The organism is Herbaspirillum sp. Sphag64 (assembly GCF_014192645.1).
In the GTDB taxonomy this organism is placed as follows: domain Bacteria; phylum Pseudomonadota; class Gammaproteobacteria; order Burkholderiales; family Burkholderiaceae_D; genus Herbaspirillum.
On sequence record NZ_JACHYE010000002.1, the window covers coordinates 1 to 57,076 of the forward strand.

52 protein-coding genes and 3 tRNA genes (1 of these 55 cut by a window edge) are annotated in these 57,076 nt (G+C 55.2%); 20 read left to right on the plus strand and 35 right to left on the minus strand.

Going from position 1 to position 57,076, the window contains the following annotated elements:
* From FHW66_RS04995 to FHW66_RS05025, 7 genes are all read right to left on the minus strand, one after another.
* Window positions 1–650 (minus strand): phage late control D family protein (locus FHW66_RS04995; RefSeq protein WP_183378674.1); only part of this gene is annotated, 650 nt, incomplete at its 3' end.
* 139 nt (window positions 651–789) lie between these two features.
* Window positions 790–1,458: an SOS response-associated peptidase gene (locus tag FHW66_RS05000; RefSeq protein ID WP_183378675.1), complete on the minus strand. Its 669-nt coding sequence runs from the start codon at window positions 1,456–1,458 to the stop codon at window positions 790–792.
* A 72-nt stretch (window positions 1,459–1,530) separates the two neighbouring features.
* The gene (locus FHW66_RS05005) at window positions 1,531–2,631 is read right to left on the minus strand and encodes an LLM class flavin-dependent oxidoreductase (protein WP_183378676.1); all 1,101 of its coding nucleotides are present in this window, start codon (window positions 2,629–2,631) and stop codon (window positions 1,531–1,533) included.
* 23 nt (window positions 2,632–2,654) lie between these two features.
* Window positions 2,655–3,683 (minus strand): NrtA/SsuA/CpmA family ABC transporter substrate-binding protein, encoded by a 1,029-nt coding sequence (locus tag FHW66_RS05010; RefSeq protein ID WP_183378677.1) that lies wholly within the window; start codon window positions 3,681–3,683, stop codon window positions 2,655–2,657.
* 109 nt (window positions 3,684–3,792) lie between these two features.
* Entirely contained in the window at window positions 3,793–4,530 is a 738-nt protein-coding gene (locus tag FHW66_RS05015) for an ABC transporter ATP-binding protein (protein ID WP_183378678.1), read from the minus strand.
* Entirely contained in the window at window positions 4,530–5,447 is a 918-nt protein-coding gene (locus tag FHW66_RS05020; RefSeq protein WP_183378679.1) for an ABC transporter permease subunit, read from the minus strand. The genes FHW66_RS05015 and FHW66_RS05020 overlap by 1 nt, the downstream gene beginning before the upstream one ends.
* Window positions 5,448–5,730: 283 nt before the next feature.
* Window positions 5,731–6,066, minus strand: coding sequence for a hypothetical protein (locus FHW66_RS05025; protein WP_183378680.1), 336 nt, complete (start codon window positions 6,064–6,066; stop codon window positions 5,731–5,733).
* A gap of 473 nt (window positions 6,067–6,539) precedes the next feature.
* On the opposite strand from FHW66_RS05025, the gene FHW66_RS05030 reads away from it, so the two are divergent.
* The 3 genes from FHW66_RS05030 to FHW66_RS05040 all read left to right on the plus strand — a co-directional run bounded on the left by FHW66_RS05030 (window position 6,540) and on the right by FHW66_RS05040 (window position 9,621).
* Window positions 6,540–7,067 carry a DUF3304 domain-containing protein gene (locus tag FHW66_RS05030; protein WP_183378681.1) on the plus strand — a complete coding sequence of 176 codons (528 nt, stop codon included), beginning with the start codon at window positions 6,540–6,542 and terminating at the stop codon, window positions 7,065–7,067.
* Window positions 7,067–7,561 carry a DUF3304 domain-containing protein gene (locus FHW66_RS05035; protein ID WP_183378682.1) on the plus strand — a complete coding sequence of 165 codons (495 nt, stop codon included), beginning with the start codon at window positions 7,067–7,069 and terminating at the stop codon, window positions 7,559–7,561. Before FHW66_RS05030 ends, FHW66_RS05035 begins: the two co-directional genes overlap by 1 nt.
* A gap of 140 nt (window positions 7,562–7,701) precedes the next feature.
* On the plus strand, window positions 7,702–9,621 hold the full coding sequence (locus tag FHW66_RS05040; protein WP_255458830.1) for a DUF2235 domain-containing protein: 1,920 nt from the start codon (window positions 7,702–7,704) through the stop codon (window positions 9,619–9,621).
* A 338-nt stretch (window positions 9,622–9,959) separates the two neighbouring features.
* Here the strand turns inward: FHW66_RS05040 and FHW66_RS05045 are convergent, their stop codons facing one another.
* Entirely contained in the window at window positions 9,960–10,907 is a 948-nt protein-coding gene (locus tag FHW66_RS05045) for a TauD/TfdA family dioxygenase (RefSeq protein ID WP_183378683.1), read from the minus strand.
* 404 nt (window positions 10,908–11,311) lie between these two features.
* Here FHW66_RS05045 and FHW66_RS05050 point away from each other — a divergent pair, with 404 nt between their 5' ends.
* Window positions 11,312–12,475, plus strand: a complete 1,164-nt coding sequence (locus FHW66_RS05050; RefSeq protein ID WP_183378684.1) for a GGDEF domain-containing protein — start codon at window positions 11,312–11,314, stop codon at window positions 12,473–12,475.
* Between the two features lie 24 nt (window positions 12,476–12,499).
* Here the strand turns inward: FHW66_RS05050 and FHW66_RS05055 are convergent, their stop codons facing one another.
* Together FHW66_RS05055 and FHW66_RS05060 are read right to left on the minus strand one after the other, a co-directional pair.
* Complete coding sequence (locus FHW66_RS05055; protein WP_183378685.1) at window positions 12,500–13,618, minus strand: S9 family peptidase; 1,119 nt, start codon at window positions 13,616–13,618, stop codon at window positions 12,500–12,502.
* Between the two features lie 56 nt (window positions 13,619–13,674).
* Complete coding sequence (locus tag FHW66_RS05060; RefSeq protein ID WP_183378686.1) at window positions 13,675–15,510, minus strand: methyl-accepting chemotaxis protein; 1,836 nt, start codon at window positions 15,508–15,510, stop codon at window positions 13,675–13,677.
* A gap of 365 nt (window positions 15,511–15,875) precedes the next feature.
* Here FHW66_RS05060 and FHW66_RS05065 point away from each other — a divergent pair, with 365 nt between their 5' ends.
* On the plus strand, window positions 15,876–16,460 hold the full coding sequence (locus FHW66_RS05065) for a hypothetical protein (protein WP_183378687.1): 585 nt from the start codon (window positions 15,876–15,878) through the stop codon (window positions 16,458–16,460).
* Between the two features lie 15 nt (window positions 16,461–16,475).
* Complete coding sequence (locus tag FHW66_RS05070; protein ID WP_183378688.1) at window positions 16,476–17,540, plus strand: S9 family peptidase; 1,065 nt, start codon at window positions 16,476–16,478, stop codon at window positions 17,538–17,540.
* Window positions 17,541–17,574: 34 nt separating this feature from the next.
* Here FHW66_RS05070 and FHW66_RS05075 read toward each other — a convergent pair whose 3' ends face one another.
* The 5 genes from FHW66_RS05075 to metE all read right to left on the minus strand — a co-directional run bounded on the left by FHW66_RS05075 (window position 17,575) and on the right by metE (window position 22,356).
* Entirely contained in the window at window positions 17,575–18,522 is a 948-nt protein-coding gene (locus FHW66_RS05075) for a 3-hydroxyacyl-CoA dehydrogenase NAD-binding domain-containing protein (RefSeq protein ID WP_183378689.1), read from the minus strand.
* A gap of 46 nt (window positions 18,523–18,568) precedes the next feature.
* Window positions 18,569–19,210 carry an alanyl-tRNA editing protein gene (locus FHW66_RS05080; protein WP_183378690.1) on the minus strand — a complete coding sequence of 214 codons (642 nt, stop codon included), beginning with the start codon at window positions 19,208–19,210 and terminating at the stop codon, window positions 18,569–18,571.
* Window positions 19,211–19,250: 40 nt separating this feature from the next.
* The gene (vapC, locus tag FHW66_RS05085) at window positions 19,251–19,658 is read right to left on the minus strand and encodes a tRNA(fMet)-specific endonuclease VapC (RefSeq protein ID WP_183378691.1); all 408 of its coding nucleotides are present in this window, start codon (window positions 19,656–19,658) and stop codon (window positions 19,251–19,253) included.
* Window positions 19,658–19,888, minus strand: a complete 231-nt coding sequence (vapB, locus tag FHW66_RS05090; protein WP_183378692.1) for a type II toxin-antitoxin system VapB family antitoxin — start codon at window positions 19,886–19,888, stop codon at window positions 19,658–19,660. The genes vapC and vapB overlap by 1 nt, the downstream gene beginning before the upstream one ends.
* 176 nt (window positions 19,889–20,064) lie before the next feature.
* Window positions 20,065–22,356 (minus strand): 5-methyltetrahydropteroyltriglutamate--homocysteine S-methyltransferase, encoded by a 2,292-nt coding sequence (gene metE, locus FHW66_RS05095; RefSeq protein ID WP_183378693.1) that lies wholly within the window; start codon window positions 22,354–22,356, stop codon window positions 20,065–20,067.
* A gap of 114 nt (window positions 22,357–22,470) precedes the next feature.
* On the opposite strand from metE, the gene FHW66_RS05100 reads away from it, so the two are divergent.
* Window positions 22,471–23,367: a LysR family transcriptional regulator gene (locus FHW66_RS05100; RefSeq protein ID WP_183378694.1), complete on the plus strand. Its 897-nt coding sequence runs from the start codon at window positions 22,471–22,473 to the stop codon at window positions 23,365–23,367.
* An 83-nt stretch (window positions 23,368–23,450) separates the two neighbouring features.
* Here the strand turns inward: FHW66_RS05100 and pcaF are convergent, their stop codons facing one another.
* Genes pcaF through FHW66_RS05115 form a run of 3 tightly spaced genes read right to left on the minus strand, consistent with a single transcriptional unit; the run spans window position 23,451 to window position 26,028 of the window.
* Complete coding sequence (gene pcaF, locus FHW66_RS05105; RefSeq protein WP_183378695.1) at window positions 23,451–24,653, minus strand: 3-oxoadipyl-CoA thiolase; 1,203 nt, start codon at window positions 24,651–24,653, stop codon at window positions 23,451–23,453.
* Window positions 24,654–24,703: 50 nt separating this feature from the next.
* Window positions 24,704–25,345 carry a CoA transferase subunit B gene (locus tag FHW66_RS05110; protein WP_183378696.1) on the minus strand — a complete coding sequence of 214 codons (642 nt, stop codon included), beginning with the start codon at window positions 25,343–25,345 and terminating at the stop codon, window positions 24,704–24,706.
* The gene (locus FHW66_RS05115) at window positions 25,345–26,028 is read right to left on the minus strand and encodes a 3-oxoacid CoA-transferase subunit A (protein WP_183378697.1); all 684 of its coding nucleotides are present in this window, start codon (window positions 26,026–26,028) and stop codon (window positions 25,345–25,347) included. The genes FHW66_RS05110 and FHW66_RS05115 overlap by 1 nt, the downstream gene beginning before the upstream one ends.
* Before the next feature lie 361 nt (window positions 26,029–26,389).
* On the opposite strand from FHW66_RS05115, the gene FHW66_RS05120 reads away from it, so the two are divergent.
* Complete coding sequence (locus FHW66_RS05120) at window positions 26,390–27,196, plus strand: IclR family transcriptional regulator C-terminal domain-containing protein (protein WP_183378698.1); 807 nt, start codon at window positions 26,390–26,392, stop codon at window positions 27,194–27,196.
* Window positions 27,197–27,238: 42 nt separating this feature from the next.
* On the opposite strand, the gene FHW66_RS05125 is transcribed toward FHW66_RS05120, so the two are convergent.
* Entirely contained in the window at window positions 27,239–27,703 is a 465-nt protein-coding gene (locus tag FHW66_RS05125; protein WP_183378699.1) for a cupin domain-containing protein, read from the minus strand.
* A 106-nt stretch (window positions 27,704–27,809) separates the two neighbouring features.
* Window positions 27,810–28,607: a PhzF family phenazine biosynthesis protein gene (locus FHW66_RS05130; protein ID WP_183378700.1), complete on the minus strand. Its 798-nt coding sequence runs from the start codon at window positions 28,605–28,607 to the stop codon at window positions 27,810–27,812.
* A gap of 225 nt (window positions 28,608–28,832) precedes the next feature.
* On the opposite strand from FHW66_RS05130, the gene FHW66_RS05135 reads away from it, so the two are divergent.
* Window positions 28,833–29,774, plus strand: a complete 942-nt coding sequence (locus tag FHW66_RS05135) for a sensor domain-containing diguanylate cyclase (protein WP_183378701.1) — start codon at window positions 28,833–28,835, stop codon at window positions 29,772–29,774.
* Window positions 29,775–29,831: 57 nt separating this feature from the next.
* Complete coding sequence (locus tag FHW66_RS05140) at window positions 29,832–30,626, plus strand: substrate-binding domain-containing protein (protein WP_183378702.1); 795 nt, start codon at window positions 29,832–29,834, stop codon at window positions 30,624–30,626.
* 33 nt (window positions 30,627–30,659) lie between these two features.
* Here the strand turns inward: FHW66_RS05140 and dmeF are convergent, their stop codons facing one another.
* Entirely contained in the window at window positions 30,660–31,601 is a 942-nt protein-coding gene (dmeF, locus tag FHW66_RS05145) for a CDF family Co(II)/Ni(II) efflux transporter DmeF (RefSeq protein ID WP_183378703.1), read from the minus strand.
* 43 nt (window positions 31,602–31,644) lie between these two features.
* Entirely contained in the window at window positions 31,645–31,920 is a 276-nt protein-coding gene (locus FHW66_RS05150; RefSeq protein WP_183378704.1) for a metal/formaldehyde-sensitive transcriptional repressor, read from the minus strand.
* Window positions 31,921–32,656: 736 nt separating this feature from the next.
* Here FHW66_RS05150 and FHW66_RS05155 point away from each other — a divergent pair.
* The gene (locus FHW66_RS05155) at window positions 32,657–34,387 is read left to right on the plus strand and encodes a methyl-accepting chemotaxis protein (protein ID WP_183378705.1); all 1,731 of its coding nucleotides are present in this window, start codon (window positions 32,657–32,659) and stop codon (window positions 34,385–34,387) included.
* A gap of 418 nt (window positions 34,388–34,805) precedes the next feature.
* Window positions 34,806–36,575 (plus strand): methyl-accepting chemotaxis protein, encoded by a 1,770-nt coding sequence (locus tag FHW66_RS05160; RefSeq protein WP_183378706.1) that lies wholly within the window; start codon window positions 34,806–34,808, stop codon window positions 36,573–36,575.
* On the opposite strand, the gene FHW66_RS05165 is transcribed toward FHW66_RS05160, so the two are convergent.
* On the minus strand, window positions 36,576–37,019 hold the full coding sequence (locus FHW66_RS05165) for a MerR family transcriptional regulator (protein ID WP_183378707.1): 444 nt from the start codon (window positions 37,017–37,019) through the stop codon (window positions 36,576–36,578).
* Window positions 37,020–37,162: 143 nt separating this feature from the next.
* Here FHW66_RS05165 and FHW66_RS05170 point away from each other — a divergent pair, with 143 nt between their 5' ends.
* Together FHW66_RS05170 and FHW66_RS05175 are read left to right on the plus strand one after the other, a co-directional pair.
* Window positions 37,163–37,801 (plus strand): NAD(P)H-dependent oxidoreductase, encoded by a 639-nt coding sequence (locus FHW66_RS05170; protein WP_183378708.1) that lies wholly within the window; start codon window positions 37,163–37,165, stop codon window positions 37,799–37,801.
* Between the two features lie 507 nt (window positions 37,802–38,308).
* Complete coding sequence (locus FHW66_RS05175) at window positions 38,309–40,036, plus strand: methyl-accepting chemotaxis protein (RefSeq protein ID WP_183378709.1); 1,728 nt, start codon at window positions 38,309–38,311, stop codon at window positions 40,034–40,036.
* A 195-nt stretch (window positions 40,037–40,231) separates the two neighbouring features.
* On the opposite strand, the gene FHW66_RS05180 is transcribed toward FHW66_RS05175, so the two are convergent.
* The 3 genes from FHW66_RS05180 to FHW66_RS05190 all read right to left on the minus strand — a co-directional run bounded on the left by FHW66_RS05180 (window position 40,232) and on the right by FHW66_RS05190 (window position 40,612).
* Window positions 40,232–40,308: transfer RNA gene (locus FHW66_RS05180), tRNA-Pro, on the minus strand.
* A 61-nt stretch (window positions 40,309–40,369) separates the two neighbouring features.
* Window positions 40,370–40,446 (minus strand) — tRNA-Arg (locus FHW66_RS05185).
* A gap of 89 nt (window positions 40,447–40,535) precedes the next feature.
* Window positions 40,536–40,612: transfer RNA gene (locus FHW66_RS05190), tRNA-Pro, on the minus strand.
* Between the two features lie 489 nt (window positions 40,613–41,101).
* On the opposite strand from FHW66_RS05190, the gene FHW66_RS05195 reads away from it, so the two are divergent.
* Window positions 41,102–42,751, plus strand: coding sequence for a peptide chain release factor 3 (locus tag FHW66_RS05195; RefSeq protein WP_255458853.1), 1,650 nt, complete (start codon window positions 41,102–41,104; stop codon window positions 42,749–42,751).
* 68 nt (window positions 42,752–42,819) lie between these two features.
* Here FHW66_RS05195 and FHW66_RS05200 read toward each other — a convergent pair whose 3' ends face one another.
* From FHW66_RS05200 to FHW66_RS05240, 9 genes are all read right to left on the minus strand, one after another.
* Window positions 42,820–43,749: a hypothetical protein gene (locus tag FHW66_RS05200; protein ID WP_183378711.1), complete on the minus strand. Its 930-nt coding sequence runs from the start codon at window positions 43,747–43,749 to the stop codon at window positions 42,820–42,822.
* A 230-nt stretch (window positions 43,750–43,979) separates the two neighbouring features.
* Window positions 43,980–44,804, minus strand: coding sequence for a M55 family metallopeptidase (locus tag FHW66_RS05205; RefSeq protein ID WP_183378712.1), 825 nt, complete (start codon window positions 44,802–44,804; stop codon window positions 43,980–43,982).
* The gene (locus tag FHW66_RS05210) at window positions 44,801–45,868 is read right to left on the minus strand and encodes a P1 family peptidase (RefSeq protein WP_183378713.1); all 1,068 of its coding nucleotides are present in this window, start codon (window positions 45,866–45,868) and stop codon (window positions 44,801–44,803) included. Before FHW66_RS05210 ends, FHW66_RS05205 begins: the two co-directional genes overlap by 4 nt.
* Window positions 45,869–45,916: 48 nt before the next feature.
* Complete coding sequence (gene gsiD, locus FHW66_RS05215; protein WP_183378714.1) at window positions 45,917–46,819, minus strand: glutathione ABC transporter permease GsiD; 903 nt, start codon at window positions 46,817–46,819, stop codon at window positions 45,917–45,919.
* A 7-nt stretch (window positions 46,820–46,826) separates the two neighbouring features.
* Window positions 46,827–47,747: a glutathione ABC transporter permease GsiC gene (gene gsiC, locus FHW66_RS05220; protein WP_183378715.1), complete on the minus strand. Its 921-nt coding sequence runs from the start codon at window positions 47,745–47,747 to the stop codon at window positions 46,827–46,829.
* Window positions 47,748–47,839: 92 nt separating this feature from the next.
* On the minus strand, window positions 47,840–49,408 hold the full coding sequence (gsiB, locus tag FHW66_RS05225) for a glutathione ABC transporter substrate-binding protein GsiB (RefSeq protein ID WP_183378716.1): 1,569 nt from the start codon (window positions 49,406–49,408) through the stop codon (window positions 47,840–47,842).
* A gap of 141 nt (window positions 49,409–49,549) precedes the next feature.
* Entirely contained in the window at window positions 49,550–51,451 is a 1,902-nt protein-coding gene (locus tag FHW66_RS05230) for a dipeptide ABC transporter ATP-binding protein (protein WP_183378717.1), read from the minus strand.
* A 10-nt stretch (window positions 51,452–51,461) separates the two neighbouring features.
* On the minus strand, window positions 51,462–52,463 hold the full coding sequence (locus FHW66_RS05235) for an isoaspartyl peptidase/L-asparaginase family protein (RefSeq protein ID WP_183378718.1): 1,002 nt from the start codon (window positions 52,461–52,463) through the stop codon (window positions 51,462–51,464).
* Complete coding sequence (locus FHW66_RS05240; RefSeq protein WP_183378719.1) at window positions 52,460–53,425, minus strand: MurR/RpiR family transcriptional regulator; 966 nt, start codon at window positions 53,423–53,425, stop codon at window positions 52,460–52,462. Before FHW66_RS05240 ends, FHW66_RS05235 begins: the two co-directional genes overlap by 4 nt.
* Before the next feature lie 358 nt (window positions 53,426–53,783).
* On the opposite strand from FHW66_RS05240, the gene FHW66_RS05245 reads away from it, so the two are divergent.
* From FHW66_RS05245 to FHW66_RS05265, 5 genes are all read left to right on the plus strand, one after another.
* A complete protein-coding gene (locus tag FHW66_RS05245; protein WP_370543409.1) occupies window positions 53,784–53,966 on the plus strand; it encodes a type II toxin-antitoxin system RelE/ParE family toxin in 183 nt (60 codons plus the stop codon).
* 105 nt (window positions 53,967–54,071) lie between these two features.
* On the plus strand, window positions 54,072–54,425 hold the full coding sequence (locus tag FHW66_RS05250; RefSeq protein WP_183379066.1) for a HigA family addiction module antitoxin: 354 nt from the start codon (window positions 54,072–54,074) through the stop codon (window positions 54,423–54,425).
* Between the two features lie 69 nt (window positions 54,426–54,494).
* Window positions 54,495–55,856 (plus strand): amidase, encoded by a 1,362-nt coding sequence (locus tag FHW66_RS05255; protein ID WP_183378720.1) that lies wholly within the window; start codon window positions 54,495–54,497, stop codon window positions 55,854–55,856.
* A gap of 74 nt (window positions 55,857–55,930) precedes the next feature.
* Window positions 55,931–56,716 carry an energy-coupling factor ABC transporter ATP-binding protein gene (locus FHW66_RS05260; RefSeq protein ID WP_183378721.1) on the plus strand — a complete coding sequence of 262 codons (786 nt, stop codon included), beginning with the start codon at window positions 55,931–55,933 and terminating at the stop codon, window positions 56,714–56,716.
* Window positions 56,709–57,076, plus strand: the 5' portion of a protein-coding gene (locus FHW66_RS05265) for an energy-coupling factor transporter transmembrane protein EcfT (RefSeq protein WP_183378722.1). The gene runs 226 nt beyond the window's last position; only the first 368 of its 594 coding nucleotides appear in the window; its start codon is at window positions 56,709–56,711; the stop codon falls past the right edge of the window. Before FHW66_RS05260 ends, FHW66_RS05265 begins: the two co-directional genes overlap by 8 nt.

A 57,076-nucleotide genomic window follows, 5' to 3' on the forward strand; every position in this document is an offset into this window, starting at 1 on the left:
CGATACGGCACCTTGAGCTCAGGCTGATAAATGTAGTGATCAATGTCATCCGCAAAGACGATGATGTCGCCCAGCATGCCGGGGATGAAGTAGCTGTAGAGACCTTCCTGCTGCATCAGCAGATGAATGAAATCCCAGTCACTTTGTTGATACTGCAAACGAAACGCATGTTGGGGAAAGCTTCGTCGCGTTCTGAATTTGAAATTATCTCCCGTAAAACCATGCCGACGCAGGATGGTTTCGATGATCTTTGGTGCGGTTTGATGCTGGAATACCCGGCTGGCATGGGTCAGTCGCAATCTTGCCAACGGTGGTTCGATGACGAATTCGTAGCTGTGAAAGTCGTGGGTTTGTTTGAGCTTGTTGAAGTGGGTAATACAACCGGCGAATTCACGTGGCTCGCTTGGACCAGCACCCATGCTGAAACTGGCTTCCTTGCCAAGGTAATCGGCTCGATCCAGTTCCTGAGGATGGGTCAGCGTGATGGTGATCCGGTACGGCTCGCTCAAGGCTTCGACCGCTTCGAAGGAGACGACTGACAAGAATGCTGCGCTAGCCGTGCCGCGCACAGTAACGTGATATTGCTGCTGTCCGGTGATTGATGTAGAAAATTGACCTGCGGCTTGCCGTGCTGATTTCTCGATGGACATCTTGACCGCCTCCATGAAGTTTTTCAATGAAAGCGTGTGATGCTAGAGGTCTTTGATTGCGTTGGGCGATCCTTACCGCAATTAGGTCTTCACTTTCGATTTAGTCCGAGACGCCAGCCTGTCACATCAATTGCCACAGTTACAGCAAACTCCCCTGCACGGATTGGTGACCACCTCTAGGTGCGTGCCATGCCTTCAATTGCCCGGCTGGGTAAAGCCGCAACAGGGAACGGGCCAGTTCCGGATCCCGACAGTTGAGCCAGGCGCTGTAGTCTTCGCGTGGTACGACGACCAGACTGCGCTTTTCATCATCTGGTTTATGGAAGCGTCGCATCAGTGGATCCGTATCGGCATTGATGGTGATCTGGGTGAAGGAGAAGGCTTGACCACCCTCTTCTTCTTCCCATTGCCGCCATAAGCCAGCGACACAAAATGGTGCATCGTCGGCGCTGCCGATGGCCCAGCGCTCGGCTTTACCAGACTCATAATTGGGTTCGTAGAAGCAGGCAGTAGGAATCAGGCAGGTCTGCCCTTGCCGCCAGGCCTTGGCGTAGGAAGGCTTCTGCCCGATCGTTTCGGCGCGCGCATTCATCGTAGTAAAGCGTTTGGCCGCAGGTGGCAAATGGGACTTGGGCACCATGCCATAGGTTGCGACCAGCAGCTCGTTGGTACCGCGCCTGTCACTTCGGATGATTGGTGCCGCATAGTCCTGCCATACCTCTTCCGGCCAGTCCATGGGCACCACTTCGCCAAGGTCCATCAGCGCCAGAATCTCCTCGCGACTCGATGGTTTGTAATTGATACACATTACCTACTCTCCCGTTACATCGGGAGAATTGTACTTGAGCTTCTGCTGCCTATGCTTACTTAACCAGCTTGCTTACGCTGCTTGTTTCTGTTTTTGTTTCAGTCGTTCCGCCACCAATGCGCGCGTCCTTGGCAGCAATTCCCGACCATAGTCGATTGCGTCTTCCAGCGGATCAAAACCGCGAATGAGGAAGTTGGTCACGCCCAGATCGTAGTAATCCAGCAAGGCATCGGCGACCTGCTCCGGCGTGCCGACCAGTGCGGTGGCGTTGTAACGGGCGCCGGTTTCCTTGGCGATTTCAGTCCACAGGCGCTTGTCCACCCGCGCCCCCTTGTCTGCGGCTGCCAGCAGACGACGTGCCCCCTCGCTTTGCTGCGGACCGCCATTGCCGATATGCTTGCCCAGCGACTGTGCACGCAGGCGACGGGTGTCCGCCAGAATCTGCTCGGCGCGGGCCCAGGCAGCTTCCTCGGTATCAGCCAGAATCGGACGAAACGATACCGAGAAAGCAATCTCTCGCCCATGCCGGGCAGCCTCGGCGCGCACCCGTGTAGTCAGCTCACGGACTTGATCCAGCGATTCTCCCCACAGCGCATAAATAGTGGCATGCCGCCCGGCGACCGGGATTGCTGCGTCTGAAGCACCACCAAAAAAGATCGGGATATGAGGCTGCTGAACTGGCTTGACGTCAGAGAAGGCTTGCTCGAAGCGGTAGTAGGTACCTTCGTGGTCAAACGGTTTGTCCTCTGTCCATACCCGCCGCAGGATCTGCAGATATTCGTCCGTGCGTGCATAGCGCTGATCGTGATCAAGATAGTCACCATCGCGGCGCTGTTCGCTGTCAGAGCCACCCGAGATGATATGCACCCCAAGGCGACCACGGCTGTACTGATCCAGCGTGGCTAACTGCCGTGCAGCAAGTGTCGGGGCGACAAAGCCGGGGCGATGGGCCAGCATCAGCGCAATCTTGTCGGTCACCGCGGCGGTCTGGGCAATGGTCAGCACCGCGTCCGGGCCGGTGGAATGGTACGGTACAAGAATCCGGTCAAAGCCAGCTTGCTCATGCGCCTGCGCAAAACGGGTCAGATAATCGTGATCGATTGCGGGACCGCTGGGTGGATGAATTTCCGAGTTCTTGTTCGGGGTGATCATGCCGATAAAGTTGACGCTCATGCTTAACCTTTCAAATCAGTGGATTAGACCTTGACCAGATAATCGGAAATCACGACCTGCTGCGGCAGAATTTTGCGTGCCGAGAGCCAGTCAGCGGCCTTCTGGAAGGTCGCCAGAAACGCGGTATCACTAGTGCCGTGGAACTCCCAGCGGCGCTTGAGCTGGATCAGTGAATCCCGCACGGCATCCGAGTACCCGGCATCCTTTTGCACCAGAATTTCCGCCTCACGCGTGTTTTGGGTAACCCACTGCCCTTCGGCACGGAAAGCCGCATTGACGGCGCGCACGATGTCGAGGTTTTCTTCGGCAAAGCGGCGATGTGTCACGTAAGAGTTGAAGTCGATCAGGAACTCCAGATCGCGCCCTTCAAAGAAGACGTTATGGGCCTTGGCTTCGATACGCGCAATATCCACACCGGGGCTCCACATCGACCAGGCATCGACCTTGCCTTGTGAAAACGCTGGTCCGGCATCCGGTGGATTCAAATAGACAAACTTGACCTTGTTGCGGTCAATGCCGTGCTTCTCCAGTGCCGCCACCAGCAGGAACTCACCGAGCCCAGAGCGATTCACCGCGACTGACTTGCCGACCAGATCGTTGACGCTGTTGATACCTGAGCCATCGCGCGCAATGATCGATGTACTACGCGGTTCAACCACAGCAAACTGGGTGAACACCAAGGGCGACCCGGCCAGCATGGCAGCCAGCGCCGGGGTGGTGCTACCGCCAAAACCGAAGTCGGCACTCCCGCCGGTGACGGCTTGCAACGAGGGGGCATGATTGGGAAACGGGCCAACCCATTGCACCTTGATACCATCCTGCGCGAGCGTCTTTTCGAATACACCACGGCTACGTGCAATGCCGGGCAAGGCACCATAGCCCCAGGACAGACGTACGGTATCGGTGTTACGGGATTTGCCAGTCGCCGCTAAGGCTGCGGACACACCGCCAGCACCAATGGCAACCCCGGCAGCACTGGCTAGCGCCGCCTGTAACAGACCACGTCGGGAAGAAAAGAAGGAAGAAGAAAAACGGGAATTTTGATTAGACATGCAAGGAAAGACAATCAGAAGAATAGTGAAAAGATAGAGCGGTAAGCATTGATCAATGGAGTACCGTCACAGCTCGCTGAAGCAGGCTGAAGGTTGGCCGGATGCGGCCCTATTCGACCGCTTCGACACCGAGTTCGGCCAGCAGATGCTCGCGCAATTGCTGGGCTTCGGGATGCGCCCGGTTACCACCGGCAGCATGCGAGACGGGATAGTCACCCGCAATGGCGCCGGCACGCATGATGAGCACGCGATCTGCCAAGGCAATGGCTTCATCCACATCGTGCGTTACCAGCAACACACCAGGCCGATGGCGGGCTACCAGTTGCCTTACCAGTGCGTGCATACGCAAACGGGTCAAGGCATCGAGCGCGGCAAACGGCTCGTCGAGCAACAACAGCCCCGGTTCACGTACCAATGCACGCGCCAGTGCTACACGTTGCGCCTGACCACCGGACAAGGTACGGGGCCAGTCCTCGCTGCGGTCGCCCAGACCAACTTCGGCCAATGCCGCCAGCGCCAGTGGCTTGCCACGGCGATCATGAAGGCCAAGTGCGACGTTGCGCCAGAGCGACTCCCACGGAATCAGGCGTGATTCCTGAAACACCACCGCAGTCTGTTTCGGGCCTTCAATGCGGCCACCATCAATGGCGTCCAGCCCTGACAAGGCGCGCAGCAACGTAGTTTTACCGCAGCCACTTTCACCCAGCAAGGCAACGAATTCCCCGCGCCGGATCTGCAGATGCAAACCGTTAATGACGGTGCGCTCGCCGTAGCGACGGCGCAGACTGCTCACATTTACGGCCAGACCGTTCTGCTCCTGCTGTACGGACAGAGTGGAAAGGGACATCAGTGACTCCTTGCTGAAAAATTGGGGTGCCAGCGCAGCAGACGGCGCTCAAGGGCACGGGCGATCAGATCAGAGACCACGCCGATACCGGCATAAATAACGATGGTCAGCACGATCACATCGGTACGCAAAAACTCACGCGCATCCATGGCCAGCGCGCCAACGCCGACAGTGGTCGCTATCGTCTCGGCGATCACCAGCGCCAGCCAGGCCACAGCCAGCGCATAGCGCACACCAGCCAGAATCGAAGGCAAGGCCCCCGGAAAAATGATGCGCCGGATCAAGGTCCAGTTGGATAGACCAGTCACGCGCGCCAGTTCGATCAGCTTAGGATCAATCTGCCGAATCCCGAGCACGGTATTGATGTAGATCGGAAATAAGACGCCCAGCGAGACCAGAAATATTTTGCCGCCTTCGTCCACGCCAAACCAGACGATCACCAGCGGCAAGGCCGCCAGAAATGGAATCGCCCGGACCATTTGCACGCTACGGTCGAGCAAGGCTTCGGCAAGGCGCGAGAAACCGACCAGCACCCCCAGACCAAAGCCAATGCTGCCACCGATGATGAAGCCGGCAATGGCGCGCAGCAGGCTGGCGCCGAGGTCACTGATCAGCCGACCTTGCTGGATCAGGTTCCAGGCTGTTGCCAGTACTTTGCTGGGTGCGGGCAAGACTTGAGGCGACAAGGCCCCGAGCCGTGCAAACAGTTCCCATGCCAGTACCAGTAGTACCGGCGCAAGCCAGGACAGCAATACATAGTTGCGAGCACTGAGGACAAGCGGCACGCCTTTGCGCGAAATTGTTGATGAGGAGCGTGATCTGGAAGATTCGCGTGGCAGCGCCACGGCAGCGGCAACAGTAGCAGCAGCGCTCGGCTCCAGCACCGGGGTGGCCAGGCCATTGAGCAGTTCAGACATGAGCGGTTCCTTCCCTTCTACGCAGGTGAATGCTGCGAATCAGAGCATCGTAATCAATGCCTGCGTAAAAAATAAGGAATGTTTTCGCGCTTCGATATCCGGTAAACGACTTTGAAATACTGTGATGAATTCATCTACACCATCAGCATCAGGAAATCCTGATCAACACTGCACCGCGCGCTGAATTCGGAAAAGCACGCGCTATCCACTAGCGGTGCCTTCGCTTCTATGGGAGAGTCAGCCCCTTTAGCGTTACTGTTATAGGAGGCTCCTTGAGCGTCAATCAATCATTCCACAACTTGTTCAGACAGGCGATGTGCTCGTCGGACCTATCGCGCAATAAAGTCGCTGCTGCCAATGACAGCCGATACAGGTTGGCGCTATCGGATTTCCCAATCGATGGCGCGGCCTCCGGCTCAGGATCGCTGTCCTGATTCATTTCACTGACCAAATCACGCGCATAAATAATTTGCATGCAGGAGGTAATACCTGCACTGATGTCGCGGGTGAGTTCAATGAAGCTGGCGAATTTTTCCTCACGACCGGGGCCGTGAATCCAGCGAAAATCTTCGTGGGTTGGAGGGATGGGGTTTTCATTGGGCGTGCAATTGCAAGGCATGGTGTCCTCCTTTGGTAGCGTGAATCCGCTCCCTGCTGTCAAACAGGGTGGGCGGCAAATGAGTGGGTTGACAGACCGGTTACCAAAGACTCCGGCAGGCCGAAGCCTCCCTCCCATCGCCGCCCAAAGAAGGCACAGCAATAGTTCGCACGAAAAAAAACCGCATGGCGCGGTCTGTGCGCTTTGGTAAACCGAGCTGTCAAACTCGCGCCCCGTCTTTTTCCGGGGCAGACAAAGTATCAACTTTTTGCAGGGGGAGCGTCAAGGGCTTTTACAGAGTGCTTAATTACGCGCCAATACTTGCTCAAACAAAGAATATGCAGACCTCCCAGGCGGCAGGAACAATGCGCTCGGATTAATTCGAATTTGACTGCCTATTTAGCGCAGGCATCCCAAATCTCCCGAAAAAGCCTCTAGCATCACGAACTTTCAATGCCGTCATCACGACGGTCATCAACGGAGGAATCGTCATCATGCGTGTACCAATTTTTAATGCTGAAATACATTTCAGGACCAAAAAAATATTATTGATATTGAGCTTTGTTACTTTATCTGCCTGCAATACAACTACACCAACATCGGATGCGAACGGCATAAAAAATCCGCATATATATGTCCCGGAATCATACGTATCAATCTCCTGTGTATCGCACGATGGTGCACCTTATATTTCCGACTTCTCTATCGAAGAGCCAATCGCCAGCGGACCACTGGGAGGAAAATTCGCTCATAGCCCAGGTTGTGGGGGATTAATCGCGGCAGGCTATGCGCTACCAAAAAAATGGACTCCCGGTATGAAGGTAAGAGTGCGCTGGAAGCCGGATAGCAGAGAATGGATAGAGAAAACGACGAACATCATGAAATATGACAGGGTCGGAAATATTTATGTCCATTTTTTTGAACATGACCAAGTCAGAGTTGTGGCTGCAAATTCCAACGGCGCAAGTCCTCATCATCCTATCTTGTCAAATGTCACGTCCGCTCCACCGGAGGAACAGTAATGATAACTAAAAAAATATTGTTAATTTTGAGCTTTACCACCTTAACCGCCTGCAACACAACCACACCAATATCAGATGCGAATGACGCAAAAAATCCGTATGTGTATACACCGGAAATATACGTATCAATTTCTTGTGTAGCGCACGAAGGTGCACCTTATATTTCCGGATACTCCATCGAAGAGCCAATTCCAAGCGGAATATTGGGCGGAAAATTCGCTCATGGCCCGGGGTGTGGGGGACAAATTGCGGCAGGCTATGCGGTACCAGAAAAATGGCATCCGGGGATGAAAGTAAGAGTCCGTTGGAAACCGAATGGCAGGCAATGGATAGAGAAGACCACCAATATTCTTCGTTATGAGCAAGCAGACAAAATTTTTGTACACATTTTCGCGGACGATCAAGTAAGAGTCGTGTCATCTATTTACTATCCAGAAAGTAAATATCATCCAATTCTAAAGAGCAGTACTGTTCCACCTCCGGAGGAAGAGTAATGATGAGCACAAAAATTCATTTTCCGCCGCTGACGATTGCGGATAACACTGCACAAGAAATGTCGACAACGAAGCAGGAAGAAAGAGCATTAGCAGACTTACTGAGAGAACCACCCGTCTATAAAGCAAATGGCCAAAAAATGCCTTCGTGTCAATCGATGGTCAGGATTGGTTTGTTCTTTGACGGCACCAATAACAATCGTGATCGCGACGAACCTCTCAAGGGACATACCAATATCGTCAAATTGTTCAAGGCACATAAAGACGTTGATGAAAGAAAATTTCTTGGCGATCTCGATAGCTTTCGTTTCTACATTCCGGGTGTTGGTACACGCTTTCCCGAAAATCAGGAATGGAGCGAAACACAGGATGGCAAAGCCATGGGAAAAGGAGGGCAAGCACGCATTTTGTATGGAATATTATGTGTCTATGATGCTGTCTATCGTGCGTTTAACGAAGGATCTCCTCTTTATGACAAAAAGCAAATCACCGCCAAACTCAAAAGCTACACCCGCGACGTCGAACACAACTACGACAAGGAGTACCCCGAACAAGTCCGCCGACAACAGTGGTTCACACAACTACGCGATGAACTCAACGACCGGCTGCAAACAGCCCGTGATCTGATCCGGCAGCCGCACATCCCCCTCATTCGTGTCGCCGTCTTCGGCTTTTCTCGCGGTGCAATTCAGGCACGCAGTTTCTGCTATTGGCTCGATGCCGCATTAGGTGGCAAGAACACATTGGCTGGCATGCCGATTGAAATCAATTTTCTTGGTTTGTTTGACTCCGTCGCTTCAGTCGGTCTCGCCCACTCTGCAGCAAAAACCACGCCTCTATTCTTCGCGGATGGTCACTTCAGCTGGGCAGCCGAAACGCTCAAACCATTGCCATCATTGGTCAAGCAAACCGTGCATTACATTGCCGCGCATGAGCAACGGATGAACTTCCCGATCACTCGGGTGAAGGGTCAGAATGTGGTGGAAGTACCCTACCCTGGTGTCCATTCTGATGTCGGTGGTGGTTATTGCCCCGGCACGCAGGGTCGTGGCATGCGTATGGACCAGATGATCTGTCAGGTGCCGCTGTTGCATATGCATAAGGCGGCACGTCTGGCGGGTGTGCCGTTGGTGACTTATCGCCAGATGCCTCCCGATCTGCAAGCCGACTACGCGCTCAGCCCCGAATTGGCGACCAACTGGAATGCCTATATGGCGGCAGGTGATTTTACCGGCACCTATGAAGATCAGAGACGTGAACATATGCGCCTGTACTACCGCTTCCGTTACCGCTGGATCGGTCGCATGGCGCAACTGCCTGCTTGCCAGCGCGCCACCCGTCAGGAACAGCAGGACATGATCAGTTACGACTGGTTGTTCAAAGGCGATATGCAGCTATTGACAGAACGTGCCAACGGCGGTCGCCCGTGGCAGCGGGATGATGGTAATCAGATCATCGCCCTGCATGCGGTAGGCAATGAACATCTCGCCAATCAATTACAGTTGCTGCGTGCAGATCTACGCGCCACGCCGGATGATTGGGAAATGATGGTGCTGCATGAATTTGAACATCAAAAGGGGCGACTAAGACCGGAAGAAATCGCTTTGCTGGAGGAACAGGTACACGATTCGCTGGCAGGCTTTTATCTGGCTGGTTACCAAACCGCCCAAGAGAAAGCCGAGCAGCTGCGGGAATGGCAAAGCGCACCACCATCGCCCAATGAGCGCTACCGGTATCAGGCGTGGCAGAATTTCCAGAGAGCCAAGGCTGCCAATCCAGCGCTGCAAGACGTGTTGGATAGCAAGGCTGCAGCCGCCAAACAGGTGCAAAGTGCGCGGGTTACAGGTCGCATGGATCAGGTAGATTTCTATCAGCGTCGCATCGTCTTCACCGACGAAGAAGCCAACCTGCTGACCCAGGATGCCCATGGCCAGCCGATCTTCCCACTACTTAAAGACAGCGACGCCAGGGAATTGCGCAGTAGCCTGATTACCACGCAAACCATGACGCTACGCGAAGGTGGTGGTTATCTGGTGCCACGGCATGCGTTTTCGCCGTAAGCCTCTGCGCGACAAATGAGCAGCATCGTCGAAAAAACGATACAGTGACTTGAAGGGAGAGGAAAATATTTGTCGCCACCAACACCGACATGTGAGGAGATTCTGCCAGCCCAGTGCTATCTGCAAAGTGGCCAGCCGGTGAATCTGCTCACATGTCGACGCTAGATTGAGACCAGATCGACATGAGGATGTCATTGAGGGAGGGGCAACGACATCCTGTTTATTCCGAGGGCAAGAGGAATGAAGAAACTATACCGACATTGCCTCATGCACTCCAATAATCATTTCAAGCAAGCTTGCATGTTTTTTTCATAACAAGCGCCCGCTCACAGCCGTGCTCACTCAACGCTATGGGCCAGCACCGGCTCACCTTCGATACTTACCGACGATTTTCCATCGGGACCAACCGGCACATCTCCGACCAGCGTAATGCGGTAGAGCTGGCGATCAAAGTCACTGTCATAGAAATCCACTGGTGCCAGGTGGGCTGTGGAGCGGTTATCCCAGAATGCCAGCGAACCTTCCTGCCACTTGAAGCGCACCGTGTATTCCGGACGCACGACATGTTCAAACAGCAGCGTCAGCAATTGCTCGCTCTCACGCGGGTGCAGACCGACGATATTTTTGAGGAAGGATGGGCTCACATACAGCGCCCGTTCGCCGGTTTCAGGATGGACCCGTACCAGCGGATGATGACTGACCAGTGGTCGCGCAGCGACCTTGCTGACAAACTCCTGCTTACCGCGATTACCCTCGGGCGGCGTAAAGCGATGCTCGCCTTGCAACGTATCGACAAAGCTGCGCAACGTGGGTGACAAGCCGTGATACGCGGCGACCAGATTGGTCCATTGCGTATCGCCACCATACGGCGGCACCACGACACCACGCAGAATTGATGCGGCAGGTGGATTGACTGCAGCCGTGACATCGGTATGCCAGCCGGTCCAGGGACGCACTAGTCGCGGTCCTTCAAAACGATTCGGCAACCGATCGCGGCCGACCGAATAAACCTCAGGGTGGCCCGGCACATAACCAAATACCGGATGCCCCAGCGTCAGCTCACCAAACTGCTTGCCGAAGGCAACCTGTTGCGCATGGCTCAGATGCTGGTCGCGAAAGAAGATAACCTTCCACTGCAACAAGGCAGCACGCACTTCAGCAACCACCGCCGGCAACAATGGCTGGGTCAGATCAACACCGCTTATTTCGGCACCGATATGCAAGCTCAGCGGTTGCACGTTGATGTGTTCATAAGTCGGAACGGGTGGGTTCACAAGGGCATTCATCTCATCTCCTGGCGGCGGCCGGCAATTTGCCGGCCATAACGGGGTAGCACTAAAAAAATGAGTATAAAAATGACGACTGACAACGTCCAAGAACGATTTCAAATAACTTTAGAATGCTTTTAGCTGACGATAGTCGCTGCTGGTAACCGTCGTGGCATCAGTTTCCCGATAGCATTGATTCTGTCGTTTGCTGCACCCTACAAGTTGAAGGGCGACACGAAAGCGTGCATCTGCATCATGCTTGAATGGCAGCAACATCTGGTTTGCCACCCGCCACGCCAGCATGTACTACGAAGTAGGTTTGTGTCAGACTATTTCTCCGGGAATGGAGCATGAATCGACGTTACGCATTTTGCCTATAAATTTTGCGATAACTGAAGCTTGCATAGAACCAGGAGACCACGATGTCTTATGAGACCGTGCATACGATTGGCTATACGTCTTACTTTATATTGGCGTTGCTGTTCCTCTGGATGGGTCAGATTCCGAGAACCAACTCTGGCTCCGGATGGTGGGCGCTGGCGTTGTCTTTTTCGCTGCTGGCGCGATTGAGTCTGTATCTGCTATTACCCGATGGTGACCGGCCCGTGGCAACAACGGTCTATGCGCTGATCAACGTCGTGGAAAAGCCGTTTCTGCTGACTGGCCTGGCACGGTTCCTGAATGTGCCTTTCAGAATGCGCCCCTGGTGGATTGCATTGGCGGTCACCGAACTCTGGATCATGTTCGCCTGGCAGACCAATTTACCTCCGCTGGTATGCATGGCAGGCTATTCGCTCTTCAATGCGGGTGCCATGTTCGCGATGGCCCGGTTAGCCTGGCAAGCTCGCACTGAACTACCGCGCTGGCCACTGCGCGTGACCGCAATAGCCAGCTTGCTAATGGGCCTGCATTGGTTGTCTTCATCAGTAGCGATTCACGCCTTCCCCAGCTGGTTCAGAAACGGATTCATGCTGGGAACCGTTTTGATGACGGTGCAATATCTATCCTTGCTGATCGCGGTACTGACCCTGTTTCAGATGCGCTTACTGGAAGCCGAGGCAAAAGCACTGGATATGGCATTGCTTGATCCGTTGACCGGACTCAACAACAAACGCTATATGAGCCGCCTGTTTGACCATGCCCTGCTTCTCGCAACCCGACCCCACCATCTGGTGGCCGTGTTCTTTATTGACCTCGACAACTTCAAGCAGATCAATGACACCGCCGGTCATGCCGCCGGTGATGAAGTACTCAAGGTGGTCGCCAGCCGCCTGCGTAGCAGTACTCGCAGCACCGATATCTGTGCCCGCATTGGTGGCGATGAGTTCATCGTCATCGGCACACAGCTCGACAACGAAGCACAAGCCTGTGAAGTCGCCAATAAACTACTGAGCCAGTTACGCGACGAGATCCCCTTCAACGGCCATAGCCATGCGGTCGGTGCCAGTATTGGCGTGAGCCTGTTCCCGCGCGATGGTACTGACCTGGCGGCATTGATTGCGCGCGCCGATGAAGCCATGTATGGCATCAAAAACAACGGTAAAGGCGGGTTCAAACTCTATCAGCAGGAGGCAGCGGCATCTTGAAGAGTTTACGCTTGGCATCAGCCGCTAAGGCGCGCGCCCGTCGATTGAAACAATGCTGCAGCCATCGCAGCCTTCAAGCGCCTGCTTGATCGCCACTTCCGTGTTGGGACTCTTACTCACCCATTTCCAGTTCAGCGCCGGTGACATGGCAAAGGCCTTATGGTCACCAGCATCCAGATAATCCAGAAAACCGCTTTTGCTCTTCGGATTCATGTGCGGAGGGTAAATGACGCCAGCGTCGTCATCGAAGGCAATCAGGCCATCCTGCAGTTTCAGGTCATGTGCAGCGAGGAAGGCATCGACGTCATGCAACCAGAGCGACATGAACGCGCGTCCGAACAGTGAGTGACCATCACTGTTCCAGGCGGCGTCTTCCACAAATTGCGCCTGACCTCCGGCACCGTTGAACCCCTTGAACAACTGATGTACCAATGTCGGATTGAAGTGACTGTCGTTGACCGAATAAATCCACAGCATCGGTATGCGGGAAGTATGCCCCAGATGGGTAAAGGCTTCGATCAAGGCCTCTTCGTTGTGCACGACGAATCCCGTGCCAGAAGGCAGGTAAGAAGCCTGCCCTCCGGCGAGATTGACGGCTGCCACCAAACCCGGCGGAGGATCGGCGCTCAGTCCAAGGGTTGCAAACCCACCGGCCGAAACGCCAACACTGAGCACTCGCGTCGGATCAACATAGGGCTGCTCAGCCATCAGGTGGATGACTTCACGGATATCAGTCGCACCGGAGCGCGCTACCCGCTCATACTCGGCGGCGGTGTATTGGTGTACGCCTTCGGCAAAGCGCCCTTCCGACTTGCCATAACCACGACGGGAGAAGGCAATCGCAACCCATCCCCGACGGGCAAACTCGACTGCCAGTGCACGCATTTCACGCGGCGATGTCTGCTTCAGTGCGTGACCGTCAAGGCCGTGGTTGAGCACCACCAGGGGATGACGCCGATTGTCATCGGGACGAATCACGAGGGCATCGAGATGCGCCACATAGCTACCCTGTTGCCCCTCAAACGTTGCTGGCAACATCAACTGCTCGGTGACCAGACTGCCAGGCACGACCGGATTAGCGGCACAGGATGCCAATAACAACAGGACAACTACCGGAACAAGGCGCCAGATAGATAGTGTCATTTTGAGCGTGAAATCATGAAGAAAGCTAATAATAAGCCATCAACCCTTCACTACAATCACATCATCAACTCTCTGCCACTACTGACCGACTCACTGAGCTTGAAGGTATTGACCGCGGTTGCCAGACGTACCGCCTGTTCCTGCAGCGACTGCGCACCGGCGGCGGCTTCTTCGACCAGCGCGGCGTTGCGCTGGGTCACTTCATCCATCTGACCAATGGCGGCGTTGGTTTCATTGATGCCGCGGCTCTGTTCCTGGCTGGCAACCGAAATCTCCGCTACGACCTCGGTCACGCGCTTGATGCTGCTGACGACTTCCTGCATGGTCGTGCCTGCATTTTCAACCAGTTCACCACCCTGTTTGACCTGATTGACCGAGTCGTCAATGAGTGACTTGATTTCCTTGGCCGCAGTCGCCGAGCGCTGCGCCAGACTGCGCACTTCACTGGCGACAACGGCAAAGCCTCGGCCCTGCTCACCGGCACGTGCCGCTTCAACAGCGGCGTTGAGCGCCAGAATATTGGTCTGGAAGGCAATCCCGTCAATCACTGAAATGATATCGACGATCTTGTGCGAGGACGCGTTGATCGCACCCATCGTATCAATCACCTGCGACACCATGGTGCCACCTTCGGCCGCAATCTGTGATGCGGCCAGTGCCAGCTGATTGGCTTGCTGGGCATTCTCGGCATTGTGTTTAACGCCTTCGGTCAGTTGCTCCATGGCAGAGGCGGTCTCTTCCAGTGAGCTGGCCTGTGCCTCGGTGCGGGAAGACAAATCACTGTTGCCAACCGCGATCTCACGTGATGCTTCCTTGATAACTTCGCTGGACTTGCGGATATCCAGCAACACCAGCGCGATCTTGTCGACAAAACGGTTAAACGCTACGGCAATCTGCGACAGCTCATCCGTACCACTGGCATCAAGACGACGGGTCAGGTCACCATCACCACTGGCGATTTCACCGAGCGCATTGCGAATCAAGGCCAGCCGTTCGAGTGCCTTGGCAATGGAAAAGCTCAGCAAAGCCGACACCACCAACGTCACCAGCAATGCGGTCAGGGCGGAGGAACGCAAGATGGCGGTCAGCGGCTGCATCGCATCCTGACGATCCAAGGCTACCACCAGAAGCCAGTCGGTGCCGTCAATTTTGGCGACCTGCAACAGATCTTCACGGCCATTCAGGCGTACCAGCTTGCTCTCATGCGAGGCTTCGATATCGGCCAGTGTCTGTGCTGACAGGCTGGCGTCGAGCTCACCGATCGGCTTGAGTGCGAGCTGGGTGTTGGGATGCGCAATGATCTTGCCACTGCTGTCGGCGAGGAAGGCGTAACTGTTGGGGGTCGGTTTGATCGTCAGCACCGTACCAACAACTGACTCCAGCAAGACATCTGCTGCGGCCACAGCAGTGGTGGCTCCATTGTTATTGATTGCCTCGGCAAAGGTCACCGTCAGCTTGCCGGTACTGGCACTGCTATAGGGTGCAGTCACAATCGGGCCACTGGCCTGTGCCGCCTTGGTATACCAGGGACGCTTGGTAGGATCGTAATCAGGAGCACGGGTTCGTTGCTCGGAAAATACCGAATGCTTGTCGGCATAACCGATATAAGCCATATCAAATCCACCAGCCTGTTGCGCGGCTTTGGCTGCCGGTAATGGATCAGCCGCATCAGCAGCCTGCTTGAGCGAGGCTACTACTTTCTTGTTAGCAAGTACCCAACCCGCCAGGGTGGCAGCATGGCTACTGGAGAGGTCATGCATCTGCTGATCCAGCGAGGTCAGCATGCGCGAGCGTGCGGTCAGAAAATTGGCCGCTGTAATGGCCAGCATGGACAGCACCACAGCCGTGACGCAGACGGCAATCAGACGCCGACGCAATGTTGAGAAAATCATGATTCCACCCCTGAATAAGCAATAAAGCCCGAACTTCAACTTGTCACAAAACCGGCAAGGCTAACAAGGTTTAATGACATACGTATGTGTATTTTTGTAAATTTTTCATGCTGTTTATGCATAACAGTATGTGGCAAACAGCATAATACGAATCGCCGGAAACAAGCGGTACGACAGACTGCAGTGACATATTCGTGCAACAGTTGCGCTACATTTTTGCGGATCTTTTTTTGTTGCCCAATACACAAGAATAAGACGCCTCACCGATACAAAGTAAAAGAGAATCCCGTGAGTTTAACCATTCGATGATCGCCACCAACCCACGTCGAACAATGAAGGTAAAAAAGACGCTGCTGACAGCATGCATGACTGGATGTGTTTTTTTCGCTGCGCTAACGGGTGTGCGAGCACAGGAAGTGAAAGCAGCCGATGTCATTCAGGACAATCCGGCGCAGGTAAATCAATCTACCCCCTGGGTCGTGTCCACCATCAATGAGCAGACTATCAGTGACAGCAAACCAGTCACACTCAAGATCGCCTTGCATCTGCCGCCGGCGGAAATTGCCGTCAAAAGTGTTCTACTCAATATCTCTGCGTTTGTGCACCCGGAAATCACGGGTGACGATGCCAGCTTCCTGTCAAAGTCACGCCACCCCTGGATACGCAATGCAGACTATCTGAATCAGCAAGGCATTGTGTTCGGACAAGTCGACACCTCCAGCGATGCCAATGAACGGGTCGGCATCCAGCGTCCTGCAGAACTGAAGCGAGATATTGTCCAGGCGATCAAGCTGATGCAAGCCAAATTCCCCCAGCTCCCCATTGATGTCGGCATTTTCGGACAAGGCGCAGTCGCGATTCTGGACGCGTTGAAGCAGGTTGATGGTGTACGCAAGGTGATTGCTGTCAGTGGCAGTTACCTGCCAGCACGTACCGCTAACTGGAGCTAGCTAGGTGGCTCGGTATTGTTGATTCAAGCGCCGAGCTCGGGCTGCATCGGCGCACCGTTTCTGGACGCACAGTTCGTAGCACAGAAAAACAACTTTAAACTGGTCAAAGCCGGATTCCAGCAGCAGGAAACCACCGTCCAATGTTCCATGACATCGCAAGCGGGGTTGTGGGGTATCAATAAGGCGTTCATGGAATTGGTCACAAAATGGGTCAATAATCAGGATATTCCAGCTGTCATCGGCTATCCGGATCCGTCTATTGCGTGGCATGAAGAAATTGTGCATTACACCGCGCCAGGTCCGTTGGGTAATGTCGATCTGGAGATGACCCTGCTTTTCCCCAAGGTGAACGGCCCTGTACCTGTGGTGCTATATGCGCATGGAGATATCGAATTCAATGCACCGGAGATTCAATACAAGCAGCGCTACCGCGACATGATTGTCGCATTGGAATTTCTGCATCAGGGTATTGCCGTGGCATTTCCCTCACGCCATGGTGTAGGGCTTTCGGAGGGTGTCTACAAGCTCGGTTATGTATCCGACGCCGACCCAGCCTATATCCCCAGAATACATGCCAACGATATGTACCCTGCACTGAAATATCTGCAAAATCGCCCAGAAATTGATCCACATCGCGTGATTCTGGTGGGCCAGTCTGCCGGCGGATACAGCACCATGTACATGGCAAGTCAAAGCCCGGATGGTGTCATTGGCGCCATCAATTTTTCAGGGGGAAGATCAGACAGTTACGCAAACGAATCACCGCACTATCTCAATCGCATGTTAATCGACAGCTTTGGTGAACTGGGCAAGACAACGTATATCCCGTCCTTGTGGATCTACGCTGAAAATGATAGTCGCTTTACGCCTACTACCATCCAGCGCTCCTACGAAGCCTTCGTCGCTGCAGGTGCCAAGTCGCGTCTGTTGCTATTGCCACCAACACCTGGTGATGGCCACTATGTCTACCACTTGCCCGACTTGTGGCGACCCGCCTTGCTGCAGTATTTGCAGGAAATTGGCGTCGCCAAAGCGACAGCGAGTGAAGTTGCGGCACAAGGAAATGCGCCAGCTCAGTGAATCATTGGCATCACACGCATCGCGAGACGATGCCTTACAGCCCGGAAGATTTTTCCTTCAACGCTAGCAAAGAAAGCAGTACATCGTCCCGCTCCGCCTGCACCGCCACGATATCGCGCGCACCCAGTTCCTCTTGTACGCCTTGCGCCAGTTGAGTGATCAGTTCATGGTCGATAGTGACGTCGCCCAGATCCTTCCACCAGGAGTCAATCGGCGGACCAAGGTGCTCCAGCATGTGCGCAATCCCACCGGTACCGCCGGACAATTCAAGATTCATGAAGGGACCCAGCAGCGCCCAGCGCAAGCCAGGGCCCGAAGCGATGGCAGTATCCAGATCACTGACCGAGACCACCCCTTCCTTGACCAGATAAAACGCTTCGCGCCAGAGCGCTGCCTGCAACCGGTTGGCGACATGCCCTTTGACTTCTTTGCGGATGTGGATGGCGCGCTTGCCGATCGAATTGTAAAAATCCATTGCGCGCGAAATGGCATCCTCTGAAGTCAGTCGCCCGCCAATCACTTCGACCAGCGGGATCAGATGCGGTGGATTGAACGGGTGACCTAACAGCACGCGCTCAGGGCGCTTTGCCGCATCCTGAATGTCGCTGATGACGATGCCCGATGAACTGGTGGCAATCAACGCATCTGGTGGGGCGAAGGCGTCAATCTCGGCAATCAGGGCGCGCTTGATATCGTGGCGTTCCGGGCCATTCTCCTGTACCAGATAAGCACCGGCAACCGTTTCCGCCACTGACTGGTAAAAACGCAGACGATCACGGGATGCGCCCTCCTTCAAACCCATGCGTTCTAACGCTGGCCAAAACCGGTCAACCAGCGTGCGCAATTGGCGTTCAGCACCTTCGGCAGGATCGGTTGCGGCAACATCGAAGCCGTGCGCGAGGAAATATGCCACCCAGCTGGCGCCGATCACACCGACACCGACTACCGCGATCTTTCTCTTTTCATTTGTCTCCACCATCATCGCTCTCAATTTTGTTGTCAGAAATTGTATTTATTTTCAATAACGCTTAGTCGGCGAGATAGATTTCCACACGTTCCTTGCCCTTGCCGATGTTCTCACGTTTCAGGCGGAGCGGGCCAATCTCTCCGGTGCGACTGACATGCGTGCCACCGCAGGGCACGCGCGACAAGCCGGCAATTTCCCAATAGCGGCGCTCATTGGCTTCATCGTCAAAGCCTTTGATGATGTCGAGGTTAGCGGCAATGATCGCATTAGCTTCCTCTGCTAATGCGGGCAACAGCGGTGCAATGCTCTGCGGCCAGAGGAAGTCGATTCTGGCCTTGTTTTGTGCGATGTGCGCGCCGACTTTATCGATACCCTGATGTTGCTTGTAGAACAGCTCCAGCACAAGTTCTGCTGCAAAATGCAAACGCATCAGGCGATGGCGTCTGTCCCAGTCGATTTCGATGGTGACGGCTTGTCCAAGTGTCAATCCATGTTCAGGTGGCAGCGTATAGATGAGCTCCAGCCCGTCTCTTCGGGCAGTGATGACAGGAATGCCGTTGATACTGCCGTGGTCACTTTCCTGTCCACCGGAGAAGGCGAAGAAAATCGTCTCGTCGACGGTAATATCGGCGCCATTGACTGTGGTGATGCGGCTCTCATGCCTGCTCCGGTAGGGGGCAGTCCAGAAGATTTTTTTAGTCATTGCTTGTATCAATCTACATGTCGCGAAACAGCCGCATTGTTCAGGCAGAGGGAACCCAATCTTCAACGCGCAAGCCGGGAACTCTTTCAAACTCCCGTCGATTGTTAGTCACAACAATCAAACCCTGGCTACGTGCATGACCTGCAATCATGGCATCGTATGCTCCAATGGTTTTGCCCTGCTTTGACAGCTCGGCACGAAGTTGGCCAGTGTGTTCTGATGCTTTGAAGTCGTAGCTCAGTACATCCAATCGCGCGGCAAACCCTTCAATAATCGCCAAATTTCGCTCGGGAAACGCTGATTTTTCCGCACCATAGATCAGCTCCATCAAGGTCACCGTACTGATGCACATCTGCCCTTGATGACGTTCAAAATGATTGCGAACTTCCTGTGGCTTGTTCTTGCAGGTAAAAATGCAGATATTGGTATCGAGCATGTACTTGTGCATCAAAATGCCTCGCGCTCTTGTGCCTCCGGCTGATTGCGCTCGTGCATGAAATCGTCGCTGACGCCTGGGCCATCAAACCAACTCGCCCATCCTTCACCAGCGGGTGTCAACAAGCGCGTGCGTCCAATAGCGATGACATCAACCCGGGTCACGTCTTCAGGTAGCGCGACCGATTTGGGCAGGCGCACAGCCTGGCTGCGGTTACTCTTGAATACAGATGCCTGTTCCATGAAAATTGCCTCGGAGAAATAGTGGTGGGGCGTGGCAGATAGTGCTACTCCATTTTAGCCAGACGAAGGGATATGTCAATGGGATATACGCACTGCCTCTCGGGAATGTTATGCAATCAATGCAAAAAAGCCCGGAGCAAGCTCCGGGCAATCCCTTCCCTACTACCTTCCCACCATCAAGCTGCCGCGCGCAAGGTCCGGGCAGCGGCCACCATATTATGCAAGGCCGGAATCACCTCGGCCCATTGGCGAGTCTTCAGTCCGCAATCGGGGTTCACCCACAGCCGCTCGGCGGGAATCCGTTCAGCGGCTTTTTGCATCAGTTGCACAATGTGTTCCTGCGTCGGAATATTGGGCGAGTGAATGTCGTAGACGCCGGGCCCGATCTCGTTGGGATAGTTGAAGTGGTCAAAGGCGTCCAGCAACTCCATGTCCGAGCGCGAGGTTTCGATCGTGATGACGTCGGCATCCATGTCGGCAATCGAGGCGATGATGTCGTTGAACTCCGAATAACACATGTGGGTGTGAATCTGGGTTTCATCGGCGACGCCATTGGCGGTAATGCGGAACGATTCGACCGCCCAGTTCAGATATTCCTTCCATTGCGACTTACGCAGCGGCAGTCCTTCACGCAGCGCCGCCTCGTCAATCTGGATAACGCGTACGCCGGCCTTTTCGAGATCCTGTACTTCTTCGCGGATCGCCAGCGCCAGCTGTTTGCAGGAGACCGAACGCGGTTGATCATCGCGAACAAAGGACCAGTTGAGGATGGTAACCGGGCCAGTCAGCATGCCTTTCATGGGCTTGCTGGTCAGTGACTGGGCGTAGGTGATCCAATCGACCGTCATCGCAGCGGGACGACTGATGTCACCAAACAGGATTGGCGGTTTGACACAGCGCGAGCCATACGACTGGACCCAGCCGAACTGGCTAAAAGCATAGCCCTGCAATTGCTCGCCAAAATATTCAACCATGTCATTGCGCTCGGCTTCGCCGTGTACCAGCACATCCAATCCCAGCGCTTCCTGCTCGCGGACGCTGCGTTCAATTTCTGCGCGCATGGCTTGCTGGTAACCAGTGATATCGAGACGTCCGGCCTTGAACTCGCTGCGGGCGTGACGGATTTCCGCTGTTTGCGGGAAGGAGCCGATGGTCGTCGTCGGATACGCTGGCAATTTCAACAAAGCAGCTTGTTTAGCCGCGCGTTGCTGGTAGTTGCTGTGACGCTGCCCATGCTTGGCATTGATGTTGGCAATCGCGCTCTGTACCGCCCGGTTGTTGACGCGTGGCGAGCCTCGACGTGCACTCAAGGCCGCCTGATTGGCGGCCAGTTCAGTCTTGACGGCATCAGCCCCTTCGCGCAGGGCACGGCCGAGCAGTCGGAGTTCATCGAGCTTTTGCAAGGCAAAGGCCAGCCAGGATCTGGTTTCTTCATCCAGCTTTTGCTCGCTGTTGAGATCAACCGGGACATGCAGCAATGAGCACGATGGTGCAATCCAGAGCCGTTCACCAAGGCGTCTTGCGATCGGGGTCAGCCATTGCAGTGCGGCGTTGAGGTCGGTCTTCCAGATATTGCGGCCATTGATGACGCCTAGCGAGATGATCGTTTGGGCCGGCAACAAGTCGAGCAGTGGCTGTACATCATGGCGGCCATTGATGGCGTCGATGTGGACACCGGCGACCGGCAATTGCGCCAGCAGTGCACGGTTTTCAAGTAGCTGACCAAAATAGGTCGCAAGCAGCAACTTGACACCGCTGTCTTTGAGCGCTGCGTAGGCAGTGCGAAAAGCCTGTTGCCAGCTGGCGTCGAGCTCAGTGACCAGAATAGGTTCGTCAATCTGAACCCACTCCACACCCTGTGCCGCCAGATCGGCGAGCAATTGTGCGTAGACCGGGAGCAAACGCGGCAGCAAGGCCAGCTTGTCCGAGTCATCTTTGGCCTTGCCCAATGCCAGATAGGTCACCGGGCCGATGATGACGGGCTTGGTGTTTACCGAGTGGGCCCTGGCTTCTGCCAGTTGTGCCAGCAGGCGCGTATTGTCGAGCGTGAAGGTGCTTGCTGCCGTGAACTCCGGGACGATGTAGTGGTAATTGGTGTCGAACCATTTGGTCATTTCGCCGGCCGCTACACCATCGCAGCAGGCGCTGTGATCATCGCTGCCATGGGCCGAGCGGCCACGGGCAACGCGGAAGTAATTATCCAGCGCATCGCCATGGAAACCGCGCACACGCTCGGGTAAGTTCCCTAATGTGAAGCTCATGTCGAGCACCTGATCGTAGAACGCGAAGTCGCCCACCGGCACCAGATCAAGACCGGCCTGATTGTTCCAGTGGCGTTGACGTAACGCAGCACCAGTCTGTTTGAGTGCATCGCGTGAAGTTTCACTCCTCCAGTAAGACTCCAGCGCAAACTTGAGTTCGCGCTTGGCGCCGATACGGGGAAAGCCGAGGTTGTGAATGGTGGTCATGGTCCGCTCCTTACAGTGAAATCATCAAGAATGAGCGGATGGTAGAGGTCACAATCCATGAAGTAAAATGGTATTATTTCAATTATCCATGAATTTTACTCATTAACAATCACTATGCTGGAACGTATCCATCTCGCCGTTGTACAGGAAGTCGAAAAGCAAGGCTCGCTGACCGGTGCCGCCAATGTGCTGTGCGTGACGCAATCGGCACTGAGCCACAGCATGAAGAAGCTGGAGCAGCAACTGGGCACCGCCATCTGGCTGCGTGAAGGCCGTAACCTGCGTTTGACGCAGGCCGGGCAATATCTACTGGCGGTGGCAAACCGCGTGCTGCCGCAATTGACGCTGGCCGAAGACAAACTACGCCAGTTTGCCCAGGGTGAGCGTGGTACGTTGCGTATTGGCATGGAGTGCCATCCCTGTTACCAATGGTTGCTGAAGATTGTGTCGCCGTATCTGGCGGCTTGCCCGGACGTGGATGTGGATGTAAAGCAGAAATTTCAGTTCGGCGGCATCGGCGCCTTGTTTGCGTATGAGATCGACTTGCTGGTTACACCCGATCCGCTGTTTAAACCAGGCCTGCACTTTGAACCTGTGTTCGATTATGAGCAGGTGCTGGTGGTAGCGCGTGACCATGCGCTGGCGCAGGAGCGCTTTGTGAAGCCACAGCAATTGTCGCGAGAGGTACTGATCACCTATCCGGTGGCGATCGACCGGCTGGATATTTATAATCTGTTTCTGATGCCAGCCGGTATTACTCCCAAGCGCCATAAAACCATTGAGACCACCGACATCATGCTGCAGATGGTGGCCAGCGGTCGTGGTGTTGCGGCGCTGCCGCGCTGGTTGGCGGAGGAATACGCTGACAAAATTGACGTGGTGCCGTTGCGGCTGGGTCGTGACGGTATCGCCAAACAGATTTTTCTGGGTGTGCGTGAAGCCGATCTGGACATTGACTATCTGCGCACCTTTATCGAGATGGCGCGCAAGCCCGCAGTGGCGAGGCCGTAATCAATCTATCGTCATGCCGCTACTGACACCACTGGTGCCAGTAGCACCTTCCCTGCCGATATAACCGGGAAGCATACCCGCTATCAGACCCGTTCAATCACGATTGCAATGCCTTGACCGACACCGATGCACATCGTGCACAGTGCGTAGCGACCGCCAGTGCGATGCAGCTGATACATGGCCGTGGTGACCAGGCGCGCGCCACTCATGCCCAGAGGATGGCCGAGCGCAATCGCGCCGCCATTGGGGTTCACCCGCGCATCGTCGTCTGCCACACCGAGGCCACGCAAGACAGCCAGACCTTGTGCGGCAAAGGCTTCATTGAGCTCGATCACATCCATTTGTTCCATCGTCATGCCCAGTTGCTTGAGCAGCTTTTGGGTTGCCGGTACCGGGCCGATGCCCATCACGCGTGGCGCCACGCCAGCGGTGGCCATACCAACGATGCGCGCGCGTGGCGTCAAGCCATATTGTTTTGCTGCCTCGGCATTGGCCAGCAACAAGGCACAGGCACCATCATTGACGCCGGAGGCGTTGCCGGCAGTAATACTGCCGTCGGCACGCACCACGGCTTTGAGCTTGGCCAGCGCTTCCAGGCTGGTGGCACGGGGATGTTCGTCCTGTGTGACCGTGATGGGCTCGCCCTTCTTTTGCGGCACGATCACTGGTGTGATTTCCTGCGCCAGCGTCCCGTTGGCTTGTGCAGTAGCGGCTTTGGCCTGACTGGCAACGGCGAACTTATCCTGATCGAGTCGGCTGATATGGTAGTCGTCGGCGACGTTTTCCGCAGTTTCAGGCATCGCATCAACACCATACTGAGCTTTCATCTGCGGGTTGATGAAGCGCCACCCGATCGTGGTGTCCTGCAAGCCTGCGACGCGGGAGAAGGCGCTGTCAGCCTTGCCCATCACAAATGGGGCGCGGGTCATGGATTCGACCCCACCGGCAATCATCAGGCGCGCTTCGCCAGCCTTGATGGCACGGGCGGCGGTGCCAACGGCATCCATCCCGGAGCCACACAGGCGGTTAATCGTGCTGCCTGGCACGGACTGCGGCAAGCCAGCCAACAGCGACGACATGCGAGCGACGTTGCGATTGTCTTCGCCAGCCTGATTGGCACAGCCGTAGATGACATCGTCGACGGCAGTCCAGTCGACGTCAGGGTTACGCTGGATCAGCGCGCGCAGGGGGACGGCACCGAGGTCGTCGGCACGTACGTCCTTGAGCGCGCCACCGTAGCGGCCAATGGGAGTGCGGATAGCATCACAGATAAAGACTTCGTTCATGGCATTCTCTGAAAGTTAAGGGTTCACGGTGCGCGAATGGAATAAGTAGATCAAACAGCGCGGCGCAGCGGCGCGTCGGTCAGCTTCTGCAATTCTTCAAAGGACAAGCCTTCGACAATTTCCAGCACGACCAGACCATCCTTGCTGACGTCGAGCACGGCCAGATCCGTGTAGATGCGGTTGACGCAGCCAATGCCAGTGAGCGGATAGCTGCATTGCGAGACGATCTTGCTTTCGCCGGTTTTGGTCTGATGCTCCATCATTACAAACACTTGCTTGGCACCACTAGCCAGATCCATGGCACCGCCAACGGCAGGGATCGCATCAGGAGCGCCGGTATGCCAGTTGGCGAGATCGCCGGTGGCCGACACCTGGAATGCACCGAGAACACAGAAGTCGAGATGGCCGCCACGCATCATCGCAAAGGAGTCCGCATGGTGGAAGTACGCACCGCCGGTGAGCAAGGTGACGGGCTGTTTACCAGCATTGATGAGGTCTTCATCTTCTTCGCCGGGCGCTGGCGCGGGGCCCATGCCAAGCAGGCCGTTTTCACTTTGGAGGAAGATTTCCTTGTCCTTGGGCAGGTAGTTGGCAACCTTGGTAGGCAAGCCAATGCCGAGGTTGACATAGGCACCTTCGGGGATATCCTGGGCCACGCGGGCGGCCATCTGGTCGCGGGTAAAACGGTTCATTATTTGGTCTCCTGCACTGGCGTGGCGGTTGGTACGATGCGTTGGACAAAGATGCCTGGGGTAACGATGGCTTCCGGATCAAGCTCGCCCAGCGGCACCACTTCACTGACCTGGGCAATCGTACATTTGGCAGCCATCGCCATGATCGGTCCGAAGTTACGGGCAGTTTTGCGATACACCAGATTGCCCCAGCGGTCGCCACGCAAGGCCTTGATTAGCGCGAAATCAGCATGAATCGGCGACTCCAGCACATAGTGGCGGCCATTGATAAGACGGGTTTCCTTGCCTTCAGCCAGCATGGTGCCGTAGCCGGTGGGCGAGAAAAAGCCACCGATGCCAGCACCAGCGGCGCGAATACGCTCAGCCAGATTGCCTTGCGGTGTCAGCTCCAGCTCAATCTCGCCAGCGCGGTACAGCGCATCAAAGACGTAGGAGTCGCTTTGGCGCGGGAAGGAACAGATGATCTTGCGCACCCGACCGGCCTTGAGCAAAGCGGCCAGTCCGGTGTCGCCGTTGCCGGCGTTGTTGTTGACGATGGTCAGCTCACGCGCACCTTGCGCGATGAGTGCATCAATCAGCGCCGCCGGCATGCCGGCGTTGCCAAAGCCGCCGATCATGACAGTCGCGCCATCATGGATATCAGCAACGGCTTGCTCCAGAGAGTCTATGGTTTTATCGATCACGGTAAGTCTCTTTCAGACGTCAGGTCAGTGGATTGCCGCAATGGTCATCGCAGTGACTGGCTGCGCTTGCGGTGAGCGGCAAAGAATCTTGTCTCCGATGGTGCCTGTGACGGTCTGTGCTTGTCTGTGCTTGTCTGTAACGACGCACAGTTCCAGTCAGGATGTCGGCATGTTCTTGTTGGTGGCGACATGGCTTACACGCTCTAGGTTTGTGCGATAATCGAACCAATGTTTGTCTACCGCACACAAATGAGTCTAGCGATGTCGCCATCCTGGCGTCAATACGTGGCCACAAAGGTTGTGCGATGACCGAACAGCCATTGATGATTGCATTGATTACAACAACAACCGATACCCATTTATGTCCACAACACCCGCGCCTGCACTGACCATCGCCGAGGAAATCGATGCCCTGACCGATCCCAGCTTCATGACCTCGCTGGCACGTGGCCTTGCAGTGGTGCGTGCGTTCAGCGATTCGCGGCGGCCGTTGACGATTGCCCAGATCAGCCAGAAGACCGGTATCCCGCGCGCGGCGGTGCGACGTTGCTTGTATACGCTCAAGCAATTGGGATATGTCGATGCGGAGTTGAACAACTTTTCGCTACGGCCCAAGGTGTTGACGCTTGGCTACTCGTATCTGTCGTCGACACCCTTGACGGTGTCGGCACAACCTTGTCTGAACAACATCACGCGCCAGCTCAATGAATCTTGCTCGCTGGCGGTGCTCGATGACACGGAAATTCTTTATATTTCTCGCTCTGCAGCCGGGCGAGTGATGTCGGTGGCGCTCAATACCGGTAGTCGCTTGCCTGCCTATTGCACCTCGCTTGGCAGAGTCATGCTGGCGCATCTGCCTGACGCCGAGCTTGATGACTATTTCGCCAGGATCAAACTGCGCGCGATGACAGAGAAGACCATCGTCTCGCAAAAGCGCTTGCGCGACATTCTGATCGAGATCAGAGAAGCTGGCTTTGCGCTCATTGATGAAGAGCTGGAAGTCGGCCTGCGCTCGATTGCCGTACCAGTACGTGGGGCGTCAGGCACGGTACTGGCGGCGCTCAATGTGGGCGCACAGGCCAGCCGGGTCAGTCGGCGTCAGATGGAAGAGGAGTTTTTGCCGGTGCTATTGCGTGGTGCGCAAGAGTTGCAGGTACTGCTGCCCTGACGCAGCCTGTTCTGCTCAGACCGCATCAGGGCACCACCAGCGTTAATCAACAAAAACGGTATCGCCGTTTTGCTGTGGTGGAATCTTGATCGCAATGGTCTTGATCGGACCGCTGGTAACGATGGTTCCCGAGTGTGCGGTGCCCTTGGGAATGACAATGAGCATGCCCGGTTTGATCTCATGGCGCTCGTTACCGAACCACATCTGGCCGCTGCCTTCGATAATGTATTGAATCTCGTCAGACTTGGCATGGTAGTGCTTGTTGACGTTGCCAATCTGCAGCGCAATGGTGGCGTTGTCGGTAGTGACCAGGGTCTTGTTGCGCAGCTCCGGGAACGGCGTTGGCGATAGATCGACTGCCTGCATGGCGGCCAGATCATAGACTGCCGGTGCCAGCACGCCTTGCGCATGGGCATCTGGCAAAGCACGCTGCAGCCATGGCGAAACAGCCAGACCAGCGGTGAACGCAACAGCGGAAATGATGGATAAGCGGGCGAATGACCCCATGATGTTTCCTCCCTGAGAGTTGGCTTGTAGGTATTTTTATACGTGATGCAGGTGCATGTTTGCAGAAATCGGATACGGCTGCAACACATCAAGTCATACTGTCGGGTCAGCACTCTACCCTGCCGCCAATCTGCACAACATCACCATCAACGAGAGTACGGATCAGACAAGCGCGTCCAGTCGCTTGTCCTTGCAGCAAGCTCAGTCCGTGTCCCAACGCGACGCTTAAGGCACCAGCTGCGACACCGGTGGCGCTGTCTTCCTGTGCCGGATCGAGGTGATTGAAATTGCGTCCTTCAAAGCGTCCATCCGGTAGACGACAGAAGACATAGCATCCATTGACACCGTGTTCCCGGCCCCACGCCGTAATTAGCGCTAGATCCGGCTGCAGCTGGTACAGGCAATCACGGTTGGCAACTTCGATCAACAGCTTGGGGCTGCCAACCGAAGCCACCACGGGAATTGACTGCAAGCGTAACGCTGGTGCAGCGAGCAGGCGCTGTACCTGCTCAGCGCTCAGCTGAGCTGCTGGCAAGTCTGCTGGCGGCGTCTGGCGCTGAACCTGCACAAAGAAATCCTCATCCTGTCGCGACAGGATCAAGGGCTGACCATGCCATGCCGTGCTAACAACCAGTGGCGCAGATGACTGACTGCGCGTCATCAGTACATATGCCGCTGCCAGCGTGGCATGCAAGCATAAAGGACTGCGCATGTGGGGATAAAAATAATCCAGACGGATCGCTCCCGATGCAGCATCCCTGACATCCAGAAAGACACAAGTCATATTACGTTCACGCGTGAAGATGGCACGCTCTGCCTGAGAAGCATGGTTACCTTCGATCACGCAGGCAGGGTTACCGTCGCCTGGATGTTCGCCAAAACACGTCAGTTCGTGGAGTTGCATGTCGATCCTGTCTCTATAAAAGCGAGGAAAACTACAAGGTTAAAATGCGAATTATCCATCAAGCAAGTTGTGGGTAGTGACGGTTCGTGCAACCGGTACGGCGATCACACAATTGTTCCCACACGGGAGTTTATCGGCGCTATCATCAATTCACCACGCGGCAGACAATAGCGGTAATAGTCTTGGAGATCAGTCCACACAATAACGCCACCGAATGGATCAGCCATGAGCACCTTGCAAAAAGATCCGACAGACGTTCTGACGGAAGTCATCCTTACTCATATCACACTGTCGGAGAACGGCATTGCGGTGTTTGACCCACAGGATATTTTCGTGTTTCACAATCAGGCCTTTGCCAGGATGTTCGGCCTCGACGAGATATCGATTATCGGCTGGCATGTTGATCAGTGGATGGCATGGATGTTTAACAATCGCGGTGGCGTCAATATTGAGGATGACTGCCTGCAAGACTGGCTCGATCACGTGCACAGCGTGTATCGCTCCAAGCCATTCCGGCGCTTTGAAAGCGATATGGTGGACGGTACCTGGCTGTTGGTCAGTGAGCAGATTTACAACTCTGGCTATATCGTGACCCATTGTGCTGACATCACGCTGCAGAAGCAGACCGAAAAAAAGCTGACCGAAGCGCTCAGTGAAATCAAGCATCTGGCACAAACAGATGAACTGACCAATATTCCTAACCGCCGCTATCTCTTGGGTCGGCTGCGTGAGGAATATATCCGGGCACAGCGCTACAACCGGCCGTTATGTCTGGCCATTCTGGATCTGGATCATTTCAAGAATATCAACGATCAATACGGTCATGCCTCAGGTGATGACGTGCTCAAGCACTTCGCCCGCTTTGTGCAATCGCATCTGCGCACGGGCGATGTGCTGGGCCGTGTCGGTGGTGAAGAATTCTGTGTGCTGCTGCCTGAAACCATGCTCGACGAGGCGCTTCCGGTGCTACAGCGCATTACGACTGCGCTGGCGGCAGAACGGATCGATAGCATCGCGCCCGGCTTTTCGTACACTTTCTCCAGCGGCGTGGCAGAAATCTCCGGCGACCCGCAGCAGAACTGCAATATGCTGTTTTCCAACGCCGATAAGGCCTTGTATCAGGCCAAGGCTGCCGGTCGCAACAGAGTGGCGGCTTTTCAGGAATAATAGAACGCCATGCGTCATCGGCCGATGCACGCAAACCACGCTTTCAGGGAAAACATCATGCGTACCATGGGTATCGCGCGCTGGCATTGTATTGCCCGTTATCTACTTTTGCTGCTTGCGTTGGTGCTCACCGCCAGTACTGCAATCACCCAGGCCAATGCAGCAGAACTGCGCTTATGGAGTGCCGGGGCGGCACAAAAGGCGGTGGCGGAACTGGTCAATCGCTACGAGCAGCAAACCGGCACCACCATCGTGGCTGATTACGCACCAGTCGGTGTATTACTGCAACGGTTGGCTGCCGGTGGTACGCCGGATGTGTTGATCGTGACGCAAGATGTCATGACAGAAGTGGAGGAGCATCACTGGGCGCTTGCCGGCAGCAGCGCTGCGTTGGGAAGTGTCGGCATTGGCCTTGCCGTCAAGGCGGGTGCACCGTTACCGGATATCAGCACGCCAGAGGCTTTGCGCAAGAGCCTGCTCAACGCGCGCAGCCTTACCTATATTGATCCCCGCAATGGCACCAGCGGCAAGTACTTCGCTACGGTTCTGGAACAACTCGGCATTGCCGATCAGGTTCGCGCAAAAACCATCCTGGGTCAGACAGGCTTCGTCGTGGAGCCGGTAGCACGCGGCGAGATTGAATTGGGTGTGCAGCAGATTACGGAGATTCTGCCGGTACCGGGCGTCACCCTGGTCGGGCCACTCCCTGCCGGGCTGCAAAAGTTGACGACTTATGCTGTGACGATAGGTGCCAACGTACGCGACCATGCTGGTGCGGCACAGTTCATCCGGTTTCTGCAACAGGAGGACGCCCGACAGGTATTTCGGGACAAGGGCTTTTCTGTCCCCTGACAACGCCTTCAGGGACAGGACCTCAATTTGGGATTATGCGACTTCCACGCTCAGATGCTCCAGATCGTGAATCCCGGTCAGGTGGGTGCGAATCTGCTGTACGGAGATGCCTGTCGGCACCACGACACTGACGATGGCAGCACACGCCTGCGGGCCGACTTTCCAGACATGCAGATCGGTCAACTGCAATCCGGCAAACTCGTCCAGCCTGGCGCGGATCTCAGTGGCTACCGGCGCATCGGTGGTATCAAGCAGCATCCGGGCAGTATTCCTGATCAACGCCACCGCCCAGCGCGCAATGACATAAGCGCCAACCAGTCCCATGAGCGGATCAAGCCAGCTTAACCCCAAGTAGCGGCCGGCTAACAAGGCAATAATCGCCAGCACCGAAATCAAGGCGTCGGCCAAAATATGTACGTACGCTGAGCGGAAATTATTGTCGTGGTGATGACCATGGTGGTGATGCTGATGATCGCGGTGATCGTGATCATGATGGTCGTGATGATGCCCGCCCATCGCACCGGCCAGCAGCCAGGCACTTAGCAGATTGACCACCAGCCCCAGCACCGCAATCCAGAGCGCCTGATCGAAGGCAATCTGCACTGGCGCGACCAGCCGCATCAGGGACTCAACAGCAATACCGATGGCAACCACACCCAATAACAACGCCGACGCAAACCCGGCCAGATCACCGACCTTGCCGGTACCAAAACTATAATGCGGATCATGCGCGTGGCGCCGCGCAAAGCGGTATGCCAGCGTAGCAATCGCCAGCACCCCGGCATGCGTGGCCATATGAAAGCCATCGGCCAGCAGCGCCATGGAACCGGTCAGGTAACCGACCAGGATTTCCGCCACCATCATCGCCAGCGTCAGCAGCAGCACCCACAGCGTGCGCCGTGCACTGTCGTCATGTGCCTTGCCAAGAAAGACGTGTTCATGCGCCCATGGCTGGGGCAGATTCTTGTTGTTCATGTGTGCGTTCTGTCAGTTTTCGTCAAATGGAGGTTAGCGGGAGTTATTTGGCATAGCGCCGAATGGCAGCCAGCAGTTCTTCCAGCCCCTGCGACCGTTCATCATCGGTCAGGTCCGGGGCGGCGACATGGCTGCGGGCATGGGCTTCAATGATTTCATCAGTCAGCCCATTCATGGCGCCACGCGTGGCAGCGACCAGATGTAAGGTTTGCGCGCAGTCGGCATCGGCTTCCAACGCACGCTCAATGGCCTGCAACTGTCCCTGGATACGTTTTACCCGCTTCAATAAGCTGTCCTTGTTACTACTTAGATGCGACATACCCTACCCCCCTATAGTATATAAACTATAACACGAAGAATATGTTTGAGACAAAAGCAGCGCCTGTTGACGACAGGAATCCTCAGGAATTACCTGATACAGGCTCGCGACAAGCATCCATATACTCAGTAAGACGTCATCACCTAGATATGCCGCATATCAGGCAACGCTGGTCGCGGTGCCAAAGACGGACTGATTGATCGCAAACATTGACTACAGGATGGGCATCATGCACACCACACTTCATTTCACCAGTGTCGGCATCGCTTTACTGGATGTATTGATGCTCTGGGGTTGCTGGGCCGTTGACAAGCATCTGCGGCTGGAAGCCTGGGAAAAGAATTGACTCAACAGCTTTCCAAGTTCAGCCCTGCCTATAGAGGGCCATGACATGCCCATCACTGGTCGGCATGATGTGCATTGCCATCGTCACCGCAGTGCTCCGGCTACCTGCTCTGCCACTCGCTTGCGGCGAGGTCGGCACTCTGTCTCACCAACCCACTCCCGATTGCTTGCATCTCAACGTTCCTGGCGCGCCCGCGTCGGGTCGATGAACGCCTTGCCATGTAAGAAATTTTTATTCGCGACATTTAACAAAAAACAATTGAACCAAAATAACAACAAATAAATTAATTTAAATGTTTTATTTGTTTTTTTTGATTTATTTGATATTATTCCCTCATGAATTGAGTTCCCCCATAACGTGACCGCAAACAAGTAACAAACGGAGATGCAAATGACTATTGCAAGAAAGCTTTACCTCTTGATCGCCTCTGTCGTCTTGGGCTTGATCATTCTCACCGGCATGAGCATGTACGAGCTCGGCAAGGTTTATGACACCGCCAGTTACTCGACCGTCAATACGGTGCCGAGCATTCTCGATCTGGACACCGCCATCGAGAACGGGTCCTCGATCCGCCTGGCACTGTGGAAGTATCTAGACAACCCTCCCGCCGATGAAAAAGCCGCGCTGGAAAAATCCATGCACGAACGACATGATGCAGTCATTGCAGCGCTCGATAAATATCAGAAAGAAGACCTCTCCGACGATACGGACCGCGCCATGCTGCAGGCAGATCGCGACACATTTTCCGCCTATGAAAAAGAACGTGAAGCAGTCATGGCCGCCATGACAGCTGGCGGTGGTGCTGCCGCTACCGCGGAGATGCGTAAAGGTCAGCACACTGTCGATACGATGGCAAAGGCGTTCATGGAACACAAACAGTACAACGAAAAACTTGGTAAAGATGCGGCAGTTTCTGCAGCAGAGACCATGCATTTCGCCAATACAACCGCGACGATATTAAGCTTGCTGATCATTGGCGTAGTAGTGCTCATGGGTCTGATGATTGCTCGCAAGATCGTCACTTCATTGCTGAAAGCAATCGAAGTCACCAAGGCGGTTGCCGCTGGTGATTTGACCACCCACGTGAAAGCTACCTCTAAAGACGAAGTCGGCCAGTTGATGACTGCCATCGATAGCATGAGCACCAGCCTGATTACCATCGTCGGCGATGTGCGTAACAGTGTAAACACGATTGCCACCGCCTCCAACGAAATCGCCGCCGGCAATATGGATCTGTCATCCCGCACGGAACAACAAGCTGGCTCGCTGGAAGAAACGGCCTCCGCCATGGAAGAACTGACCTCGACGGTCAAGCAAAATGCGGACAATGCACGCCAGGCAAATCAGCTCGCTGTGTCAGCCTCCGAGGTGGCAACCGAAGGCGGCCAAGTAGTCAGCCAGGTGATTACCACCATGGATGAAATCAACGAATCGTCACGCAAAATTGTCGACATCATCAGCGTCATCGATGGGATCGCCTTCCAGACCAACATTCTGGCGCTCAACGCTGCGGTCGAAGCAGCACGTGCCGGTGAACAAGGACGCGGCTTTGCCGTGGTCGCCTCTGAAGTGCGCAGCCTGGCACAACGCTCGGCCGCTGCGGCCAAGGAAATCAAGACCCTTATCGATGACTCGGTCAGCAAGGCCGAAGATGGCAGCAAGCTGGTGGCACAAGCAGGTGCCACGATGGAACAAGTGGTCTCCAGCGTCAAACGTGTGACCGATGTCGTGGCAGAAATCAGCGCTGCCAGCGCTGAACAAAGCAACGGAATTGGCCAGATCAATCAGGCAGTTGCACTGATGGACGAGTCGACTCAGCAAAACGCAGCACTGGTCGAGCAAGCCGCTGCTGCAGCCAAGTCCCTGCAGGATCAGGCGCTTGGCCTGGAAAAGACCGTCTCAATCTTCAAACTTGAAGGTGGCAGCCGTAGCACCGGCAACATCAGTAACGTCGATACAGTAATAAATAGTGCATCAAGCAATACAGCAAGCAAAGCGAGCACAAACACAAAATCGACCGCCGTTGCCCGAGCAAAATCAGCAAAGGCAATCGAGCGCAAGCCCATCTCGACCATCTCGACCGTGATGACTGACGATAATCTCTCGTGGGAACAGTTCTGAATGTGAACAGCGCGTAGATGCCCATGGAATCCTCTCCGGCACGAGCATCAGCGTAGTACGGCAACAACAGTAGAAAAATAGCAACAACAACCCGAAGCACCGCGACCAGCAAGGCGCGGTGCTTTTTTTTCAGCCCACCCGCCAGGCATAAACGTCGTGCACAAACGACAAAATACCAAAACGCAACATGCCGAGAAGTTTTTTATCGACTAGGTGCAACGCAAGGCCCGCACTTTGCTAAGCTACACCAACGGCTTTTATCAAAACATTAATAAAAAGAAATAAAAAACCTGCTTAAAAATTTGCGAGTAAAGACAACATCGCACGTTAACGCGTTATTCAAGTTTCATTGATTGGTTCGGTCTAGTGGATGTCAACTAAAGACAGGCTGGAGGCCTGGCAACAACCGGAGATGAACATGACGATAGCAAGAAAGCTTTACCTCCTGATTTCTTCCGTAGTAATTGGCTTCATTCTGGTCACCGGGCTGAGCGTCTTTGAACTGAACAAGGTCAATACTGCGGCCAGCTACTCGACGGTCAACACCGTACCAAGCCTGCTGGATCTTGGCGTTGCCACTAAACATCTGGCGACCATCAGGGTACTGATCTGGCGTTATCTCGCCGATCCCAGTGCCAGTGAGAAAGCCTCCATCGATAAAACCATGAGCGAAAGTCACGAAAAGGTTGTCGCTGCGTTGGCAAAGTACGAGAAAGACGATCTCTCCGACGACACAGACAAGGGCATGCTTGAAGCAGAGAAAGCGACTTTCGCCGAGTACGAGAAAATGCGCGAAAAGGCCCAGACGCTCGCCGATGCGGGATCCATTGATGAAGCCAGAAAGCTCATGGCCAATGGCGCTGACACCGTAGCAAAGATGGAAAAGGCATTTGGCGAGCACCTCAGTTACAACGAGAAACTTGGTCAGCAAGGCGCCGAGGCTGCCACCGAAACGATCAATTTTGCGAACACGATTTCCATCAGTGTGAGTCTGCTGGTGATTGTGATTGTCGCCATCACTGGTGTGCTACTGGCACGCAGGATCGTGCGCTCGCTACTCGAAGCAGTGGAAGTCACCAAAGCAGTTGCCGGTGGTGATTTGACTATGCATGTCGGCACCGATTCGAATGACGAGTTTGGCAAGTTGATGCAGGCGATCGATAGCATGATCACCAGCTTGCGCAAAATCGTCGGCGAAGTGCGCACCAGCGTCAATACCATCGCCACAGCCTCCAATGAAATTGCCTCCGGCAATATGGACCTGTCGTCCCGCACCGAGCAACAGGCCGGCTCCCTGGAAGAGACTGCTTCTGCCATGGAAGAACTGACTTCCACCGTGACCCAGAACGCCGATAACGCGCGTCAGGCCAACCAACTGGCGGTTTCTGCGTCCGGCGTCGCCAGTGAAGGTGGCGATGTGGTCAATCAAGTGATTGTGACCATGGATGCCATCAATGCCTCTTCCCGCAAGATCGTCGACATCATCAGCGTGATTGACGGTATCGCCTTCCAGACCAATATCCTGGCATTGAACGCCGCAGTGGAAGCAGCCCGCGCTGGCGAACAAGGACGCGGCTTTGCAGTGGTAGCGTCGGAAGTACGCAGCCTGGCACAACGCTCGGCAGCCGCCGCCAAGGAGATCAAAGGCTTGATTGACGATTCAGTACACAAGGTGGAAGACGGCAGTAAACTGGTAGCGCAAGCAGGTACCACCATGGAACAGGTGGTCTCCAGTGTCAAACATGTGACCGATGTCGTGGGCGAAATCAGCGCTGCCAGCGCCGAACAGAGTAATGGGATCGGCCAGATCAATCAGGCCATTACGCTCATGGATGAAGCGACACAACAAAATGCGGCGCTGGTGGAGCAAGCCGCAGCAGCCTCCAAATCCTTACAGGATCAGGCGGAGACATTGGAAAAGGCGATCGATATTTTCCGGCTTGAGAATAATAGCCATAGCGGCCACAGCAGCGCTGGCGTGCAACACCACGCAAGCCGTGCCAAGACGCCCGTCAAACACCCTGCGCGCCCGTCTTCAGTAAAGCACGATGGCAGCGCAGATGCCGGCAAAGCAGCGACTCCACCACCAGCGATTACAGCGAGCTCACGTGAGTTGGCGCCAAAAGCGCCAGAACGCAAGCTTGCTACCGCCACTGCTGACGATAATGATTCCTGGGAACAATTTTAATCAGCGAACATTCATTTCGTGATGCCGTTGGCTAGTTTGATACACCGGCGCCGTTGCAGCAGTCGATGTCGCATCGGTGCATGAAAGGTCAATGCCGGAGCGGATACTTTCCTCCAGGACCCGACGCAAGTCCTGCAGTTCAGCACGCTGGGCTGCCAGACTGGCTTCGAGCTGATCAATTTCTTCCAGCCGGATGTTGATCTGTTCCACCGTACGCGCCTTGGAACAAGCGCCATCCTGCAAGATCACGTTGCGTATCATGTCCAGTGAAAACCCGAGTTTTTGCACCATGCGCAGGATGTTCAGGCGTTGCACGGTGTACTCGTCATAAATACGATAACCATTGGCGGCACGATTGGCCGCACCGAGTAATCCCTGCTTTTCATAAAAGCGGATGGCAGAGGCGGCAACGCCGGTTCTCTGCGCCAATTCACCGATTTTCATTTTCTTCTTGACCTTCAAGTTAACTTCAATCGGATTATACGGACAGACGCAACAGGCTGCCCGAGGGTGCTCACCTTCGGTGCATGGCATGAAGCTGGCCGTGTGTCTTTTCTCAACATGACCTGAACGTAATGGAGTAGTCAATGACAAGCCTTATTTCCAAATTGAACTGGCGCTATGCGACCAAAAAATTCGACGCCGCCAAAGCAGTCCCGCATGACAAGCTCGAGCGCATTCTCGAAGCAATTCGCCTGACCCCAACCTCCAGCGGCCTGCAGCCGTTTGAGCTGCTGGTCGTTACCAATGCCGAACTGCGTGCCAAGATCCGCGCCGTCGGCTGGGATCAGGCACAAATTACCGATGCTTCGCACCTGCTGGTCTTTGCTGCCTGGGATGACATCACCCCAGAGCGCGTGAACAAGATGTTCGATCTGACCAATGAAGTACGCGGTTTTACCAACGAAGGCTGGGAAGCTTATCGTCAGAAGCTGCTCGGCATCGTCGGTGCCCGCAGCAAGGAAGAAAACTTCCAGAGCGCCGCCAAGCAGGCCTATATTGCACTGGGCTCAGCCCTGATCGCTGCCGCTTTTGAAGACGTGGATGCCACGCCAATGGAAGGCTTTGATCCTGCTGCAGTCGATGAGATTCTGGGATTGAAGGCGAAGAATCTGCGTAGTGTCGTGATTGTGCCACTCGGCTATCGTGCCACTGAAGGTGACTGGCTGGTCGACCTGAAGAAGGTACGTCGCAGCCGCGAGAACTTCATTACTGAAGTCAAGTAACACGATGCTGGCCGCGTAGCGACTGACGCTCGCGCATCCATAAACGGGGCACTACGGTTAGAGCCCCGTTTTCTTTTCTTCCTTCAGTAATTACACCCCCTTCCGATTACTTCCGAGGCTATGTCAGCCCCGCCGCCCCAAAGAATTGCGCCTCTCGCAACGACAAGCGCATTGGTCTCAAAGACCTAGAATCGGCACGATTACCCTGCCCTCTATCCACTGACGGCGCTGAATCAGTGACCCAATTCAACATAACTAATACAACCAGCGTATTGACCTATCCACCACAGAATAGATTCGAGATACAGATGACATAAAAATTACAAAAATAACAACCAAATACCATGAAAATTTATTTTTGCAATATTTTGTTAAATTTTATAACTATAAGATATTTTTTAACACTTATCAATGGTTTTGTTGATTTTTTCATTTATTTGGATGTATGATTCAGATACCGAGATTTACCAGCCAATTAGTGCGCCATTTACCTTTAAGGAGACGAGGATGACCATCGCCAAAAAGCTCTATCTGTTACTTGCTTGTGTTGTTGTCGGCCTCATCGTGCTGACAGGTATAAGCATTGCCCAAATCAATCGCGTCAATACTGCTGCTAGTTATGCCACGGTCAACACAGTGCCAAGCCTGCACGACATTGATGATGCATTGGAAAACACGTACTCCATTCGTGTAGCCATTTGGAAATTCATATCTGATCCGAGCCCCACAGTTAGGGGTGGGGCAGAAAAAAAGATGGCAAATGCCCATGACAAGGTCATCGCCGCTTTCGATAAGTACGAGAAAGATGACCTCAGCGATGACAAGGATCGAGAATTTCTGAAAAAAGATCGAGAAACTTTTGATGCATACGAAATTTATCGTCAGAAGCTGATGGGTTTTGCCGTAGCTGGAAAACAAGACGACGCGATCAATGCAATGATTAACGCGCAAGCGACTGTCGATGCAATGATGAATGCCCTGCGCGAGCACAAGAAATATAACGAAGAGCTTGGAAGGACCGGTGCTGATGATGCCAACAAAACAGTAGCAACAGCGAACGCCATGACCATCGGAGTAAGTATCTTCGTGATAGCCATCATCACTTTCGTCGCTCTCTCATTAGCGCGAAAAATCTCGGGTTCACTGAATGAAGCAGTAGCAGTCACTCAAGCCATCGCAGAGGGAGATCTGACTCAAACCATCCCAACCAATTCTAATGATGAAGTTGGCGTGCTGATGAAAGCCCTCAGTCAAATGAATAGTAGCCTCAGCAATATCGTGGGCGATGTCCGCAACAGCGTCAGCACAATTGCCACTGCCTCCAGTGAGATTGCTTCGGGCAATCTGGACCTGTCTTCACGCACTGAGGCACAGGCAGGATCGCTGGAAGAGACCGCATCCGCCATGGAAGAGCTGACCTCCACCGTGAAGCAAAACGCAGATAATGCGCGCCAGGCAAATCAGTTGGCAATGTCGGCCTCGACGGTAGCTGGAGAAGGTGGTGAAGTCGTCAGTCAGGTTGTTACAACGATGGATGCAATCAATACCTCTGCACGCAAGATTGTCGAAATCATCAGCGTCATTGACGGCATCGCATTTCAGACCAACATTCTTGCGCTCAATGCTGCAGTAGAAGCCGCTCGGGCCGGCGAGCAAGGTCGCGGTTTTGCCGTGGTTGCCTCCGAGGTACGCACGCTGGCCCAGCGCTCTGCAGCTGCTGCCAAGGAAATCAAAGAATTGATTGATGAGTCCGTCAACAATGTCGAGGCTGGCAGCAAATTGGTCGCGCAAGCAGGTTCAACGATGGAACAGGTCGTCAACAGTGTTCGCCGGGTGACCGATGTCGTCAGTGAAATCACCGCCGCCAGCAGCGAACAAAGTGACGGTATCGAGCAAGTCAACCAAGCCATCACCCAGATGGACGAAGTGACCCAGCAAAACGCAGCATTGGTTGAAGAGGCTGCCGCGGCATCGCAATCTCTGCAGGAGCAGGCGAAGCATCTTGAGCAAGCAGTCGCCGTGTTCAAACTCGATAACAGTCAACAGCCTCAGCATGGGACTGCAGCAACAGCAAATGCAACGACGAAGAAGTCTGCTCAGGCAAGCACTAAAAAGACAACCTTTAAAGCAGTCAGCGCACCAGCAATCGCAAAGGTCCGCCACGCCGCATCGCCATCGCACGGCTTGGTACCAGCACTTGCCGGAGATAGTAATACCTCCTGGGAGCAATTCTAAATCGAGGGTAGGCCTACACGGCTCTGCCAGTGGAACAGCGTCCAGCCAACGCTACAACACCATGCGAACAGCACGACTATGTGGGCCTGCATCCTAAAAGAAAAACGGCTGGATTCCCCGCCTGCTCTGCCTCTGTCAATAGCAGAAGCACCAAAAGAAAAAGCGAGACCACCTGATGGTGATCTCGCTTTATTCTGGTCGGAGTACAAGGATTCGAACCTTGGACCCCCTGGTCCCAAACCAGGTGCGCTACCGGGCTGCGCTACACTCCGAAAAACCGGTACTGCTCTACTTCTTCACATCCTCAGCTCACCTCAAGGTCAGCCGCTTAACTGGCCTGCCCTAAGGGAATCGAACCCCTAACCTATGGCTTAGAAGGCCATTGCTCTATCCGGTTGAGCTAAGGGCAGTTCGGTCAGTCAGACAATCATACTGCTTACTTGCCTGACCCCCTCTGCGGAAGTGAAAACGGGCTGTCTTTCGACAGCCCGACAAATTGTGGTCGGAGTACAAGGATTCGAACCTTGGACCCCCTGGTCCCAAACCAGGTGCGCTACCGGGCTGCGCTACACTCCGAGAAGCGAGATAATATCCCCCTTGCTGAATTCGGTCAACACTTTCTTTGTTTTTCCCTCAAAAATCTGCATTTAATCCTGGAAACTGTCTCGCAATCGTACCTGCCGTTTGGGCATCGTGGAGTGCTCATCGGCATCAATGTAAATTATTTCTGCAGCGGGAAATTTGACTCAGCTAAATCATGATCAGATCCTTACTTTCTACGCACGCCGTTGCAGGCGATCCATGACGTGCGCCGCAGGGGCTTCAGACGCGGAACTGGTGTCTGAATACGCTATAATTACTCCTTTCGCGACGTGATCAGGCGCCGCCGATAGCGGAAAACCAAGCTTGGATCTAAAGGGTTGGATCATCCAGCCCTTTTTCGTTTTCCGTATCGATACCGTGTTTGCCTGAGTCATCGCTGTGCCAACCCTGGCCTGCGTGACGCGCCCCTCGCTATCATCGCTCCACCATCATTCGACGCTCCACAGACTCACCATGCAAGACATGACTCCCGATACCGCAGATCAAGACAGCAGTGCCCGCGGCAACGTGCCGATTGAGCTGATCGCACGCGAAGTTGCGCGCCGTCGCACCTTCGGCATCATCTCCCACCCTGACGCCGGTAAAACGACGCTAACTGAAAAGCTGCTGTTGTTCTCGGGTGCGATTCAGCTGGCTGGTACGGTGAAGGCACGCAAGAGCGGTCGTCACGCGACCTCCGACTGGATGGAAATCGAAAAGCAACGTGGTATTTCCGTGGCCAGCTCGGTGATGCAGTTCGAGTATCGCGACCATGTAGTCAACCTGCTTGATACACCGGGCCACCAGGATTTCTCGGAAGATACCTATCGCGTCCTGACGGCAGTGGACTCTGCATTAATGGTCATTGATGCGGCCAAGGGCGTGGAAGAACAGACGATCAAGCTGCTCAACGTCTGCCGCATGCGCAATACTCCCATCATCACCTTCATGAACAAAATGGACCGCGAAACCCGTGATCCATTGGAGTTGCTCGATGAGCTGGAGTCGGTACTGAAAATTCAATGCGCACCGGTGACCTGGCCAATCGGGATGGGAAAGAATTTCCGTGGTGTCTATCACTTGCTGCGCGATGAAATCATGTTGTTCAAGGCCGGTGAAGAACGCGCCGATGGCAGCGTGGAAATCATCAAAGGTATCGATAATCCCAAGCTGGTCGAGATGTTCCCGCTGGAAATCGAACAGCTCAAAATGGAAGTGGAACTGGTGCATGGCGCCTCACATCCCTTCGACCTGAATGACTTCCTGGCTGGCGTGCAAACACCGGTCTTCTTTGGTTCGGCGATCAACAACTTTGGTGTGCGCGAAATCCTCAATGCACTGCTCGACTGGGCTCCCGGCCCTGGCGGCCGAGATGCCACAGTACGTAAGGTAGCTCCCAATGAAGCGCCTTTCTCTGGCTTCGTTTTCAAAATCCAGGCCAATATGGATCCGGCCCACCGCGACCGCATTGCATTCCTGCGGGTGTGCTCGGGTCGCTTCGAACGCGGCATGAAGCTCAAGCATCTGCGTTTGAACCGCGATATCAAGGTATCGTCGGTGGTGACGTTCATGGCTTCGAGCCGTGAACAGGTTGAAGAAGCCTACGCTGGTGACATTATCGGCTTGCCGAATCACGGCAACATGCAGATTGGTGACAGCTTTTCGGAAGGCGAAATGCTGCAGTTCACCGGCATCCCGTACTTTGCGCCCGACTTCTTCCGCGTGGCACGGATTCGTAATCCGCTCAAGATCAAACAGTTGCATAAAGGCTTGCAGCAATTGGGCGAAGAAGGTGCGGTGCAGGTCTTCAAGCCGACCAACAATAGTGATCTGATCCTGGGTGCGGTCGGGGTGCTGCAGTTTGAAGTCGTGGCTAGTCGTCTGCTCAACGAGTATGGCGTCGATGCGGTATTTGAAGGTACCAGCATCAGTAGCGCACGCTGGGTGACCTGTGATGACAAGAAGATGATGGCTGATTTTGAAAAATCCTCAGCCGGCTTCAATCTAGCCCATGATGCAGCCGGCAATCTGGCGTATCTGGCAAGCTCCGGTGTCAATCTGCGTCTGACCCAGGAACGCTGGCCGGGTGTCACCTTCCACGCCACTCGCGAACACGCTACCAAGCTGGAGTAAGGTGCTCAGCGAGAGCAAGCGATTACTGCGGCCTTGCTCTCGCAGGCTGCAGATCCAGATCAACTTTTTCAATCGTCATTGATGACAATTTGCTGATCGAGCTCACTGAGGATATAACGCTGCGGGTTACCGAAGTTGTCGGTAATGAGGATGGTTGACGTGGTCACCCAGTCAAAACCAGGCTCGGTCTCACTATCAAAAAACATGAATGCCCTCACTGCGGCAGGGGCAATCAGCAACTCCTGATCCGGATCGGGTAAGCTCTCAGCAAGTTCACGCCCGACAATCTGACGCGGTGTCAGATAAACCACCGATGGCAATACCCCTCCCATAAACCGCTGGTCGCGACGATAGAATTGACGCGACCCACTTGGCATTTCAGGAATGACGATCCCTGTGTAAAAACGCATCGAATGCACAGACATACGCGAATCCGGAAAATCAAAGTAACTGACAAGAAACTGCCGCCGCGCGTTGTCTGCACGCTCCTGATCAAGCTCTAGCTGATCGCGCCGCAGTAAGGTTTGCGCTGGAATCACTAACGGCACCATCGAGGAAATCGTTGCCCCTGGATCAGTCGCAAACGAGGTCACCGATCCATATCCCTCAATATCGACCACTACCATGAAGCGCTGCGTGTCGATCTTGGAAGCCCGCAAATAGCGGGTAAATGTATTTTCAGGGGCAAGCGCTCGCGTTGCCGCTGCTTCTGACGACGGCTGGGTGTGACCCGGTACGCCCTGATCGTAATCATTGCGCGTGTAATCCATGAACCAGCCGTCGGGCAAATAGTCATCGAGCTGCTCTGACCAGCGCCGCAAGCGAATACTATCGCGCTCAACCGGTGTCAATGCGCGCATGAAGAAGCTACCGTCGCGATAGAGATGCACTTCTACCTTGACCTGCACCGTGACTTGCTGATTGCCATTGGCAAACAGCAGCGTATCCGCTGTCATCAATTGCACATGCACTCGCACCAGTTCTCCCGATTTAGACATAACGGTTCCTGCTCCTCGATTCATTTGTCGCAAGGGGAACGCATCTCATCCATGTCGATCAGTGCAAGCGCGTCCGGTTTGGCGGTCGTGATCAGGTACCCCCGCTGCTACCGGAGAAAATTGCCAGTAGCAGCCAGGCCAGAGCACTTGCTGTGGACGATACTACTGCCGTTAAAGGAGGATCGAGACGATATGAAAACGGATCGCTGCGATGCTGTCGCTATCTCGAATCAGCGCAGCATGAAGGACATCGCTGACAGGCAGTTGAGCACCCGAACGGCATAGGCCACTGAAGGTGCAGTCCATTGCAGCGTAACGGCGTCGATCCGCTCTACGATCGGTAACTGGCAGAACAGGTCGGTCAACGCCGGCGTCTGCACCTGCAGACGACATTGCAATGACCCGTCGATCTGGAATGCAGGAGGACGTGCCACCAGCGCCCTGGCTACCGCCTGATGCGCTGTCTGCTCGATCAAGTCACAAGCGGCCTGTTGCGACAGCGAGTCACCGCTGTTGCTACCATGCGCCCGCTTGATCTCGGCGAAGGTCGCCTGCGGGAACAAGGGTTGCGTCTCCGTCACGAAGACATCGTCGCCACTACCAAAAATCACCGGTACGCCAAGTTCACCGGCCAGTGCGCCGTAGATGCCGGCCTCACCTAACTCTTTGTCGTTGAACCAGACACGGGAAAAGGCAAAGCTGTTGATGGTGTGCGCCAGAATGCCCTGTGTCTGCGAGCGCGCATGATAGCCCACCAGCATCACGGCATCGGTGTCGGCATCAATCCCCCCCATCATCCCAAGCGTGCGTGGCTTGCCCAGTACCGTCCGGGCTTGCGAATGCAGCAGATCGGGCAAGAGATTGCGGAAACCACCGTGTGAATCATTCACCACAATCTGAGTTGCGCCGGCTGCCAATGCGCCGCGAATGGCGGCATTGGCTTCGGCCGTCATCTGGCGACGGGCGCGCTCATACTCGCCATTACCGGCCCGCGTCTGTTCGGGATGAAATACGCCAGCGATACCTTCGATATCGACAGAAATCAAACACTTCATGCTTCCTCCATGGTCGCCAGCATTGCCAGCATGTCGCGTAGCGTCTGCCGTTGATGACCGTCCCTGCCCGTCACCGCGTCCGCGGCAAACAGGGCGTTGATAATGGCTTGCTCGATGCTATCGGCTGCGGCATGAAACAGCGGGTCGAGCAAGGCGTCGTGCATACATTGAAATTGAGATACAGCTACTTGCGCAGGCTGCCATTGAGGCACCGTCTGTGCTGTGGAAAACGCCAGTGCGATATCCCCGCTGCCATGCCCATACACCGACCCGGTACGTGCCAGACCTGCGCCAGCCCGACTGGCCAGACGCCGCAATTGACGCGCGTCCAGAGGGGCATCGGTGGCGATGAGCATGATGATGGAGCCTTTCTCCGGCTCACGATTGGCCTTTTGCATACCCTTGAGGCGACGCCCGACGGTATCGCCGTTGAGGATCAAATCTTCCAGCTTGCCAAAATTGGCCAGTACCAGTGCACCAACGGTATAGCCATTCCCGCCAATACTGACCAGCCGCGATGCGCTACCAATACCGCCTTTGAGCTCAAAGCAGGACATCCCTCTCCCGGCCCCGACCGCCCCCTGGACAAACGAACCCGATGCGCTGTTGAGTGCTTGCAGATAGTGATGCTCCTCGACGGCAAATGCCTGCATATCGTTGAGGTAACCGTCATTGCATTCGAACACCAGCGGATTAACGCTTGGCAAGGCACGACCAATTTCAGGATTATCTGCACAGGCTGCGCGCATCTGTGCGGTTGCCACCGTACCGACGGCAAAGGTGTTAGTCAGTGCGATCGGCGTTTCCAGCACACCCAGTTCCTGCACCTGCAACAGCCCGATACTCTTGCCAAAGCCATTCAGGGTTACCGCTGCGGCCGGCACCTTGTCAAGGAACGCATCACCTGCATGGGCGCGCACCACGGTTACACCGGTCTGAATATGCTGGTAGTTGAGTGTGCAATGACCAACACTGACGCCACTGACGTCGGCGATATTGCCAACCGGGCCGGATGACAGACGGCCAATGTGGGGAACCGCGTTCAGAGGAGAAGTTTGCATCATGAAATCCGGTGCGCGGGTCAACTGCCGTGACCGGCGCAGAATGGTTCCTTATTTACGATCCAGCTTGGGGTCCAGTGCATCGCGCAAGCCGTCACCCAGCAGATTGAAGGCAAGCACGGTCAGAAAAATAGCCAGGCTCGGGAAGATCGCAATATGCGGCGAAGTCATCATGTCGGCACGCGCTTCGTTGAGCATGGCGCCCCACTCCGGCGTTGGTGGTTGCGCACCAAGACCGAGGAAGGACAAACTGGCGGCGGTAATGATCGAGGTACCGATACGCATGGTGAAATACACCACCACGGACGAAATCGTACCGGGGAAGATATGGCGCCAGATAATGGTCATATCCCGCGCACCGATGCTGCGAACCGCCTCGATGTAGGTCAGTTGCTTGAGCGACAGCGTATTGGCGCGTACCAGACGGGCAAACGCCGGAATACTGAAAATAGCCACCGCAATAATCACGTTGCCCATGCCATTGCCAAGGATGGCGACAATCGCTATCGCCAGCAGAATGCCGGGAAAGGCAAACAGGACATCGCAGATACGCATGATGATGCGATCAGCCCAACCTTCGTAATATCCGGCCAGCAAGCCTGCAAACGTACCAACGATGGCGCCCAGCGCCACCGAAGAAAAACCTACCGTGAGCGAAAGCTGGGTACCAACCAGAACCCGACTGAAAATATCGTGACCCAGCGAATCAACGCCGAACCAATGCTGCCAGGAGGGGCCGGCATTGAGGGCATCGTAATCAAAGTAATTCTCTGCGTCGTATGGCGAAATATAAGGTGCCAGAATCGCAACGATGACCAGAAATATAACGAATCCCGCAGCCCCCAACGCCAGTGGCTGCTTCTTGAACTTGCGCCAGAATTCGCTCCAGGGAGTACGGACTTTCTGCGGCTGACTGGTGTTGGTCACGCTCATAGGAGTGGTAGAAGTTGACATGCGTGCCTCACTTGTAACGGATGCTCGGATTGATGACCGCGTATAGCACGTCCACCACCAGATTGATAAAAATGAATTCCAGCGAGAACAGCAGGATCTCGGCCTGAATGATCGGGTAGTCGCGCATTTCAACCGCATCGACCAGCAGGCGCCCCATACCGGGCCAGTTGAATACTTTTTCGACCACAATCGAACCGCCCAGCAAAAAGCCGAACTGCAAGCCCATCATGGTCACTACCGGAATCAGCGCGTTACGCAGGCAATGCTTGGCAACCACCACACGCTCGGACAAGCCCTTGGCACGTGCGGTGCGCACAAAGTCTTCCTTGAGGATTTCAATGAACGAGGAGCGCGTGAAGCGCGCCATGATCGCTGCCACACCGGCACCCAGTGTCAGCGATGGCAAGATATAGTGACGCCAGCTGTCGGCACCGACCGTTGGCAGCCAGCCCAGCTGCACGGCAAAGACTTCCATGAGCACCATGCCCAGCGCAAACGGCGGGAAGGAAATCCCGGATACGGCCAGTGTCATGCCAACACGGTCTGGCCATTCGTTGCGCCATACCGCTGAAAATATACCAATGAACAAGCCAAACACGACCGCCCACACCATGCTGGTAATGGTCAGCCAGAGTGTCGGCCAGAAGCGCTCCATGATTTCCTGCGTCACGGGCAGTTTGGTCCGCAGCGAGATGCCAAAGTCGCCATGCGCTGCATTGACAACAAAGCGCACAAACTGCTTGTGGATCGGCAGATCCAGGCCCAGATCACTGCGCACCATGGCGACCGTCTGTTCATCGGCCTCCGGACCGGCGGCCAGACGTGCGGGGTCCCCCGGCAACAGGTGCACAAACAGGAAGACCATCACACCGACCAGAAACAAGGTCGGGATCAAACCCATCAGGCGTTTTAAGACGTAAGAAAACATGGCGTGTCCTGCAATGAATCAATAGCACTTCAATCAAACAATCGGGGACCTGCACCGTCGCCGGTGCAGGTCGGTTACTTCCGCTAACGTGATTACTTCAGATCGATTTCATCAAAGTTGAACGAGCCGTCAGGCATCACATAAATACCTTTGAGGTTCTTGCTGCGGGCGTACAACATCTTTTCTGTTACCAGGAAGGCCCACGGTGCGTCCTTCCAGATTTCTTGCTGTGCGTCTTTGTACAGAGCAGCTTTTTGATCGCGTTCAGTCACTGTAAGGGCCTTGGCAATATCACTGTCAACCTTGTCGCTCTTGTAGTACGCAGTATTGAACAGTTTCGGCGGGAAGGATTCCGACGCCAGCAATGGCCGCAGGCCCCAATCGGCCTCACCGGTAGATGACGACCAGCCGACGTAATACATACGCACCGGCGCCGTATCCGGATTTGGCGCACTCTCAACCTTCTCCACCCGTTGACCCGCTTCCAGCGCCTGCACCTTGGCCTTGATACCAACCTGTGCCAATTGCTGCTGCACAAACTGAATGATCTTCAGTGCTGTGGTGTGGTTATAGGCTGACCAGAGTTCGGTTTCAAAACCATTGGGATAACCAGCTTCAGCCAGCAATGCCTTGGCCTTCTTCACGTCATAGGGCCAAGGACCAGTCTTGACGGCGTAATCCACTCCTTGTGGCAAGACACCATCCATCGGTGCTGCATAGCCGCTGAACGCTACCTTGACCAGCGCGTCCTTGTTGATGGCGTAATTGATTGCCTGACGCACCTTCGGGTTATCAAACGGCTTTTGACGGGTATTAAAAGAAATGTAGCGTTGAATGATCGATGGGGAGCTAACCAGATCAATATTGCTCTTGCCCTTGAGCAGCTCGGCCTGTTCGAACGGCAGCGGATAGGTGAACATCGCTTCGCCAGTCTGCATCATGGCCGAGCGCGAGTTGTTGTCAACGACTGGCTTCCAGATAATTTCATCCACCTTTGGGTAACCAGCCTTCCAGTAACCAGCGAATTTCTCGACCTTCAGGTAATCGGTCTGCTTCCATTCAACAAATTTGAACGGGCCAGTACCGACCGGATGAAATGCGATGTCCTTGTTGCCATATTGCTTGAGTGCAGTCGGCGAAATCATGACAGCCGATGGGTGTGCCAGTACGTTGATGAAAGCTGAGAACGGTTCCTTGAGGACGATCTTGACCGTGTAGTCGTTGAGCACTTCGGTACGCGCCACACGATTGAACAGGTTGTAACGCTTGAGCTTGTTATCCGGATTGGTCACCCGATCCAGCACTGCCTTGACCGCATCTGCCTTGAACGGCGTACCGTCATGAAACTTGACGCCCTGACGCAGACGGATGGTGTATTCCAGACCATCCTTGCTGACCAGATAGCCTTCGGCCAGCACATTGACCAGATGCATATCCTTGTCGAACGAGAACAGTCCTTGATAAAAGGACTTGGTCACCGCCAGTGATAGCGTGTCGTTGGCATCATACGGGTCCATGGTGGTAAAGGTCGGTGCCACGACCAAGGTTACGCTCTTGGTGGCCCAGGCCTGGGTTGCAGCAAACTGCAGCGTTGCACCCAGTGTGCCCAGCGCCAGCCAGCGCGCCAACGTGCCACTGCGTTGAAAAATAGGGGTCGTCATGTGTTCTCTCCTGTTGTCTGATGATGTTGCTTGACTTGTGACTACTGAACCGACTTGCTTTATTGACTGCGGTATTACTTACTTCATTAACTGCAAATCCCCCTGTTAACCGCTAACAAGATTGATCACTAACAATGTATCTTAGAACTGCCCTGCTACGCGGTGCGTTGCCACATAGTGACCAGGACCAACCTGCTGCAAAGGTGCAACGACCGGTTCATCGCCAATGGCGCGAATCGGACTTGGAATCTGACCTGCGAGCTCCTCCGCACGGGCCTGCTTCAGGTGGCGCAAGGCCGGGTCAGCAATCGGTACCGCCGACATCAGCTTGCGGGTATAGGGATGCTGCGGGTTTTCAAAGATCGCGCGGCGCGGACCGATCTCGACGATCTGTCCCAGATACATCACAGCGACGCGATGGCTGATCCGTTCCACCACCGCCATATCGTGCGAAATGAAGATGAAGGAAATCCCCAGCTCGGCCTGCAGGTCCAACATCAGGTTGACGATCTGGGCTTGAATCGACACGTCCAGTGCGGAGACCGATTCATCGGCAATCACGATTTTGGGATTCAGAGCCAGCGCCCGTGCGATACAGATACGTTGGCGCTGACCACCAGAGAATTCGTGCGGATAACGCTGTGCATGTTCAGGCAACAAACCGACCCGGGTCAGCAAGGCATCCACCCGTTCCTGCGCGCCTTCCTTCATCCCATGGACCAGCAACGGCTCCATGATGGAATAACCGACTGTCATGCGCGGGTCCAGCGAAGCAAACGGATCCTGAAAAATGAACTGAATATCGCGACGCAGATGGCGCAATTCCTCACGCGGTAAGTCGGCCAGATTACGGCCACCGAACTCAACCTTCCCACCGCTGATCTCGACCAGACGCAGGAGCGAACGCCCGGTTGTGGATTTACCGCAGCCAGATTCACCGACGATGGCGAGGGTTTCACCGGGATAGAGATCAAAGCTAACCTTTTCGACGGCATGGACGCGCTGTTTAACGCGTCCCAGCAGACCACTCTTGACGTCAAAACGTGTCGTCAGATCACGCACTTTGAGGATAGGCTCAGCCGCCGATGGCAGCTTTGCCGGCACGCCGGATTCGGCTGGCGTCGTTGTCTCCGCCGCAATTCCGAAGCGTTGTGGCAAATCGGTACCACGCATGGCACCGAGCCTCGGCACCGCAGCCAACAGCGACTGGGTGTAGGCATGCGTCGGCGCCGCAAAGATCGGACCAACCTGGTTTTCTTCCACTTTCTCGCCGCGACACATCACCACTACCCGGTCGGCGATTTCAGCGACCACGCCCATGTCGTGGGTGATGAACATCACACCCATGTGCATTTCTTCCTGCAGGGAGCGAATCAATTGCAGAATCTGCGCCTGAATCGTCACATCCAGTGCCGTCGTGGGTTCGTCGGCAATCAGCAGCGATGGCTTGCAAGACAGGGCCATCGCAATCATCACGCGTTGTCGCATGCCACCTGACAACTGGTGTGGATGTCGATCCAGCACGCGCCGGGCTTCAGGAATACGCACCAGCTCCAGCATACGCAAGGCTTCAGCACGGGCGGCGCTGTGACTCTTGCGCTGATGCAGGCGAATCGACTCGGCAATTTGCTCACCAACGGTGAAAACCGGATTGAGCGAAGTCATCGGCTCCTGGAAAATCATCGCAACCTCAGCACCGCGGATGCTGCGCATGGTGGCCTGCGAGGCATTGACCAGATCCAGACTGCTGCCATCGCGCCGCTGGAACTGCATGCTGCCGGAGGCGATACGGCCACCGCCATGTTCGATCAGGCGCATGATTGCCAGCGACGATACAGACTTGCCCGATCCGGACTCACCGACAATGGCCAGTGTCTTGCCCTGGTCAACATGGAATGACAGGTCGCGCACCACATCAACGCCGTGCTCACCATGGCCGAAGCGCACACTAAGTTTTTCTACCGTCAACACCCGTTGAGCAGCGTTGGTAGCGTTAGCAATAGCGGCAGTTGGTTCCTGCGGAGAATGCTGAGGAGCTTGCATGATCGTCCTATTATCGGTAAATCGCCGTGACTGGCGTGTCGCTGCCGCGGGCATAGCCGCGGTACATGCCTTCGGTATTAAATGGCAACGCCAGATTGCCTTGTGCATCCACGGCGATGAGGCCACCACGTCCTTCATAGGCAGGCAAGAGCTGCATCACCACCTGCTCGGCAGCCTGCTCCAGACTGGCACCGGCGTAGGCCATGCGCGCCGCAACGTCATAGGCGGCCACAGTACGCATGAAGACTTCTCCGGTACCCGTCGTCGATACCGCTGCGGTGGCGTTGGCGGCGTAGCAGCCGGCACCGATCAATGGTGTATCGCCTACCCGGCCGACCTGCTTGTTGGTCATGCCACCAGTGGAAGTTGCCGCCGCCAGGTTGCCGTGCCTGTCCAGCGCCACGGCACCAACCGTGCCGAACTTGCTGTCAGGATCGATTGGCTCAACCGGTGCTGCGGACGCTGCCTGATGTGCGGACTCCCGGAAAATCAACGCAGCCCCATCGTGATCGAGCGCACCGGCCTGACCATTGCCTTGTGCCAGCACCCGCTGCCATTGGGCATAGCGTGCTTCGGTATGAAAATAGTCTGGCGTCACCGGCGCTAATCCCTGCTCCCTGGCAAACGTCTCGGCTCCGCTTCCAGCCAGCAAAACGTGTGCGCTGTGCGTCATCACCGCGCGTGCAGCCACGATTGGGTTGCGAATAGTCGTCACATTGGCCACTGCACCGGCGCCCAATGTGGCACCGTCCATGATGGCGGCATCAAGCTCGTGGGTACCGCTGCGGGTGTAGACCGAGCCTTTTCCGGCATTGAACAAGGGGCAATCTTCGAGCAGTCGTACTGCTTCAGTGACGGCGTCGAGGGCCGAACCACCCTTGGTCAGGATGGTTTGTGCTGCTACCAGAATCTCTTGCAGGGCAGCATGGTATTTCTTTTCGTCAGCTGCGCTCAGGTCGGCACGGGTAATCGTCCCGGCACCACCATGAATGGCAATCAGGGGAAGCGTCATGATGTTTTTTTCCTTGTGGCTGTCTTAGGGGGAATACGCTGCCTTTTTCCGGAGACAGTTGTGGGTGCAGATGACTGATCTTTCTGGTACAGCCAGGGCAAGACGAATTCGGTCATTTCGGACGCCGCCTCCACAGAGCGCTTGGCGCGATGCGCCACGGCGTCGCAGATAGCCTGGATCAGCACCAGTGCGGCAGCATCCGAGGTCGGTGACATATGGCGCTCAGTAGTGGCATAGATGGTGACCTCGGCCAGCGAAGCCAGCGGCGAATCGGGCGAGTCGGTGAAGGCGATCAGCCTGGCGCCCTTCTCTACCGCACGCTTGGCTAGCCGCACGGTATCAACTACATAGCGTGGATATGCCATGGCGATCACGACATCGCGCGCATCGAGCTTGATGAATTGTCGTGCAGTCTGCGACGCTCCACCTGGCTGCGCCCCCGACAAGACCGTCCGGCAAAACGGCTCAAGTGCATGCGCCATGATCCCGGACAGAAATGCACTTGCACCGAAACCTACAACAAATACCCGATCGGCCTGCAAGATCAGATCCACCACCTGTTCGCAATCGGCTGGCACAAGCGCACGGCGTGTTGCCTCGATATTGTGAATGTCATTACTGAGAGCGTTGGCGATGATTTCCGTCGCACTTGCGCTCTTCTGTACTTCGGTACGCATCTTCTCCACTGGCGCCAGTGACGTAGCGAAGTCAGCCACCAGCGCATTGCGGAAAGGCGCATAACCATCAAACCCGAGCGCATGGGCAAACCTATTTGCAGTCGCCAGCGAAATACCGGCAGCCACTGATAATTCATCAATGGTCATCGTGGCCGCACGAAAGGTGTTGGCCAGCACGTAGTCAGCCGTCTTGCGATGCGACTTTGACAAATGGGGATACAACCTGCCTATCGCATTGGCTACAGCGCCAGCACCCTGCAGTGTTGTGTTGTTCATTTTGAGCATGAATTCTTCGTAAAAACACGAGATCAGAGCCGTAAAAAATGTAAATATATTTTCATTATTTTCAAAAGTAAAGAAAATATTCTTTCAAAAATGAAAAAAAATTTTGTTGCACTGCGATCATGCACCGATGCACTAGAAGTGGAATGTGCCAGGGATGGATGCACCAAAAAAGACGTAGCAATAGCTGAAAAATGATCGTCAATTGCGCCAAAGACCTGTGTGCGTCTCTGCAAATAGAAAGAGAGAATTCTGCCACTCGTCCACTGTCAATCTGATAACGCCGTTCATCTGCAACATAACGCCCGATATTTAACGCAATGCATATAACGTAAAACGTTATAAACTACCGACATCCAATATGATACTGAGCTCCAAATGCAAGGATACCGCTGCGCTTTTTGACAGTCGGCAGGTTCGGAAATTTGTCAATATTCAGGCCATTTCGGAACGCAAACTACCGCTGCTGGATGCCGAAGAAACTCTCGAATTTCTGCGCTCGCCACCGGGTAATCGGCTGGAGGCCCTCAGTGGCAGTTTGTAGTGGCGGTACAGCATTCACATCAATACTCAATAGCGCCTCTGCTTCTCCTGGAGCGATGAAGGAGCTCAACAGGTAGAGATTGTCGATTATCACAAGGAGCACAGCATGACCAAAGCAGCAGGCAAAAAACATCCCCCCATCAGCAAACCAGGTCATAACAACCTGCGTGCGATTCATCCAGGGGAAATTCTGCGCGAAGAGTTTCTCATCCCTGCCAAGCTCTCTGCCAATGCACTAGCCATCGGCTTGCGCGTGCCTGCGACGCGCATCGGCGAGATCATCAATGAACGTCGTAGCATCTCACCTGATACGGCGCTTCGACTGGCGCGCTTCTTTGGCGGTGACGCGCAATCATGGCTTACCCTGCAGCAAACCTACGACCTCAAAAAAGCCGAACTGGAACTATGGCCCACCATCGAACGGGAGGTACAACCATTCCAGTTTGCGCAGGTGGACTAAACTGCCGTATCGTTGTTATCCAGAAGACACCTTCCTCGCCTGCATTCTTACATCTCACTCTGCACACCCATGATTACCCGCATCCAACAACATATCAGCGATCTGCACAGCAGCCGCACGAGTGCTACCCAACTGACCGAAGAAGCATTACAGCGCGCCAGTGCAGCGGATGGCGAGGGCAGCCGGGTATTTACCCGGCTCTATCCATCGCAGGCGCGCGCCGCGGCAACAGCAGCAGACGCCCTGCGCCCGGTCGGATTGCTGCGCTCGCCCATCGATGGCCTGCCAGTGTCAATCAAGGACCTGTTTGATGTCGCAGGTGAACCCACACTGGCAGGTTCAGTAGCACTGCGCGAGGCACCACCGGCTACTGAAACAGCCGTGGTCGTGCAGCGCCTGAACAACGCTGGCGCATCCATTATCGGCCGCACCAACATGACCGAATTCGCCTATTCCGGGCTAGGCATCAATCCGCATTACGGTACGCCACGCAATCCCTGGCAGCGCGAGCTTGACGGTGGTCGCATTCCAGGCGGCTCATCCTCTGGCGCCGCCATTTCGGTTACCGATGGCATGGCGGTAGCGGGAGTGGGCTCGGACACCGGTGGCTCGATTCGCATCCCTGCTGCGCTCACGGGCATTACCGGTTTCAAGCCGACCGCACGGCGCGTTCCTGTCCACGGTGTCTTGCCGCTGTCAGAAAATCTGGATTCAATTGGCGCCATGGCTCCGACCGTGATGTGCTGTGCCATCATGGATGCGGTCCTGGCCGGAGAAACTTTTATCCCGCCTGCCATCACGTCGCTGCGCGGTCTGCGCCTGCTGCTGCCGACCAACATCGTGCTCGATGCCATGGATGCAGAGGTTGCCGCCGCATTCCAGCGCAGTTTGACGCGTCTGTCGGCAGCGGGTGTCCTGATCATTGAACAAACACTTCCTGCGCTGGGAGAATTGGCGGCAATCAACGCCAAGGGTGGCTTTAGCGCAGCCGAGGCCTGGGCCTGGCATCGGGAGCTGATTGCACGCGCCGAGTCAGCCTACGACCCTCGGGTGATCTCCCGCATCCTGCGCGGCAGGGAAATAAGTGCAGCCGATCTGCTTGATATCATGCACAGCCGTCGCCGCTGGATGGCAACCGTCACGCAACAGCTCGACGGCTTCGACGCGCTGATCATGCCCACGGTCCCTATCGTGGCACCAAAAATTCGCGACCTGTTGGCCAGCGATGAGGCCTATTTTGCCGCCAACGCTCTGATGCTGCGCAACCCCAGCATCATTAACTTCCTGGATGGCTGCGCCATTTCCCTGCCCTGCCACGATGCCGGCAATGGTGAAGCCCCGGTCGGTCTAAGTCTGGCGGCGTCCGGCGGCAATGACCATCGACTGCTTTCGATTGCGCTCGCGGTGGAAACAGGACTACGGCAGGCCTGAACCTGCCAGCACTGAAAGGGCATGACATATAATGGCGCCCCGGCGCGTACCCAGCGCCGCTGCTGCCTCTGACCATGACCTTGCCAACGCCCACATCAACCATCCATGCGATCGATGACGCATCCTCCAACTTGTCCACTGGACTGGTTCTGGATGCCGTCACTCTCAAGCGTGGCGATCAGCCGATCTTTAACGATCTGAGTCTGCACCTGACGCAATCTAGGATCGGCATCATTGGCGACAACGGCGCCGGCAAGAGCAGTCTGTTTCGCCTGATCAGTGCCCTGGAACAACCCCAATCGGGACGAGTAACGGTGCATGGACTGGATACGGCGCGCCCGGAGCAACGCCGGCAATTGCCGCGACAGGTCGGCCTGATGTTCCAGAATCCGGATGACCAGATCATCTTCCCCACCGTGCTTGAAGAGCTGGCCTTCAGCCTGACGGCGCTCGGTGAGGAGCGCCGCGCCGCCCGTGCACAGGCATTGCAGTTCCTGCAGCGACGCGGGCTGGCAAGCTGGGCTGAGCGCGCCATCGGCGAACTGAGTCAGGGCCAGCGTCAGCAGGTTTGTCTGATGGCTCTGCATATCACGCAACCGACAACACTGTTACTGGACGAGCCCTATTCCAGCCTCGACCTGCCGAGCCAATACCGGTTATCGGCGCAAATCAAGGCCAGCACCCAGCAGATTCTCCTGTCGACCCATCTACTGGAGCACGTGCGCGACTTTGAGCGTGTCATCTGGATCGACCGTGGACAGCTCCGCGGTGATGGTCCCGGATCTGAAATATGTGCGGCTTATGCGGAAGATGTCCGCACCCGCAGCCTGACTGCCAGCGAACCGGCCACCGATGCTTAGTCTCTACCTGACCCGCCGTACCTGGCTGCACGCGCTGCCAGCCTGGAGCAAGCTGCTGGCCCTGTCGCTGGCAGGCACTGCGTTGGTAATGGTCAGTTCACTATCGAGTATGGGATTGATCGGTGCGCTGGTCACGCTACTCTATTGCTCGCTGGGTCGGGCAGCCTGGCGTCAATGGCGCATGTTGCGTGGCTTGCTGGTCGCGGCGCTGCTGATCATCGGCTTTCACTGGTGGATCGGCGACCCGGCCATCGGGCTGCTCACCGCACTGCGACTCATGGCCGCGACCATGCTGGCCTTGATGCTGACACTGACCACCCGTTTCGACGATCTGCTGCAGGTACTTGAAACGCTTCTTTC

Excerpts from the sequence above, each read along its gene's own strand:
- FHW66_RS05230 (WP_183378717.1), bottom strand. The coding sequence starts at position 51,451 with ATGCAAGCTCCTCAGCATTCTCCGCAGGAACCAACTGCCGCTATTGCT.
- FHW66_RS05080 (WP_183378690.1), bottom strand. The coding sequence starts at position 19,210 with ATGACTAAAAAAATCTTCTGGACTGCCCCCTACCGGAGCAGGCATGAG.
- vapB (WP_183378692.1), bottom strand. The coding sequence starts at position 19,888 with ATGGAACAGGCATCTGTATTCAAGAGTAACCGCAGCCAGGCTGTGCGC.
- FHW66_RS05200 (WP_183378711.1), bottom strand. The coding sequence starts at position 43,749 with ATGTCTAAATCGGGAGAACTGGTGCGAGTGCATGTGCAATTGATGACA.
- metE (WP_183378693.1), bottom strand. The coding sequence starts at position 22,356 with ATGACCACCATTCACAACCTCGGCTTTCCCCGTATCGGCGCCAAGCGC.
- FHW66_RS05040 (WP_255458830.1), top strand. The coding sequence starts at position 7,702 with ATGCCTTCGTGTCAATCGATGGTCAGGATTGGTTTGTTCTTTGACGGC.
- dmeF (WP_183378703.1), bottom strand. The coding sequence starts at position 31,601 with ATGAACAACAAGAATCTGCCCCAGCCATGGGCGCATGAACACGTCTTT.
- FHW66_RS05140 (WP_183378702.1), top strand. The coding sequence starts at position 29,832 with ATGCGTACCATGGGTATCGCGCGCTGGCATTGTATTGCCCGTTATCTA.
- FHW66_RS05160 (WP_183378706.1), top strand. The coding sequence starts at position 34,806 with ATGACGATAGCAAGAAAGCTTTACCTCCTGATTTCTTCCGTAGTAATT.
- FHW66_RS05170 (WP_183378708.1), top strand. The coding sequence starts at position 37,163 with ATGACAAGCCTTATTTCCAAATTGAACTGGCGCTATGCGACCAAAAAA.
- pcaF (WP_183378695.1), bottom strand. The coding sequence starts at position 24,653 with ATGAACGAAGTCTTTATCTGTGATGCTATCCGCACTCCCATTGGCCGC.
- gsiB (WP_183378716.1), bottom strand. The coding sequence starts at position 49,408 with ATGACGACCCCTATTTTTCAACGCAGTGGCACGTTGGCGCGCTGGCTG.
- FHW66_RS05075 (WP_183378689.1), bottom strand. The coding sequence starts at position 18,522 with ATGATGGTGGAGACAAATGAAAAGAGAAAGATCGCGGTAGTCGGTGTC.
- FHW66_RS05060 (WP_183378686.1), bottom strand. The coding sequence starts at position 15,510 with ATGATTTTCTCAACATTGCGTCGGCGTCTGATTGCCGTCTGCGTCACG.
- FHW66_RS05020 (WP_183378679.1), bottom strand. The coding sequence starts at position 5,447 with ATGTCTGAACTGCTCAATGGCCTGGCCACCCCGGTGCTGGAGCCGAGC.
- FHW66_RS05010 (WP_183378677.1), bottom strand. The coding sequence starts at position 3,683 with ATGTCTAATCAAAATTCCCGTTTTTCTTCTTCCTTCTTTTCTTCCCGA.
- FHW66_RS05005 (WP_183378676.1), bottom strand. The coding sequence starts at position 2,631 with ATGAGCGTCAACTTTATCGGCATGATCACCCCGAACAAGAACTCGGAA.
- FHW66_RS05110 (WP_183378696.1), bottom strand. The coding sequence starts at position 25,345 with ATGAACCGTTTTACCCGCGACCAGATGGCCGCCCGCGTGGCCCAGGAT.
- FHW66_RS05130 (WP_183378700.1), bottom strand. The coding sequence starts at position 28,607 with ATGCAACTCCACGAACTGACGTGTTTTGGCGAACATCCAGGCGACGGT.
- FHW66_RS05025 (WP_183378680.1), bottom strand. The coding sequence starts at position 6,066 with ATGCCTTGCAATTGCACGCCCAATGAAAACCCCATCCCTCCAACCCAC.
- FHW66_RS05235 (WP_183378718.1), bottom strand. The coding sequence starts at position 52,463 with ATGACGCTTCCCCTGATTGCCATTCATGGTGGTGCCGGGACGATTACC.
- FHW66_RS05035 (WP_183378682.1), top strand. The coding sequence starts at position 7,067 with ATGATAACTAAAAAAATATTGTTAATTTTGAGCTTTACCACCTTAACC.
- FHW66_RS05165 (WP_183378707.1), bottom strand. The coding sequence starts at position 37,019 with ATGAAAATCGGTGAATTGGCGCAGAGAACCGGCGTTGCCGCCTCTGCC.
- FHW66_RS05030 (WP_183378681.1), top strand. The coding sequence starts at position 6,540 with ATGCGTGTACCAATTTTTAATGCTGAAATACATTTCAGGACCAAAAAA.
- FHW66_RS05260 (WP_183378721.1), top strand. The coding sequence starts at position 55,931 with ATGACCTTGCCAACGCCCACATCAACCATCCATGCGATCGATGACGCA.
- FHW66_RS05155 (WP_183378705.1), top strand. The coding sequence starts at position 32,657 with ATGACTATTGCAAGAAAGCTTTACCTCTTGATCGCCTCTGTCGTCTTG.
- FHW66_RS05055 (WP_183378685.1), bottom strand. The coding sequence starts at position 13,618 with ATGACACTATCTATCTGGCGCCTTGTTCCGGTAGTTGTCCTGTTGTTA.
- FHW66_RS05045 (WP_183378683.1), bottom strand. The coding sequence starts at position 10,907 with ATGAATGCCCTTGTGAACCCACCCGTTCCGACTTATGAACACATCAAC.
- gsiD (WP_183378714.1), bottom strand. The coding sequence starts at position 46,819 with ATGTCAACTTCTACCACTCCTATGAGCGTGACCAACACCAGTCAGCCG.
- FHW66_RS05135 (WP_183378701.1), top strand. The coding sequence starts at position 28,833 with ATGAGCACCTTGCAAAAAGATCCGACAGACGTTCTGACGGAAGTCATC.
- vapC (WP_183378691.1), bottom strand. The coding sequence starts at position 19,658 with ATGCACAAGTACATGCTCGATACCAATATCTGCATTTTTACCTGCAAG.
- FHW66_RS05050 (WP_183378684.1), top strand. The coding sequence starts at position 11,312 with ATGTCTTATGAGACCGTGCATACGATTGGCTATACGTCTTACTTTATA.
- FHW66_RS05120 (WP_183378698.1), top strand. The coding sequence starts at position 26,390 with ATGTCCACAACACCCGCGCCTGCACTGACCATCGCCGAGGAAATCGAT.
- gsiC (WP_183378715.1), bottom strand. The coding sequence starts at position 47,747 with ATGTTTTCTTACGTCTTAAAACGCCTGATGGGTTTGATCCCGACCTTG.
- FHW66_RS05125 (WP_183378699.1), bottom strand. The coding sequence starts at position 27,703 with ATGGGGTCATTCGCCCGCTTATCCATCATTTCCGCTGTTGCGTTCACC.
- FHW66_RS05065 (WP_183378687.1), top strand. The coding sequence starts at position 15,876 with ATGACTGGATGTGTTTTTTTCGCTGCGCTAACGGGTGTGCGAGCACAG.
- FHW66_RS05250 (WP_183379066.1), top strand. The coding sequence starts at position 54,072 with ATGACCAAAGCAGCAGGCAAAAAACATCCCCCCATCAGCAAACCAGGT.
- FHW66_RS05255 (WP_183378720.1), top strand. The coding sequence starts at position 54,495 with ATGATTACCCGCATCCAACAACATATCAGCGATCTGCACAGCAGCCGC.
- FHW66_RS05195 (WP_255458853.1), top strand. The coding sequence starts at position 41,102 with ATGACTCCCGATACCGCAGATCAAGACAGCAGTGCCCGCGGCAACGTG.
- FHW66_RS05015 (WP_183378678.1), bottom strand. The coding sequence starts at position 4,530 with ATGTCCCTTTCCACTCTGTCCGTACAGCAGGAGCAGAACGGTCTGGCC.
- FHW66_RS05175 (WP_183378709.1), top strand. The coding sequence starts at position 38,309 with ATGACCATCGCCAAAAAGCTCTATCTGTTACTTGCTTGTGTTGTTGTC.
- FHW66_RS05210 (WP_183378713.1), bottom strand. The coding sequence starts at position 45,868 with ATGATGCAAACTTCTCCTCTGAACGCGGTTCCCCACATTGGCCGTCTG.
- FHW66_RS05245 (WP_370543409.1), top strand. The coding sequence starts at position 53,784 with ATGATACTGAGCTCCAAATGCAAGGATACCGCTGCGCTTTTTGACAGT.
- FHW66_RS05240 (WP_183378719.1), bottom strand. The coding sequence starts at position 53,425 with ATGCTCAAAATGAACAACACAACACTGCAGGGTGCTGGCGCTGTAGCC.
- FHW66_RS05000 (WP_183378675.1), bottom strand. The coding sequence starts at position 1,458 with ATGTGTATCAATTACAAACCATCGAGTCGCGAGGAGATTCTGGCGCTG.
- FHW66_RS05205 (WP_183378712.1), bottom strand. The coding sequence starts at position 44,804 with ATGAAGTGTTTGATTTCTGTCGATATCGAAGGTATCGCTGGCGTATTT.
- FHW66_RS05100 (WP_183378694.1), top strand. The coding sequence starts at position 22,471 with ATGCTGGAACGTATCCATCTCGCCGTTGTACAGGAAGTCGAAAAGCAA.
- FHW66_RS05150 (WP_183378704.1), bottom strand. The coding sequence starts at position 31,920 with ATGTCGCATCTAAGTAGTAACAAGGACAGCTTATTGAAGCGGGTAAAA.